Consider the following 42,071-nt stretch of genomic DNA (forward strand, 5'->3'; position numbering starts at 1 on the left):
ATAAAGCAGGCAGAATTATATTATAAAAAGGTTGAAAGAGAGGATAATGCCAAAGCCTATGCTAGTGCGCAATTGAATTTAGGTACAATTTATGAATATGATAAAGAAGATATAAAGCAGGCAGAATTATATTATAACAAGGTTGAAAGAGAGGATAATGCCGAAGCCTATGCTCTAGCGCAATTGAATTTAGGTAGGATTTACCATTTTAATGAAGATAAAAAAAATATAGCAGAGGCAGAATTATATTATAAAAAGGTTGAAAGAGAGGATAATGCCAAAGCCTATGCTCTAGCGCAATTTAATTTAGGTAGGATTTACCATTTTAATGAAGATAAAAAAAATATAGCAGAGGCAAAAGAATATTATAACAGTGTTAAAAAAGAGGATAATGCCCGAGTCTATGCTAAAGCGCAATTTAATTTAGGTAGGATTTACCATTTTAATGAAGATAAAAAAAATATAGCAGAGGCAGAATTATATTATAACAAGGTTGAAAGAGAGGATAATGCCAAAGCCTATGCTAGTGCGCAATTCTTTTTAGGTACAATTTATGAATATGATAAAGAAGATATAAAGCAGGCAGAATTATATTATAACAAGGTTGAAAGAGAGGATAATGCCAAAGCCTATGCTCTAGCGCAATTTAATTTAGGTAGGATTTACTATTTTAATGAAGATAAAAAAAATATAGCAGAGGCAAAAGAATATTATAACAGGGTTAAAAAAGAGGATAATGCTGAAGTCTATGCTCTAGCTCAATTGAATTTAGGTTTTATTTACCAAGATGATAAAAATGATCCAGAACTAGCCGTTCAGTTTTTTTCACAAGCTCGTGATAGTGGAGTGCCATTAATTTCTAGTTATGCAAATTATTGTTTAGGTGAATATTTTTATTTTAACCAAAAGGAAAAATATTATGAAAAATCAAAAAATTATTACCAACTAGTAAATTATTCTAATAGAACAATTTATTTAAATCTGGATATTTTTAAAGCATATATTGTTGCACAAATTATGTTAGCCGTATCTAATATTGAAGAAAACGATTTATTTAAAACTAAAGAGGAACGAGATAATTTAGTTATCAAGCCTATTTGTCAAATAAGAAAATTAACTGAGAAAATTCAAAAGGAATTGCTTGTTACTTTTAAATTAGACGAGTCAGAAAGCGAACAAGGACAACAATTTGAACGACGGGTTGCACACTATACCAATCCTAGCGTGTTATTTGAGCTTTTAAAAAATGATAGTCATGTTCGTTTAAATGTTGTCGATTTTATGAATGATCCAACCGAAAACCAACTACTCAGCAATTGGTTAGGTATGAACAACGATCCCAATAGTGAAATAAAAAGTTTTTTAACCAGTTTTACCTTTAACCATAACTGTTTAAATCAATTTCGTTTATATGGCAATGAAAACAATATTATTGGTTCAGGTGTTAGTCTGGTGTTTAATCAATTTTTTTTTGGCAAGAAAGTTGAAAGTAGCATCAATCCTGATAGTGTTGCTCTTTTAAGTTATGATACAAAAGTGAAAGTAACCAAAAGCGATTCTGAAGAGAATAAAGATAAAGATGATGGAGACTCTAACAATATATGTTCTTTAGAGCTTTTACCATTATTCCGTTGTCTCTATTTTGATCCTAATAGTAAATATATTAGTATTGCAAAACGTAATAAATTTTCTTTTTACTTGGAACACCAAGGTAGTCCACCTGAGACGATTGAGGATCAATGGAATAATTATATAGATTCATTGGGTGAAGAAGGTAAAATAGCAAAAATTCGAGTTAATTTAAATAAGATAAGGAAAATCATTACAGCTTTAAAAGCAAAAGAGGAGTTAAAAGCACTTAGCAATCTCGATCAATTAATCAATTTAGCAATAATGCCCATTTCTTGCTTAATTAAACATGCGGCGTTTGAAGACGAAGATGAATGCCGAATGATTTATATTACCCATATTGCTGATAAAAAAATTCAAGCACCAGCTAATTATGATTATGCCAATAGTTTGTTTGTGAATTATGGTCAAAAAGTAGAAGGTTATCTTGATAAGATCTATTTAGGACCACAGTGCCAACCTTATCATAAATTATGGATCACAAACCATGTTAGGAGGCCGAAATCAGAATCAAAACTTAAGCACATTAAAGTTGTGCAATCGGAAATGCCATTGCGTTAATTTTGGTAAAAGGACGCATACATTTTTGTTGTGTCCTTTATAAAAAATCACAATCACTCACCCATAGCAATTTTATTGCTGTGCACAAAATATTCACTTGACATTGCATCACTGAACTAGTTTAATAGTACAAAATTTATTTTTAATCGATAAAAATTATGAAAGCACAATATTTACATCTTATTACTCGTCAATTCACTCGCTTTGGTTGGTGGCGTATGACTTTTTGTGGGTGATGTAATGAGATTATCTTATTTTACGAAACCCGTTTTATGCGGGTTTTTTAGTTTTTGGATGTTAAACGAATCAGTCTAAATAAAAATTTAAACAGTAGAGAGTCAACAATGAATAAGCCGACATTAACACAAATAACCCAAACCATCGGTTATTATCAAGATCCAACCCAAGTGTTTTATCAGTTATGTAATAGTAAACCGGCAACATTGTTGCTTGAATCAGCCGAAATTGATAATAAGCAAGGGATTAAAAGTGTAATGATTGTTGATAGTGCAGTGCGTATTACGGCAATCAACAATGAAGTCACTTTCCATGCGTTAACCTCTAATGGTGAAAAGCTGTTACCGTTATTACAACAGGCTTTTGCGAATAATGTTGTGGAGCAACGAGTAAATGAGCAAAAGTTAACGTTAGTTTTTCCGACTATTGATAATTTGCAAGACGAAGATTCACGTTTAAAATCGCTATCTGTCTTTGATGCATTAAGAATGCTGTTAACTGTAGTAAATCTACCTTTGACAGCAAGCTCTGATGCGATTTTTGTCGGGGGATTATTTGGTTATGATCTTGTCGCTGGATTTGAAAACTTACCTAAGTTACCTAATGAGCAGCGTTGTCAAGATTTCTGTTTTTATTTAGCTGAAACATTACTAGAAATTAATCACAAAGATCATAAATCCATTTTAAAAACGACGGTTTTTACTTCTGATTCAAAAGAAACTGAGCGTTTAACACAACGGTTAGCTAATTTACAAGTAACATTAAATAGCCCAATGAAAACCATTCATACTCAGTCCCTTGCTAATATCGATGTGACATGTAATAAAAGTGATGATGATTTCAATACAGTTATTAAAAAAATGCAAGATGCAATTGAGCAGGGAGAAATATTTCAAGCTGTGCCTTCGCGGCGTTTTAGTTTACCTTGTCCACAACCGTTATCGGCTTATCAGGTATTAAAAACCAATAATCCAAGCCCTTACATGTTTTATATGCAAGATAGTGATTTTGTGTTATTTGGCGCCTCGCCTGAAAGTGCACTTAAATATACTAAAGCAACAAATCAGATTGAGATATATCCCATTGCAGGAACACGTCCACGAGGTCTAACTGCTAATGGCGATATTGATTATGATTTAGATAGTCGATTAGAACTCGAAATGCGTACCGATAAGAAAGAACTGGCAGAACACTTAATGTTAGTCGATTTAGCGCGCAACGATTTAGCGCGTATTTGTAAACCCGGTACTCGTTACACCAAAGATTTGTTAAAAGTCGATCGTTACTCTTTTGTGATGCATTTAGTTTCAAGAGTTGTTGGGCAACTGCGTGATGATTTAGATGCCCTTCATGCCTATCAAGCAACCATGAATATGGGAACTTTAACTGGGGCACCTAAAATTAGAGCCATGCAATTAATTGCTGAGTCTGAAAAAGTAAAACGTGGTAGTTATGGTGGTGCAGTAGGCTATTTTACTGCTAATGGCGATCTTGATACCTGTATTGTGATTCGTAGTGCCTATGTAGAAGATGGCATAGCGACAGTACAAGCTGGTAGTGGTGTTGTTTTAGATTCGGAACCGCAATCTGAATCAGATGAATCACGAAATAAAGCACGAGCAGTTATTCGAGCTATCATGGCAGCGCATAATGTAGAAGGTGTATTCTAATGGCTAATATCTTATTTATTGATAATATTGATTCTTTTACTTATAACTTGGTCGATCAATTACGTAATAGTAAGCATTGTGTGACGATTTATCGAAATACTATTCCGGCTGATGTGATTATTGAAAAATTATCGCAAATGCAAAACCCTATTTTAATGTTATCACCAGGTCCAGGAGCACCAAGTGATGCAGGATGTATGCCAGAGCTGTTAAAACGTTTAAAAGGTAAATTGCCTATCATTGGTATTTGTCTTGGTCATCAAGCTATTGTGGAGTCTTATGGTGGTAGTATTGTACCTGCTGGTGATATTTTACATGGCAAGGCATCGCTGATTGAGCATGACGAGCAAGCCATGTTTAAAGGGTTACCAAATCCGTTACCTGTTGCACGTTATCATTCTTTAAAAGGGGAGAATATTCCCAAAACACTTACTATCAATGCACTTTGTAATAATGTTGTTATGGCGGTGCGTAATGATGAAGATCGCATTTGTGGTTTTCAATTCCATCCAGAATCGATTTTAACTATTCAAGGCGTAAAATTATTAGAGCAAACGATAGAGTGGGCACTTACGCCACCTCAAAAAGAAGAAAAACCAAAACAAGAAGCCATTGTCGATAAACAAGAATACAATGTTCAATCCATTTTAAATAAATTATATTTGGGGCAAGTGCTCACTCAAGATGAGAGTAAAATCCTTTTTAATTTAATTATTCAAGGTAAGATTGAACCCACCGTCTTGGCTACCGCAGTGATTAGTATGAAAGTTCGCGGTGAAAAACCTGATGAAATTGCAGGTGCCGCTCAAGCCTTACTTGAAAATGCTGATGCTTTTGATATTCCCGATTATGATTTTACTGATATTGTAGGGACAGGTGGCGATGGTACCAATAGTATTAATATCTCAACAGCGAGTGCTTTTGTAGCAGCAGCATTGGGCTATAAAGTGGCAAAACATGGTAATCGTGGGGTATCAAGTAAATCGGGATCTTCGGATGTATTATCTGCTTTAGGTATTAAATTGAATATGCCAGCTCAAGCATCTCGTCAAGCATTAGACGAACTTGGAGTATGTTTTTTATTTGCGCAGCAATATCATTCAGGATTCCGTCATGCAGCACCAATTCGCCAACAGTTAAAAACGCGTACCATTTTTAATGTACTAGGACCATTAATAAACCCATCTCGTCCTAAACGTATTTTATTAGGCGTGTATCATCCTGATTTAATTAAACCAATTGCTGAAACGTTAAAAATGTTGAACTATACCCATGCTTATGTGGTGCATGGTGCAGGAATGGACGAAGTTGCTATTCATGGTGAAACTCAAGTTGCCGAAGTTAAAAATGGCGAAATCCATTACTTCTCAATTACTCCTGATGATTTTGGTTTACCAACATTTACCTTAAAAGATATTGAAGGCGGGACACCAGAGCAGAATCGTGATATGTTGATTGCCATTTTACAAGGTCATGGTAAACCAGCTCATCAGGCAGCTATTGCGGTTAATGTTGCGATGTTAATGAGTTTGTTCGGTGAGGAAGACTTAAAACAAAATGCGCAGCGTGCAATAGAAATGATGCACAGTGGTAAAGCTTATACGCTATTACAACAATTAGCAGCAAGATAATGAGTGGAGAATAATATGGCAATTGCAGCATTAGTAAAAAATGTTGAAATGGCAACAGTATTGAAAAAAATCATTGAGGATAAACAAATTTGGTTAACTGAGCAGCAAGCAGTAAAGCCAATTAATACCTTTAAATCAGCGATATCCCCTAGTGATCGCAATTTTTATCAGGCGCTAAATCAACCTAAAACTGTCTTTATTTTAGAATGTAAAAAATCGTCACCATCAAAAGGATTAATTCGAGATGACTTTAATCCCGCAAGTATAGCTAAGGTTTATAAAAATTATGCTTCGGCTATTTCGGTGCTGACAGACGAAAAATATTTTCAAGGTAGTTTTGAATTTTTACCCATAGTTCGAAATGAAGTTACACAACCTATACTTTGTAAAGATTTTATTATTGACGAATATCAGATCTACTTGGCACGTTATTATCAAGCTGACGCAATACTTTTAATGCTATCAGTATTGACGGACGATGAGTATCGTCATTTAAGTCATATTGCTCATCAACTTAATATGGGCATATTGACTGAAGCCAGCACCGAAGACGAAGTTGAACGAGCAATCGATCTTGGGGCTAGAGTGATTGGGATTAATAATCGTAATTTACGTGATCTTAGCGTTGATTTAAATCGCGTAAAAAACTTATCTAAATTGATTCCTAATGATCGTATTATTATTAGTGAGTCAGGAATTTATACTCACAATCAAATTAAAGATCTTAGCCATTATGCACATGGCTTTTTAATTGGCAGTGCGTTAATGTCAGAAGCCAACTTAACGTTAGTAATTCGCAAAGTAATGTTAGGGGAAAATAAAGTCTGTGGCTTAACCCGTGCGGAAGATGCGGTTAGTGCTTATCAAGCCGGTGCGGTTTATGGTGGTTTGATTTTTGTTACAAATTCAGCGCGTTATATCCAACCCATTAAAGCAAGAACAGTTATTGCCGCAGCACCACTTAACTGGGTTGGGGTTTTTCGCAATGAAGATATTGAAACCGTATGCCAAATAGCAAAACAGTTATCTTTATATGCAGTGCAATTGCATGGGGATGAAGATGAAAACTATATCAAAACATTGCGCCAAGAATTACCCAAAACTTGTCAAATTTGGCAAGCATTAAGTATTGATGGTGCTGTACCTGAACATGCCAATTCATTAGTGTCTCGTTATATCTTTGATCACGGTACTGGCGGTACAGGGAAAAGCTTTGATTGGTCGCTACTTGATAATCAAGATCTAAATAATGTCATTTTAGCTGGAGGCATTAATCCAGAAAATATCAAATCAGCTTTAGCGACGAATGTGATTGGTGTTGACCTTAATTCAGGGGTTGAAGTTTCACCCGGGGTTAAAGATAAACAGAAGATCCAAGCAGTATTTGAAAAAATTTAATTTTTTAATTTAAAAAGGAATGGTTATGTCTAAATTAAATCCTTACTTTGGCGAATTTGGTGGGCAATATGTTCCTCAAATATTAATGCCAGTACTTGAGCAACTTGAGGATGCCTTCATTTCTGCAATAAATGACCCAAGCTTCCAAAAAGAGTTTAATGACCTATTAGTTAATTATGCTGGTAGACCAACCGCACTGACATTATGTAAAAATTTAACTGCAGGAACTAAAACTAAGCTTTATTTAAAACGAGAGGATTTAGTTCATGGTGGTGCACACAAAACAAATCAAGTATTAGGGCAAGCCTTACTTGCCAAAAGAATGGGAAAAACCGAAATTATAGCTGAAACAGGCGCAGGTCAACATGGTGTTGCATCAGCCTTAGCTTGCGCATTACTTGGTTTAAAATGCCGAATTTATATGGGGGCAAAAGATGTTAAACGCCAAGCCCCAAATGTGTTTAGAATGCGATTAATGGGGGCAACAGTGATCCCTGTTGAAACGGGATCAGCAACTTTGAAAGATGCCTGTAATGAAGCATTGCGAGATTGGTCTGGTAGTTATGAAAAAGCCCACTATATGCTTGGTACAGCAGCTGGACCACACCCTTTCCCCACAATTGTGCGTGAATTTCAACAGATGATAAGCCGTGAAGCTAAACAGCAGATTCTTGAAAAAGAAGGACGCTTGCCTGATGCTGTTATTGCTTGTGTTGGTGGTGGTTCAAATGCTATTGGGATGTTTGCTAATTTTATTGACGATAAATCGGTTAGATTAATTGGTGTTGAGCCTGGAGGGCATGGTATTGAATCAGGTGAACATGGCGCATCGCTTAAACACGGCAAATTGGGGATTTATTTTGGTATGAAATCGCCAATGATGCAAACCGACGAAGGACAAATCGAAGAATCCTATTCAATATCAGCAGGGCTTGACTTCCCATCGGTTGGACCACAACATGCTTACTTAGATAGCATAGGGCGAGCTGATTATGTTTCTATTACTGATGAAGAAGCGTTAGAAGCATTTAAAGCCTTATCACGTAGTGAAGGCATTATTCCTGCATTAGAATCATCGCATGCATTAGCCTATGCAATGAAAATGATCAAAGAAAACCCAACTAAAGATCAGCTATTAATTGTTAATTTATCAGGTCGTGGTGATAAAGATATCTTTACCGTTTATGATATTTTAAAAGCAAAAGGAGAAGTGGAATGAACCGTTATCAAAAACTGTTTACTAAGTTAACAGCTGAAAAACGAGGTGCCTTTGTTCCTTTTGTTCCTATTGGTGATCCAACACCAGAATTGTCGCTTAAAATTATTCAAACATTAATCGAATCGGGTGCTGATGCGTTAGAGCTTGGAATTCCATTTTCAGATCCCATGGCCGATGGTCCAACTATCCAAAATGCCAATATTCGTGCATTTAATGGTGGAATAACGGTTGAAAAGTGTTTTGATATCTTAACCAAGATTAGATCGCAATATGCTGATATTCCAATTGGGTTATTGATTTATGCTAATTTAGTTTTTAAAAAAGGTATTGATAATTTTTATGCCAAATGTGCCAAGGCAGGGGTTGATTCAGTCTTAATTGCTGATGTCCCTGTTGAACATTCATCAGAATTTACAAATTCTGCCGAAAAATACAATATTGCTCCTATTTTTATTTGTCCTCCTAATGCTAACGATGAAGTCATTAAAAATATCGCAAGTCAAGGCAAAGGCTATACCTATTTGGTATCAAGAGCAGGAGTCACAGGTACTGAAAATCGTGCCAATAAACCACTTGCACATTTATTAAAGAAATTAACTGAATTTGGTGCACCACCAGCGATTCAAGGATTTGGTATTTCAGATCCTGAACAAGTGGCCCAAGCCATTAAATCAGGTGCGGTAGGCGCAATCAGTGGCTCAGCAACGGTTAAAATTATTGAGCAAAATCTTAATAATTCAGAACAGATGCTTAGCCAGTTAGCCCATTTTGTTAAAACAATGAAAAAGACAACTAATAAGTAATTTATGTAAGTAATTTATGGCAATGAGTTATAGGCACAATAGTTGCATTGAAAATCAAATTATTGTGCTTATAAAATTATTGTGCTTATATAAACTCAGCTATTATTTCATTTTAAGGAAGCAGGCCCCCATACAATGTTAAACACGAAAAAATTAATGTGTAATATTTTTTGTGATTTTAAACATATTAATAAAACTACCGTGATTTCCAGTTGCATTTTATTCAAAATACCGTATAATTCTCACTCATCTATCGCGGGGTGGAGCAGCTTGGTAGCTCGTCGGGCTCATAACCCGAAGGTCGTTGGTTCAAATCCAGCCCCCGCAACCACTTAAATTTTCATTCATAAACCAATCTACCCTTTTTTATTTATGAAAGTTCGAAACAAGTGGCTTCATTATAGTTAGTATTTAAATGTAAGCCTCGCATGTCGAGGTTTTTTTTCGTGTTATCATTTAAACGTAAGTTTAAAAAAATGTTGGGCTTTATGCCCTTTTTTATTTTCTGCAGTGGAGGTTTGTTTGGCTAATATAGAACAACAATTAACCGGCATTATCCAAGAGCCAGTTAATGCACTTGGTTTTGAATTAGTCGGGGTTGAATATATTCGTGGTCGTTATCCTGTATTACGAGTCTATATCGATAGTGAAAATGGTATAACGGTTGATGATTGTGCTGATGTTAGCCGACAAATCAGTGCAGTTCTTGATGTCGAAGACCCTATCAAAGATGCTTACAATCTTGAAGTTTCATCGCCAGGAATGGACAGGCCTTTGTTTACGCTTGAACATTATCAGCGTTTTATCGGCGAAGAAGTTACAGTGAGTCTGCGTATTCCTGTTGCTAACCGTCGCAAATGGAAAGGACGAATTAAGTCTATCGACAGTGAAATGATCACATTAACTGTTGATGATAATGATGAAGTGTTTGCTTTTAGCAATATACAAAAAGCAAACATTGTACCTAATTTTAACCTTAAATAGAGTACGGATGTAAAAGGATGAATAAAGAAATTTTAGCTGTTGTTGAAGCAGTATCAAACGAAAAAGCGCTTACGCGCGACAAAATTTTCGAAGCACTAGAGACTGCATTAGCAACGGCCACTAAAAAGAAACATGCTGTTGATATTGATGTTGTCGTAAAAATTGATCATAAAACTGGTGACTATGACACATTCCGCCGTTGGCTAGTTGTTAATGACGTTACGCAACCAACGAAAGAAATGACGCTAGATGCAGCACAATACGAAGACCCATCAGTACAACTAGGTGATTATGTTGAAGAACAAATTGAATCCGTTGCTTTTGATCGTATCACCACGCAAACGGCTAAACAAGTGATTGTACAAAAAGTACGTGAAGCAGAACGTGCCATGGTAATTGACATGTTTAGACATCGTATTGGCGATATCGTGACAGGTATTGTTAAAAAGACCAATCGTGATAGTGTGATTCTTGATTTAGGCAACAATGCTGATGCTATGATGTCACGTCATGACATGTTACCGCGTGAAAATTTCCGTATTGGTGATCGTGTTCGTGGTATTTTATATCTTGTAGAGCAAAATAATAAACCTGCCCAACTTTGTATTAGCCGTTCAAACCCAGAAATGATGGAAGAATTATTCCGCATTGAAGTGCCTGAAATTGGTGAAGAAACGATTGACATCAAAGGCGTGGCTCGAGATCCAGGTTCCCGTGCTAAAATTGCCGTAAGCAGTAACGACCGCCGTATTGATCCTGTTGGAGCTTGTGTAGGAATGCGTGGTGCACGTGTGCAAGCCGTATCTAATGAGTTCGGTGGTGAACGTATTGATATTGTTTTATGGGACGACAACCCAGCACAATACGTTATTAATGCTATGGCTCCAGCCGACGTGGTTTCGATCGTTGTTGATGAAGATAAGCACACCATGGATGTTGCGGTTAATGTCGACACTCTACCACAGGCCATTGGTCGAAACGGTCAAAATATTCGCTTAGCATCGCAACTTACTGGTTGGACATTAAACGTAATGAGTACCGAAGATTTACAGGAAAAACATCATGCTGAATCTTTTGCGGCAATCAGTAATTTTGTAAAACATTTGGATATTGAGGAAGACCTTGCTCAATTATTGGTTGAAGAAGGTTTTACTTCGCTTGAAGAACTTGCCTATGTACCGGTTGATGAATTGCTTGAAATCGAAGAACTTGATGAAGATCTGATTGAAGCATTAAGAAGTCGAGCAAAAGATGCATTAACAACACTTGCACTAGCAAATAGTGGTGAAAAACAACCAGCTCAAGATTTACTAAATCTACCTGGTATGACACAAGAGTTAGCTTATCAATTAGTACAACATGACATCATTACTTTGGAAGATTTAGCAGAACAAGGTACTGATGATTTAGCTGATATTGAAGGTATAACAAAAGAACAAGCTGGCGATTTTATTATGGCTGCACGTAATATTTGTTGGTTTGCAGATGAATAATTGAGGAAAAGTAATACATGACCAAAGTATCAATCGAAACACTGGCTAAAGAGATCAACACTCCAGTGCAAACTCTTTTGCAACAGTTTGCCGATGCGGGGATGAACAAATCTGCATCTGATACTGTGACACAAAAGGAAAAAGAAGCTTTGCTTGCTCACTTAAAACCTCAGCAAGGCCCAACAAAGTTAACATTGCAACGTAAAACGCACTCAACCTTGAATGTGTCGAGTGGGGGTGGCAAAAGCAAAGAAATTAAAGTAGAAGTTCGTAAAAAACGAACTTTCGTTAAACGCGATCCCGCCGAAATTGCCGCAGAGCAAGAAAAGGCTCGCCTTGAAGCTGAGCAAAAAGCCCAAAAAGAAGCGGAGGAAAAAGAAAGACTAGCCGCACAAGAGGCAAAAAAACGCGAAGAAGCACAAGCTAAAAAGCGTGCACAAGAAGAAAAGGCAAAAGCAGCGCAAGAACAATCTACTGATCCAAAAGTAAAAAAAGCACAAGAAGAAAAAGCACGATTAGAAGCGGAAGCAAACGAAATTAAACGTAAAGCCGAAGAAGAAAATCGTCGAAAATTAGAAGAAGACGCTAAACGTATGGCTGAAGAAGCACGTAAATTAGCGGAGCAGTATAATGATGTTGATGAAAGCGAAACTACCGAAGAAGAAGATTATCATGTAACAACATCGAAATATGCCCGAGCAGCTGAAGATGACACCGACCGTGAAGTTGAAAGCGCACGTGGTCGAGGTCGCAGTGGTAAACAGAATAAACAGAAAAAAGGTAGCAAATTATCAGAAGGTAAAGCAGAACGCGAAGAAGCACGAGCAGCAACTCGCAGTGGTCATAAAAAGAAAGGTAAAAGTACCTTACAACAAGGCTTTAACAAACCAGTGCAAGCGGTTAATCGTGATGTTGTGATTGGTGAAACGATCACAGTTGCTGAACTTGCAAACAAAATGGCAGTAAAAGGCTCTGAAGTGATCAAAACCATGATGAAAATGGGGGCAATGGCAACCATTAATCAAGTTATTGATCAAGAAACTGCGCAATTAGTTGCTGAAGAAATGGGGCATAAAGTGGTATTACGTCGTGAGAATGAACTTGAAGAATCACTCATGAGCGACCGTGATACAGGGGCTGAAAAGGTTTCTCGTGCACCAGTTGTTACTATTATGGGACACGTAGACCATGGTAAAACCTCATTACTTGATTACATCCGTAAAGCCAAAGTCGCATCAGGCGAAGCTGGCGGTATTACTCAGCACATTGGTGCTTATCATGTTAAAACTGCAAGCGGTGAAATTACCTTCTTAGATACTCCAGGGCATGCGGCATTTACCTCAATGCGTGCTCGTGGTGCTAAAGCTACTGATATTGTGGTACTTGTTGTTGCTGCCGATGATGGCGTGATGCCACAAACAATTGAAGCTATTCAGCATGCTAAAGCCGCAAATGTACCAATCGTTGTTGCTGTTAACAAAATTGATAAACCAGAAGCCGATCCTGAACGGGTAAAAGGTGAGCTTGCACAATATGGTGTAATGTCAGAAGATTGGGGTGGAGATACTCAGTTTGTTCATGTTTCAGCAAAAGCGGGAACAGGTATTGATCAACTACTTGAGGCGATTTTACTACAAGCAGAAGTTCTTGAATTAACTGCATACGAAACAGGTATGGCAAGTGGCGTGGTAATTGAATCATTCCTTGATAAAGGTCGTGGTTCGGTAGCAACTGTTCTTGTTCAATCAGGTACTTTGCGTAAAGGTGACATCGTTCTTTGTGGATTTGAATACGGACGTATCCGTGCAATGCGTAACGAACTTGGTAAAGAAGTGACTGAAGCAGGTCCATCAATACCGGTTGAAATTCTTGGCTTATCTGGCGTACCATCTGCCGGTGACGAAGCTACTGTTGTGCGTGATGAAAAGAAAGCCCGTGAAGTTGCCCTTTACCGACAAGGTAAATTCCGTGATGTAAAACTTGCTCGTCAACAAAAAGCGAAACTTGAAAATATGTTTAGTAACATGACTGAAGGGGATGTTTCTGAACTTAATATTGTCTTAAAAGCAGACGTTCAAGGTTCTACTGAGGCGATTTCCGACTCATTACTTAAACTATCTACTGACGAAGTTAAAGTTAAAATTATTGGATCTGGCGTAGGTGGTATCACTGAAACAGACGCATCACTTGCTGCGGCATCGAATGCGATTATTTTAGGTTTCAACGTACGTGCCGATGCCTCTGCGCGTAAAGTGATCGAATCAGAAAACTTAGATCTACGTTACTATTCTGTTATTTATGACTTAATTGACGAAGTTAAACAAGCAATGAGTGGTATGCTTGCACCAGAATATAAACAAGAAATTATTGGTCTTGCTGAAGTGCGTGATGTGTTTAAATCACCTAAATTTGGTGCTATTGCTGGCTGTATGGTCACTGAAGGTGTGGTTAAACGTCATAACCCAATTCGTGTACTGCGTGATAACGTTGTTATTTATGAAGGCGAACTTGAATCATTACGTCGCTTTAAAGATGACGTTAATGAAGTGCGTAACGGAACAGAATGTGGTATTGGTGTGCGTAACTACAACGACGTTCGTGTCGGCGATACGATCGAAGTCTTTGAAACCATCGAAATCAAGCGTACTATCTAATTATTACGCAACATGTTATAAGCAAGGTTTTAGGCCTTGCTTATTCATTTTTTAAGGAAAATAGATATGGCAAAAGCATTTAATCGTTCATCTCGAGTAGGACATGAACTACAAAAAGAAATTGCAATTATCTTACAACGAGAAATTAAAGATCCTCGTCTTGGTATGGTAACGGTTTCAGGTGTTGATATCTCTCGCGATCTTGCCTATGCTAAAGTGTTTGTCACTTTTTTAAATGACGACGATCCTCAAGTGATTGAACAAGGTTTAGCGGTACTTAATGACGCTAAAGGTTATATTCGCACTTTAATTGGCAAAGCGATGCGTTTACGAATCATTCCCGAAATCAAATTCCTTTACGACGAATCGCTAGTTAAGGGGATGCAAATGTCGAGTTTGGTAGCAGATGTTATCAAACAGGATAATGAACGTCATAAAGATTAATATTAAAAATAGCCCTGATTTTGTCAAAAATTTCAGGTAACTATATATTTGTGTATAAAATAAATGATGAATATAAAAAAAACTCGCCGTGATCTTCACGGCGTTTTATTACTAGACAAACCACAAGGCATGACATCTAATGATGCATTGCAAAAAGTAAAATGGTTATTTAACGCTAAAAAAGCGGGGCACACAGGTGCGCTTGATCCATTAGCGACAGGCATGTTACCTATTTGTTTTGGCGAGGCAACCAAGTTCTCGCAGTATTTATTGGATTCAGATAAACGCTACCGTGTGATTGCCAAACTTGGTGAACGAACCGATACATCTGATGCTGATGGTCAAATTATTTGTACTAAACCAGTCAAAGTGACTGAATTACAAATTAACCAAGCATTAACGCATTTTCGTGGCGATATTTTACAAGTGCCAACCATGTTTTCAGCACTAAAATATCAAGGAAAACCACTTTACGAATATGCTCGCCAAGGCATTGTCATTGAACGTGAAGCAAGACCTATTACCGTTTACGAAAATCGATTTATTGATTTTAATGCCAATAATCGTGAATTAACGTTAGAAATACACTGCTCTAAAGGAACTTACATTCGAACGCTCATTGATGATTTAGGTGAATTACTTGGTTGTGGGGCACATGTTATTTATTTAAGGCGTTTACAAGTATCCAATTACCCGATTGAAAACATGGTCACCTTAGAGCAGCTACAAAATATCGAACTTAAAGATGATTTACTAATGCCGATTGACAGCCCATTGCAAGAACGCCCAAAAATCATCCTTAGTGATGCGCAAGGTAAAGACATATTATTAGGACGAAGCATCGAACTTGAAAGCTCTGCGCAAGTTGAAACCTTAGTGCGAATTTATCAAGGTAAGCAATTTATCGGTGCAGGAATACAGCTGTATCACAAATTATCGCCAAAGCGTTTAATATCAACATTCATCAACTAGTTTTGCTTAGTTTAAAGCTAACCACAAAAAACAAGTTCTTCAAGCTAGTGGTTTTTAATGACTTGGTTAGATATGAAACGGTATAAAATCCTGAATCTTTTTTACAAGATAATAAGCAATACCAATGTAAAAAATGGGCAAATAGTACCGCAGAAGTTGTGATTGTAAACTAGATTCAGAAAATCTCTGCTTAAACTATAATTTTAATATAAAGACGATTTGGTACTGTGTTATTCTTACCAAAGCGAATGTACTACTTTTTGCTGTACTATTTTAGAGGATAGTTGCATTTACTTTTTCAAAATGAACAAGATTTTCATTAAAAATCTCTATTCCTTTGCTTTGTTCAAGTTGGGCTGTCATTTGCTATCCTTCAACTTGAAAACGTGTATTGTTTTCATCAATTTTTCATTTTTAATCAACATATTATGAAACACTCTTGTTGCCACAGAATTTGCTGCAATATCTATTTCTTCTAGTTTAGAAAATGTGCCTTGTTTAACCACAATTTTTACGGTTATTCCATTATATTTTGTGAATATCATTATCTTCATTATAATATGTGGAAATATGCAATAGCTGAAAAAATTAGGACATGCGAATTTTTGTTACAATTTTACTCACAATTGAATGCCTTATTATTTTTTCTAGACTTGGTCAAGATAGTAATCTTATACTTAGTGATCAAAAAATAACAACGTTTCTAATTATCGTTTTATTTATTTTTAATTCTCTTGTCGGTGTATCTTACTTACTAATCAAATTCAACAAAAAAAAAGGTGACTATATAACAATTACAATGTTATTTGCGATTATCTTTTTTATCCCGATAAATAACTCAATCATAGAAAATAAAACGCAAAATTATTTTGTGGCAAAAAAAAATCTTAAAGAGGAACTACTTGGCGATACTTTAAAACCTTTCTATCAAGATACTGGGACACCAGATGAAAAACGGATTCAAAATCTAAGAGAGAATTTCGCTGAAGGCTATGCAACAACCGATAAAAAATTTTATTATTACAAACCCAACTATGACAAACCAATTTGTCATAAATTTAAACACTCTTTTGTTACCAACGACCAAATGTACATTATTTTAACCTGCCAAAATCCAGATAACAGCGTACTAAGTTATGCGCTGGCTACCCAAAAAGGTAATTCCTCATTTATTAATCCTTGGTTTGGCGGAGGGTTAGATAACTATGAAGAATATTTTGTTCCAGAATATCCTTATGTTAATTTACTCAATGATGATGATTATAGCATTATCTATACAGATCCTGTTGATGGAACCAGATATGGTAAATATTATGACCAACTATATGTTATACTTATTCTAGATAGGAACAATAGTGAACTAAAATCCCATATTAGTGATAGTATTATTAAATTTCAAAAACAACATACATCCCAATTCCCCCATGATAAAGTAATTAAATTGGCTTACTATTTACTTGCCTCAAATCAATGTCAAGCAATAGAAAATGTTAGCTTATTTGGTAATGATAGGTTAATCATCAAATGTAATCAAAAATCTTTTACCGTCAATTATAAAAAACTTTATCAACCATCCTCCGCTCCATCTTTAGTGATTCCATTAGAAGTATTTGGTGAAAATCAAACGAATGATCAGCAAGACTGTTTAATTTGTGCTTGTTCAAAAACAGGTCAAGCAAATGTGGTAGAAGAACCTGATTTTGATGCATCAGAACTAAGAGAAAGTATTGCTGAACGATGTGAAAATGATAACAAGTGGCCTTATAATCAGTGCGTCGGTATTTATTATGAGAGTTTATTAAAAACCGATTTTGGTAATTACTTAAGAGTATCTATCGTCCATGTAAAAGAGGATACAAAAGTGGCTGAATGTATTGTGGAAGTGTCAGAAAAGAAGTTTACAGCAATACAAAAACAAACTGGACTGAAAACGGATGGCACTAGTCGCTTGTAGCACTTTCCGCCTCTAGTTGTAGTAGTTCAAATTTAACCTGACAATTCTAGTCCATATTAGAGTATTTGTTATTAAAAAGTGATAGTTAACTATGTCACTAAACATAAAAAACACATTAACTCACTATTTTTACTCACAAAAAATCAGTCAGAAAAGGTATTGATTTTATTTAAGTTTTTTGTAATGACAAAGATGATTTTGATAGCAAGGTTGGCAATAACACCGAATTAAAAGCAACAAACAAAGGCCCGTCTTAACCGACAAGTAGTAACAAAAAATCTACGAAGACGCCTACAACAAGCCCATGAACGAAAGGATGTCGGCGATGGGCAGTGACCGTCGCCAAGGCATTGATATGGTGGTTAGCATCATCAACGGCTTAATTGGTGGCAACATGATAGGACTTTATTTTTTGCTTTAACCTTGCACAAGGAAAGTCTGGTGCTGGAGTATCCCTTGCCAGTTTAGTGGAATGTTAGAAGTTATAACTCACAAATATTCTTTCATTCTTTTATATAAAAATTAGTAGTATAAAATTTACATTTAGCAGATGGAAACATAATATATATTGGACATTCTCCATTATCAAATTTTGTGTAATCAAAATAATATAAATCACGAAAATCTGTTTGAATAACAACAAGTTGAGTGTCCTTTAGTATATTGTTTTTCAGATCAATGAAACGCATAATCAACTGATTGTTATTTGAATTCGACGCTAAATTTTTTAACCGTGATATTTTTCTCTTATGATTTGTATTTATATCATAGCGGTGACTTCTGTACACTTTTTGGTGAGGATCAATCACGGATTTAAGAAGACAAATTAAAATTTGATTTTTTTCAAAAATAGCTGTCTCTTCTCTTGAGAAGCATTTTTAATTTGTCCCATATTTTTCCAAGTCACATTCTTAATTCCTAATTGTTTCAAAGTTGAATTAATAAAAACAGATTTAATGCTGTTTCCTGCAAAGAAACGGATAAACCAAGTAGGGGCATCAGAAGTGGTTAAAACTGTAGTTGAGTTGATATGATTAATCTTACCCTTTATTCCCGTTGGAGTATCAATGTAAGAAAAGTTCTTTTTAAATACTTTATCAATAAAACCTTTTAAGATCGCTGGTAAATCGTACCACCAAATAGGAAATATAAAAACGATATCAGATGCATCCGTTATCATTTTCTGATATTTTTCTACTAAAGGATCTGTTGTTTGTCCTGTACTGTATAACCTTAATTCTTCGGGAGTGTATATTGGATTAAAACCATCTTTATATAAATCAATAATATCAAAGTCTTTTCCGCTTTCTTTTAAAAGAGATACAGTTCTTTCCAAAATAGCATGATTATAGCTCTTTTCATAGGGATGAGAATAAATTATTAATGTTTTCATTGTAAAATCTCATTGTTTTTTAAAAATAAATTTGATCCTAGCCAAAAAATGGACAAAAGTTGCCTCTATGATATAAACAAAACTCATAGGAGACAAATATTATGGTGAAAAAGTTTAACATCGAATTCAAACAACAATCAGTCGATTATGTGTTATCTCTGGCACACCTTTCCATAAGTGAACTTAACCACCTAGGTGAGGTAAATCAACTCGACTCTAGATAAGTGGATTAGGCAACTTGCCCCAATAAAACCAGCCGTCGAGAGTCAACGGTTGAGCAACAGCGGATTATAACCTTAGAAAAAATTAAAGAACTGAAAATGACCAATGACACACTAAAAAGGCACATGTGTACTACATCAACAACCCAAGTCGCTGAAATACGCTTATATAAAAAATTATTTAACCTTCTATCCCATTATCAGGATATGCTCGTTACTTAGTGTCAGTATGTCGGGTTATTATGCTTGGCTAAAAAGCTCCAATAAATCAGTCAAACTTTACTTACAAAAAATTGGTCAGGAAAGACATTGATTTTATTTAAGTTTTTATATAACAAATAAAGTGGTAACAACTTTTGGGCTGTTTGTTAATTTTTTTGGTTTAAAGGTGTAATGGTGGGCATTTTTTCACAAAGATGGAAACGCCCATAACTACACTTTCGATCCTATTTATCTATTATACAAAAAAACTATCCCATCGAAATCACCCGATCAAACAACGGATTATCTGTCAATCGATGTGTCACCATTAGCAACGTTTTACCGTTACAGGTCTTTTTAATTAATTGAATCATTTGCTGTTCTGTTTGTTGATCAAGGCTTTCTGTTGGTTCATCCATTAAAATTAATGGCGAATTATGTAGCAATGCTCTTGCAAGACCAATACGGCGGATTTCGCCACCTGATAGGGAGCGACCACCTTGTCCAAGGAGTAAGTTTAACCCTTGTTCAGTGGTGAGCAGTTTATCGAGTTCGACTTGATGTAATACCGCTATGAGTTGTTCATCAGTTGCTCGTTGGTTTCCGATTAATAAATTGTGCCGTAGGCTATCACTAAAAATAGTAATTACTTGCGGAACAACGGCAATGGCTTGGCGAAGTGTGGGTTCATCGAGTTGGTTTATTGGTTTGTCGTTAATAAAAATTTCCCCCGAATTGGGTTCCCAACTGCGTGTGATTAAACTTAATAATGTGGATTTGCCACACCCCGTTTTGCCAATTAAGCCAATATGTTCGCCAGCTTTGACTGTTAAGGAAAAATCAGTTAATACCGCAAAAGGTTGATTTGGATAGCTAAAGTTGATGTTGTTTAACTGTAATTTAGCCGATTTTAGATCAATTGGTTGTCCTTGCGTTGTAAATTGTACATCAGGTTTTTGATTGAAAATAGCGGTAGTGCGAGTAGCCGATGTGAGTACTTGCCCTAAAAAGATAAAAGCGCCAGGAATGGGCATGAGTATTTCAGCACTGGCAAGACTGACAAAGACAAATAACGCCACTAAAGGCGATAGGGTGTATTGTGTGATTAGCCATAGTACTAATAAGGTTAAAAATCCTGCAATTAATAAGACAAGTGCACTTGATAGTGCCATTAGTGTTGATTGGCGTTGTTGGTTGTAAAGCCAACTCGATTCAAGTTCATTAAGTTTTGCACGATAGCGTGATTGTGCATTAAATAAAGTAAGTTCGGCTTGTCCTTGTAGGTAGTTAACTAATAGCAGCCGATATTCACTTTGTTGCTTTGCCAGTGTTATTCCTAATTGCTTACCTGCTTGATAAAAGATAACAGGCACCACCAGTAAGGTAGTAGTAAGAATAATACTGATGGTTAAAGCAATCGGTAAGTTTATATTTGCTAACCCAATAAATAAAATACCAATAGTAACAAGTGCGGTAACAATAGGCGAAAACAGTTTTAGATACAGGTGATCAAGAGCATCAATATCGACAATAAAGCGATTAAGTAAGTCCGCCTTTTGATATTGGGCAAGTTGATTGGCACTGAGTGGTAGTATTTTTTTAAACGCCAAGGCTCTTAAATAAGAAAGCAGTTTAAACGTTGTGTTGTGATCAACTAAGCGCTGCATATAACGGGCAGCGGTTCGCGTTATTGCTGCTGCACGTACGCCTGCTGCAGGTAGCATATAGTTAAAGGTATATAAGCCCGCTACACCAACAACAGCCGTGGAGGCTAAAAACCATCCCGATAATGATAGCAAAAATACGCTAGCAAATAGGGTTAGAATAGACAGCGATAATCCCAATAAAATTTGCCCAAAATAGTGTTTGTAAAGTGCAATATAGGGGCGCAGAGTAGTTAGCATGTACTCTCCTTGTTATGATAATGCAGTTTTCCTTCTGATAATTGCCATATTTGATCAAAATATTGCATATCATCATTTTGATGGGTGATGGTGATGCTATTTGTGGCGATATTTTGCTGATCTAAGTTTTGTATGGTTTGTTTATCTAAACTAGCTGTTGGTTCATCAAGGATCAATAGTTGGCAGGGTTTTAACATAGCTCGAGCTAATGCTATACGCTGTGCTTGTCCGACTGATAATCTAATGGCATCTTCTCCAACTTGTGTCTCTAAACCAGCAGGTAATTTGGCGATGACTTCGGTTAACTGCGATTTGTGAATCACTGTTTCAATTTCCTGTTCTGATGCATTTGGTTTACCAAGTAAAATGTTGTCACGCACTGAGCTGTTAATTAAATACGGACTTTGACCAATCCAGCTAATTTGTTGTTGCCAAGTTTTGATATCGAGTTGGTTAAATTCAATACCGTTAATTTTGAGTGATCCTTGATAAGGTAAAAATCCTAGTAAAACATGCATTAACGAGGTTTTACCTTCACCACTTTTCCCAATGAGTGCTAATTTAAAAGGCGCACGTAACGAAAATGATAACGGTCCAACAAGGGGGTGACCTTCGTTTGATATTACAACTAAGTTATCGGCCTGAATGGTTTGTAAGGATTGAGCAAATGGGATATTGGATAATGTTACGTTAGTGTGTTGTTGTGGTGATTTTTGGGTTAAGAATGCTTCGATATTGTCGGCAGCGGCAATGGCTTCGGCTTTGGCGTGATAATAAGTTCCTAGATCTCGTAACGGTTGAAAGTACTCGGGTGCTAAGATCAGCGCAAAAAATCCCGCAAATAAGGTAACTGTTCCGTTATAAGCACCAAAATTAAATTCGCCTAAATATGAAAAACCAAAATAAACGGCAACCACAGCGATCGAAATTGAAGTAAAGAATTCTAATACCGCTGATGATAAAAACGCCATTTTTAATACTTGCATGGTTTTAATGCGAAAATCTTCTGACGCTTTGGCAATTTCGTTGGTTTGTTTATCACCTTGGTTGAATAGGCGAATAGTGCTTAAACCTTTAAGGCGATCTAAGAAGTGACCACTTAAATAAGCAAGTGCTTTAAAATGACGGCGGTTAATATCAGCAGCACCCATGCCTACTAATATCATAAAAATAGGAATGAGTGGCGCAGTACAAAGCAAAATGGCTGCAGCAGCCCAATTAAATGGCAATATTGCAATACTGATTAAAATGGGCGTCATGCTTGCCAATCGCATTTGTGGTAAGTAACGAGCAAAAAAATCATGTAATTTGTCGACTTGTTCAATCAGCAAGGTGCTCCATGCACCAGTGGTGCTTTGATTTAAATAGGCAGGGCCATGCAGTTCAAGTTGATTAATTAATTGGTGCCGAATTTGTTGGCGAACTTTTTTACCTATAGCAAAGTTAATTTTTTCGCGTAGATAAACAAAACACGCCCGTATTAGCAGCACAGCCATTAGTGCACCCAAAAAGGGTAGAATGTCCACAAAATGGTGCTGCTCAATAATGAGTTTTTGTAAGATAATAGCAAGCAATCCAGCTTGGGTTATAACCAAGATTGTTAACATAAACCCCGTTAATGTTGACGCACGCAAATCACTTTTATGTTTTTTTGCCTGCTGTTTTAGCCAGCCTAGTAGATATGTTTGGCGTTTTTTATCTAATGACATGTAGATTGTTACTTTTTATTTTAAGTTGTCTAAATAATGTTCCGCATCTAAAGCAGCCATGCAACCAGTTCCTGCAGATGTAATGGCTTGTCGATAAACATGATCCATAACATCACCTGCAGCAAAAATACCTTCGATACTAGTTTGTGTGGCATTGCCTTGAGTACCTGATTGTACTTTGATATAACCACCATTTAGTTCAAGTTGACCTTCAAATATAGTGGTATTGGGTTTGTGACCAATGGCGATAAATACACCTAAAACTGAGATGTCTTCGGTTATGTTAGGGGCTTGTGTGCTACGGATCCTAACACCTGTTACGCCCATATCATCACCTAATACTTCGTCAACGATGCGATGAGTATGTAAAATCACTTTGCCTTCTTTGACTTTTTCAGCCAAGCGATCCATTAATATTTTTTCAGCTCTAAAGCTGTCTCGACGGTGAATTAAGTGTACTTCACTCGCAATATTGGCTAAGTAAAGTGTTTCTTCAACAGCTGTATTACCACCGCCTACGACAGCAACTTTTTGGTTGCGGTAAAAAAATCCGTCGCAGGTTGCACACGCAGATACGCCTTTACTTTTAAACGCCTCTTCAGATGGTAGACCAAGATATTGTGCCGAAGCACCTGTTGCAATAATGAGTGCATCACAGCTATATTCAGTCTCACTACCAAAAAGCTTATAAGGCTTAGTGCTAAAATCGACACGATCAATTTGATCTAAAATAATTTCAGTATTAAATCTTTCGGCATGTTCTTGCATTTTGAGCATTAATTCAGGTCCTGTTAGATCAGGTGCACCTGCTGGCCAGTTTTCAAGGTCGGTGGTGGTAGTGAGTTGCCCACCTTGTTGCATTCCTGTAATTAATACGGGTGAAAGGTTAGCTCGAGCTGCATAAACAGCAGCAGTATAGCCCGCTGGACCAGAACCAAGTATTAATAGGCGTGCGTGTTTGGTTTTCATGTTTAAATCCTTACTTATTTTTAATTTTGATTATTTTAAACAAAATTAACTTAATTTATGACTGATAAGTCTAACATTATCAATCTTCAAGGTGCAAAATAATTCATTATTGTAGTGATAGGCTGTAACAATAAGAACGATTTACTTTGTTGTATTGGTTGTATTGAGCAAGGTTATCTTTTTATTTTCAATTGCTTTATATATCTTTGTTATTTTTTTAAATTATGTTTATTTTTGTTTTTTATTTTCTGTGTTTAAAATATGCACTTTTATTTTTAACTTTATTTTTCCATTATCTGATAATCTTTTTTGATTATTGGTTTATTTTATATCCTGACAAAAGTAAGGGGAAGACGATATGGATAATCCTTCAAAGGATAATGCAGAAGCCGTGCTTAGAAAAATTAATTGGGCACAAGAGATTTTAAATTCAGTACAACAAAATGTTAGTGACCCTCAAATTGGTAATATTTTATCGGGTATTTCATTTATTATGGATTCGGCCTCAATGGATGCTGAGGCACTTTATCAATCCATTAAGTAATATTCAATAAAGTAATATTTATACTTACTGCCTTCATTCGTTGTTTGGTAATAAAGGACGAAGGTAGTAAGTGGTTAAATTGATTTAACTGTTATCTGATAGATGCGTAGTTAAGTCTGAAAGCGACCAACGGATATGTGCAGTAGGTTCGTTGATGCGGTAACCAAAAGCCAAACAAAGTCCAACACCAAATGAGTCACCGCCAAATTGGGGAATGTGTTTTTCTAGAATTTTTATGACTTTATCATGATCAAATCCACCAATAGCACACGAGTCAATACCACGAAATGCTGCTGCCGTCATCATATTGGCACTAGCGATATAGTCTTGCATTTCTGACCAGTGGTTGATGGTTAAGCCGTCGGCTAAGCCTTGTTCGCAAAAATTGATAAAGCCTTGGCAAGCAATATCAATATCGGTTTGATTATTGGGATCGGGTAAGGTGCGTGCAATTGTTTGTCGTAAATAATCGCTCTGTAACGTAAAATTATTCGCTTTGCGGTAAAGCACAATTACAAAATGCGAACAGCTTGTGACTTGCTCTTGGTTGTAGCAAACATTGCGTAATTCAACTTTTATTTTGTGGCTATCAACCACTACAAAATGCCAAGGTTCCATACCAAATGATGAAGGAGATTGTCGCCCTGCCTCTAATATATATTCAATATCATCATTGTTGATCTTTTTTGTGTCGTCAAATTTTTTACATGCATGTCTAAAGTCGAATGCTTGGGTTAGCTTGTCCATATTTTCTCCTAAGATTGGCTATTCCACGGGGCAACTTTTAATAATAATAACATACCAGGAATGGCAAGAATAAAACATAAACAAAAAAAGTTTGTCCATCCTAAATATTCAACCATAATACCTGTAGATGCATTAATTAACGTTCTAGGTATTGAAGCAATACTAGTAAATAAAGCAAATTGGGTTGCTGTATAAAGTGGGTTAGTTGTTTTTGCAATAAATGCGACAAAGGCAGCAGAACCAAGACCTACGCCAAGTGATTCAACTCCAATTACTATGGCTAATAATGTTTTTTGAAATGTTCCTATTGTAGTAAATGGTCCTTCTATCGAAAGCCAAACAAATCCTAAAATTGATATAACTTGAACAACGCCAAAAGACCATAGTGCTCTGTTTATGCCTATTTTGATCATCAAAATACCGCCCATTAATGCACCAAACACACTTGGCCATAACGAGGCATTTTTTGCAATCCAACCAATATCGGGGCGACTGTAACCCATTTGTAAATAAAAATTTGTAGCTAAAGCGGTTGCCATGCTATCGCCTAGTTTATATAAAAATATGAATGTTAAAATTAATATGGCTGTTTTAAGTCCATTTCGAGTAATAAACTCACTAAATGGCTTAATGATGATATCTTCAAAAGTATGATTTTGGGGTGATTGGTTAATCGGCTCTTTCACTAATAGTGTCATGATGATGGCAGGTAGCATAAAAAGTCCTGTGATAATAAAAACACTATTCCATGGTAAGGTATTGGATAATATCAGCGATAATGACCCAGGTACTAAACCTGCAATACGATAGGCATTAGTATGAATACTATTACCAAGTCCTAATTCTTTATCAAGTAATAACTCTCGTCTAAAAGCATCCAGTGCAATATCTTGTGTGGCTGAAAACAGCGCAATAATAAAGCAAATAGTAGCTATTAACCAAATATTTAATGAAGGTGAAAAAAATCCCAATATTGCGATCGAAAATAAAAGTATTATTTGTGAACCAAGCATCCAACCACGTCGTCGCCCTAAATTAAAGAGTGAAATGTTATCCATCAATGGTGACCACATGAATTTTAAAATATAGGGGATCTGTGTTAATGAGAAAGCACTAATCGCTTTGATATTAATACCATCACTTTCTAGCCATGCAGGTAATAGTTGTAATAATAAATAAAAAGGAAGACCAGAAGCAAAACCCGTAAAAATGCAGATCATCATCTTGGTAGTAAAAATGGTTTTTAAAAGTGAATTTTGCGAATTATTCATTATTTAACTTTAATGGTTAGTTTTTTTGCAAAGTGTTATCATATCACACAACACCAAAAAATAATTCTACAAGCCAAGATAAACCGTTACCTAAAGTCATTTTTCAAAAAACCAAGAGTGGTATTGAATAAATATGTTTCAGTATAAAATTTAATGCCAATATTCAGTTAAAAATTAACTAATTATCATCAAAAGGGGTTCAGTAATATGAAAAGTTCAATCAAAGTTGCTGTCTTTAGTAGTAAGCATTATGACAAAGAACATTTAGACATCACAAATAAAAAATTTGGTTTTGATATTGAATATTATGAGCATAAATTAAGTCATAAAACAGTGGTTACTGCCCAAGGTTATGATGCGGTCTGTGCATTTGTGAACGATGAAATAGATAAAAAAGTACTTCAAAAATTAGCCAGTTTTGGTATTAAAATTTTAGCACTTCGCTGTGCTGGGTTTGATAATGTTGATTTAGGCGAGGCTGAAAAACTAGGCATTACTATTGTCCGTGTTCCTGCTTATTCTCCCGAAGCTGTTGCGGAACATGCAGTGGCATTAATGATGACACTAAACAGAAGAACTCATAAGGCTTATCAACGAACTCGTGATGCAAACTTTTCGTTAGATGGCTTGACTGGCTTTAATATGCACAATCGTACTGCTGGGGTTATTGGTACTGGCAAAATTGGTCAAGCTGTTATCCGCATCTTGAAAGGTTTTGGTATGCATATTCTTGCTTATGATCCTTATCCAAATGATATTGCAGTTGAGTTAGGGGCACAATATGTTGAGTTAGATGAGTTATATGCAAAATCAGATGTGATTACGCTACATTGCCCAATGACGCCTGAAAATTATCATTTATTGAATAAAGAATCTTTTCAAAAGATGAAAGATGGTGTGATGATTATCAATACCAGTCGTGGAGCATTACTTGACGCAACAGCCGCAATTGATGCATTAAAACAATCAAAAATAGGTGCTTTGGGGATGGATGTTTATGAAAATGAACGTGATCTCTTTTTTGAAGATAAATCTAATGATGTTATTTTAGATGATGTTTTCCGCCGTTTGTCTTCTTGTCATAACGTTATTTTTACTGGTCATCAAGCCTTTTTAACACAAGAAGCGTTATTGAATATTTCTGATACCACGTTAAATAATATTAAGCAAATATCTGAAGGTAAACCATGTCCAAATATTGTTAAATAACAATAAATATTTTATGATGTTGTCGATTTTTCAACTACTTAAAATATGGTTTTTTTATGCAACGCATTATCGTTTTTGTTAGTTTAATTTTATTACTTACAGCTTGTAGTAATAAGCGATCGCCAACATCACCAATGAAAGAACACCGTGGACATACCAATGTCAAAGGTGGGGTTTATCTTGAAAAAGATCACAATCAGGAAAAAAACACAAGTGCCCCATTAGCGGTCGATCAAGAAAAGTTTATCGATAGAATGGTTAGTAAACATGGTTTTAACCGCCAACAGTTGCGTAATGTGCTTGCACAAGCCAATAAGCTTGATTGGGCCATTAATTTAATGGATAAACAAGCGCCAAAAGCAGGTTCATCAACAGTACCAAATGGCGCTTGGATTCGATATAAAAATAAATTTATTACTGCAAGTAACCTTCCTCGAGGTGTTGAATTTTGGAATCAATACCAAAAAGAACTACAGCGTGCTTATAATGAATACGGTGTTCCACCCGAAATTATTGTTGGTATTATTGGTGTCGAAACCGGTTGGGGCAGAGTAATGGGTAAAACCAAAATTATTGATGCTCTATCAACGCTGGCTTTTTATTACCCAAGGCGTGCACAGTACTTTTCTAATGAGCTAGAAGACTTTTTGGTAATGTGTCGAGATGAAGGCGTTGATCCTTTTGATTTAAGCGGATCGTTTGCCGGAGCAATGGGATATGGTCAATTTATGCCTTCAGCATTTAGACGTCACGCTGTCGATTTTAATCATGATGGGCATATTGATTTATGGGATCCTGTTGATGCTATCGGTAGTGTAGCTAATTATTTTAAATCACATGGTTGGCAACGAGGTAAAAAAGTAGCGGTCATTGCTGATGGTCAAGCTCCATCTCTTAATACTGGTTTTAGTACCAAATACTCAATTGAAGAGCTTGCAAAATCGGGATTAAAGCCTCGAAGCTCTTTAGATGGACATACGCAAGTTAGCTTATTACGGCTTGATGTGGGGGATAGTTATCAATTTTGGTATGGATTACCAAACTTTTATACTATCACCCGTTATAATCACAGTACACATTATGCCATGGCCGTTTGGCAATTAGGGCTGGCGGTAAAAGACGCAAGATAACGATTTTTTGCTTAGTACTAATCGAATATTGGCTTGTGTTATAGGTTTAAGGTCGCAATTGCGACCTTTTTTGTGGCAATAATACTAAGAAATGGTTAACTTTATGGCTAGCAATAATAGAAAAAGACCAAAAAATCGGATTAATTTTTTTATTGATAATTTTTGCGCAATTTGCACACCTACTTTAGCCATCGGTATACTTGCTAACATAATAACTAATGCTGCAGGTAAATAAACAAAACCTAAACAATATTGTGGCAATTGTGAGTTATTCCAACCAGCTATTATATAACCAATGGTTCCACCAATCGCAACTGGTAAGGTAAATGCGGCCGATGTCCCAATTGCTTTACGCATATCTACACCACACCTTTTCAAAAAAGGAATAACTAATACACCGCCACCAACGCCGACAAGAGCGGAGAAAATACCAATTACAGTGCCAGCAAATACAAAAATGTAATTATTAAAAGAAGTATCTTTACTGAATTGATTTTCTTGTTTTTTGTCTATCTGTAAAATAAATTTAACACTTACATAGATAAGAAATAGAATAAAAATCCATTTTAACCAATTTCCTGGAATATAAGGCGTCATATACGAACCACATAACGTACCAATTATACAACCTAAAACCATTTTTTTTAGGATTGGCCACTGAATATTGTGGTTTTTATTGTGTATATAGCTAGATGATAAACTAGTGCCAATAATTGTGGCTAATGATGTCGCAATAGCAATATGGTTAATCCATGCCTCGCCCAGATTGAAATAACTCAAAGTGAAGATTAAAGCAGGCACAATTAATGCGCCACCCCCAACACCAAACATACCCGCTAATAACCCTGCGGCTGCACCAATACAGAGAAAGATTAGAAACTCAAAAATCATATTCAATCCTTAAGGTGACGCTAAACAAATAACCAGTTTATTGGTCGTTAAGTGAAAATTAAAGCTAGGATATATTCGTTGCAAAATTCTCTTTATTTTACCTGAGTTATTTAAGATATATCAATGAATCTATTAGCAAACAGTTTTATATTGTTATTCGTTTTGCTCAAAAAACTACAAGGCAAAAGATGACATAATAACTAAAAACCTTTATGTTATTTACTAAATTGTAACGCATTAATAGTTTAAAGATAAATTGAAAAGGAGCAAATAATGAAAGATCGTTTAAAGTGGGTTGATGATTTTGGCTTTTTAGGCGAAACCGCAAGTGGGCATTCGTTAGTTATGGATGGAGGTATTGAACATGGTGGTCACAATCGAGGGGCTCGTCCTATGGAGCTTTTGTTGCATGGTGCTGCGGGATGTATGGCCTATGATATTATTGCTATTTTAAAAAATAATAAAAAAGATGTGCGCGATCTTTGGATTGATATTGATAAAAATCAAGCTGAATCTTCGCCTAAGGTGTATACGTCAATTAGTTTTCATATTGTTATTACGGGCATTAATATTGATAGCGAAGCAGTTGAAAGAGCCATAAAACTTGCTTCAGAAAAATATTGTAGTGCTTCTATCATGTTAGGCAAAACAGCAAAAATGTCGTATACCTATGAAATTAGAGAGCATCAGTAAACGTTATGCTTATAACTAATAATTATAATCTAATAACAAGCTGATCTTAGTGTGTTTTGCATTAATCATTTAATATTTTACCTTATTGATAATTATGATACGAGAATGATAATGCAACAGTTAAGTAAAAATATGCGATTCCGGGATTTGGTTATTCTGGGATTGCTTTTTATTGGACCCGCAGCACCGATAGGGCTATTTGGTGTTTTAAATGCAATAAGCGATGGTGCGATTGCTTTAGTTTATATTGTTGCAACTTTTGTGATGGCTTTTACGGCCCTTTCTTATGCAAGAATGGCAAATGCACTGCCACATGCAGGAGCGGTTTATGCCTATTGTTCTATTGGTATTCACCCTAATGTGGGATTTTTAGTCGGTTGGTTATTGTTACTTGATTATATGTTTATCCCTGCGGTTGCTTACTTATTTAGCGGTATATCGCTAAATGCTTTGATTCCCGATGTACCAATATGGATATGGACTTGCTTGGCGGTTATATTAACCACGGTGCTGAATTTAATTGGCGTTAAAAAATCAGCTAAAATCACTTTAGTCATCTTAATATTTGAAATTATTGTACTGTTTGCGGTTCTATCTGTTGGTATTTGGATCATTACTACTAGCGGTATTAGTCGAGATTGGTTACAACCTTTCAGGGGGGGGGATTTGTTTAGTTGGGGAAACCTGTTTAATGCTGTGTCTATAGCTGTATTATCTTATTTGGGGTTTGATGCTATTGCGACTTTTTCTGAAGAAAATGGCGGTCGCCATAATATAGTAAGTAAAGCGATTATGACCTGCTTAATTTTAGCTGGTTGTCTATTTGTGGTGCAAATTTATGTCGGTGCTTTACTTAATCCTTATACTCCAGAATATCTGCGTAGCCATCCAGAATTGCAGGGTAAAGCGTACTATAATATTGTCAATCAAGAGATTAATTTGTGGTTAGGTTGGTCGCTTAGTTTTATGAAGGCCATTGGGGCTTCATTTGCAGCAATGGTTGGGCAAGCTGCAGCAAGTCGACTTTTATTTAGTATGGGGCGTGATAAGCGTTTACCATCATTCTTGGCTAAAGTTGGTAAAAAAAGTGGTGTACCAACAATGGCTGTTATATTTGTTGCTTTATTTAACTTATGTTTAGTGGTTATTGCTGCTAATAACGCTAAAGGGTTACCTACTTTAGTGTCATTTGTTGATGTTGGCGCGTTAGCCGCATTTATTATGCTACATCTATCTGTTATTGGCTATTTCAAGCTTAAAAAAGGATCTACAGGATGGCTTTCGTGGGTGATAGATGTTGTGATGCCAATTATCGGAATTGTGGTGCTATTGCCAATATTATTTCATATTAATAATGACGCAAAAATTGTTGGTGTTATTTGGCTAGTAGTGGGTGGCATTATTCTCTATTTAAACAAAGGCCGAACACAATTAACATGGCTACAACAACGTAAATAGCTAACGTCATACATTTATTGAAGGTTTATAGGGAATGTGATAATGTTCCCTCATTTTTCCCCAAAAAGTTATCACAAAATGCTATCAGAAATATTACGAGGTGCATTAATTTCAGCAAGTCTAATTATTGCCATTGGGGCTCAAAATTTATTTGTGCTTAAACAAGGGATATTAAAAAATTATATCTTTTTTGTAGTAGTAATCTGCTTTGTCTGTGATTTTGCACTAATGTCAGTAGGTATTTTGGGAGTGGGGACATTTATTAGTACTAATTTGCTAATAACTCGTATTCTTGCCACTTTAGGGGCGATTTTTTTGAGTTGGTATGGTTTTTCATCTTTTAAAAGTGCCGTTCAAGGTAATAGTTATTTGCAAATAGAATCTCAAAATTTGCAAAATAGTCGTTTATCCAAAGTGATACTAGCAACCTTGGCTGTTACTTTACTCAATCCTCATGTTTATTTAGATACCGTTGTTATTGTGGGTGGTATTGCTAGTACATTAACAAATGAACAAAAATTGGCTTTTTTAATTGGTGCTGTTTGTGTTTCGTTCATTTGGTTTTTTGGGATAGGTTATGGTGCAAGACTGCTAACACCGCTATTTAAACAAAAAAAGGTTTGGATCATATTGGACTTTTTGATTGGGTGTACGATGTTTTATATCGCTTATCAATTAGCTTGGTATGTTTTTGATAGTTATTAATATTATATTATGGTACTTTATAAGATAAAAAGAACTATTTTTTCTTTTTATCTTAAAGACAAATTTAACCATGAATGGAAAACCTTAAAAAGGTTGTTATGAGTTTTGTAACTATTTGTTGTTTTGGGGAAATTTTTCTAACGTTAGCGTAGTGTTATCTTCGATTTTTTGTTTAATTAGATTAATCTGATTTGTTTTGGAATAGTATAATCAAATGGTGGGTCGTGAGCGATTCGAACGCTCGACCAACGGATTAAAAGTCCGCTGCTCTACCGACTGAGCTAACGACCCATCTGAAGATGGTGGGTGATACCGGGTTCGAACCAGTGACCCCCTCCTTGTAAGGGAGGTGCTCTCCCAACTGAGCTAATCACCCCAAATGTTTTTATTTCTAAAACGTCACGGTAAAGATTGGTGGGTGATACCGGGTTCGAACCAGTGACCCCCTCCTTGTAAGGGAGGTGCTCTCCCAACTGAGCTAATCACCCTTACCGTGTGGATGTGCATTATAAGGCACGTCTTATTTCAGTCAACCTTTTTTTTTAAATTTCTCTAAAATCGGCTTTGTTCGATTTAATTTTAAACATTTTTTGGGTGATAGTTCGCAAAAATTACTTTTCTCTATTTTTATTTAGTAAAGAATTACTATGATGAAGCGATTCGGTTATCACAAATAAAAAGTTAATCCATCATGGTTTTTAATAAAGAACGTGTCATTATTTATGTTCAGCCCACTATTTTACGATATAAGACAGTGAGCTCTGCCAAGCAAGTCACTACATTAGATATGAGCGATGATTTAGTTGCATTTCATTATCAAAATGAAGCTGATATCGATTTATTTTTAAGTGATTTACAAAAGAAATTTGTGGGACGGACTGAATTTGAACTTAATTTGGACGTCAATTTAATCCAAACACAACAACTTACTTTACCAGACATAAAGTTAAAATTAAGTGAATTAATTTTATATATTGAAGCTAACATTTATAAATTATTTCAATTACCCACTAAAAATGTATTTTTTGATTTTGTTTATCCAACCAAACAAAATAAATACGTTACCGTGATGATAACTGAGCGCAATAACATTGAAAATTGGGTAAATATTTTTAAAAAATATGAACTACGATTAACATTTGTTGGTTGTCGATTTGACCATGCTGAAATTAATTTTTTACCTTGGCGACAAGAAAAGCAAATAAAACACCAACGGCAATTAGCGTACACAATTGTTAGTTTTATCGGCATAATTAGCTGTTTGCTTTGTTATTGGTGGATTCAAGCGCGAAATGAACAGCAATATTATGAGCAAAAACTACTAGAACAACAGCAGGTAGTACAAAAACTCACGGCTGAATTATCTAGTTACTTACCTAACCCATCATTAAGTCAAAAGCAGATCCAAAATGCATTATTGTTGTTTTCAGAACAATTGCCTTCGGTTATTTGGTTGAATTCTTTTTATTATGAACACCAAAAAGTTAGGATTGATGGGCAAAGTTTTAGCTATGTTGAATTAACTAATTTTAATCAGAATCTGTTAACAATGAAAAATATCAACAACAGTCAAATAAATAGCGTCTTATCTAATAAAACGAACTTAGTTTTTGAAATGGAAATGCGCCTTAATGAACAATGATTTTTTTAATCGCCCAATTTGGCAACAATATCTGCTGTCTATATTTTGTTGTTTGGCAGTTTTTGCAGTTGTTTATCTATTTTTTATCCACGATATTGAGCAACAAGCTAGATTAAATGCCAACGCATATCAACAAAAAATCACTGAAACGCAGCTATTACAGAACAAAGTGAATCGTTATCAAACAAGTAAAAATAGTTTATATAGTTTGATATCAGAACAAGAGCTAGCACAGGCGATCGAACAACATCACCTAGTGTTAAGTGCCTTTAAGCGCTATCAAGCAGACCAAACAGTGAATTGGGATATAGAGCTAAATGGTCAGTTTTTTAATTTTATGAATTTAATTTCATCATTAACCAATGATTTTTATTTTCTTGATTTTCAAAACCTAAAAATTAGTAAACAAGATCAGCAGTTACAGATCACCTTTACATTATTGTTTAAAAAGGATAATGAGTGATGCGTTATTTATTTTTATGCATCGGTTTATTGTTTTTTGTCTGTTTTGACCTAAAAGCAGACAAGCCTTTAGAACGGGATCCTTTTCAACCATATTATTCGATTTCTTGTAGTGAACAAACCGAACAACTGCTTGAACAAATTCAAATTTGGCATTTTAGGGGAATAATGAAACAAATAGATCAAAATTATCAACAGATTTGGCTAGTATCCGATAATCAATGGCTAGCAATAACCGATGATGCTGTGCCAAATGTCTTATTTCCTTGGCATGTGCAATCTTTACTTAACGATAAAATTATTTGGCAAGCAAATCTACCTGATTATTGCCATAACACTGTATCATGGACAATGCCTATCAATGAATAACAATCTTAAGAACCAACGGCTAAATCACTATATTAGCCTTATTACTCAAACTAAAAGCAATTTGGCAATAACAATTATTTTTATTTTTTTTATCATTGGAATAAAAGCCTGTTATGCCAATATCGATCAATCATTAAATGCCAAACAGCAAAAAAATGTCTCAATGACATTTTATCAAACCGACATTGCCATCATTTTACAGGCACTAGCTGATAGTAAACAGATGAATTTGGTTATGATAGAAGATTTACCCATAAAGCAAACCATTAAACTAAATAACGTTGATTGGAATAAAGCATTAAAGATCGTATTAGATTCAGCAAATTTACACGCAGAAATTGATGACAATATTTTGTTTGTTTCTAAATCACCAGATCCTGAAATATTGTTACAAAAACAACAATTAGCGCAAAAAGAACAAGAGTTTAACCAACCGCTTAGCTCATTATCAATACCGATTAATCATGCAGATCCAACAACGTTAATCGAGACAATTCAACAGCAAGGGCTACTTTCAGAAAGGGGAAAGGTAGCACTCGATAAACGTACCAATTCACTGATTATTACTGATTTAGCTAAACAATTTACTCAAATCAAAAAATTGGTAAAAACACTTGATAAACCCATGCCTCAAGTTCATATTTCAGCTCATATTGTCACTATGAGTGATGAAAGCATGTCACAGCTTGGTATTAAATGGGGGTATGCAGGTAAGTCATCGCAATTATTGGATAAGTTTGATGTTAGTCTTGGTGTAGCACATCCTACTACAACGGTGGGGTTTAATTTAGCAAAACTATCGGGAAGTTTGTTGAATTTGGAATTATCAGCGCTTGAATCTGAAAATCAACTAGAAATTATTGCTAGTCCAAATTTACTTACTTCTAATCAAAACATGGCATCGATAAAACAAGGTACCGAAATTCCTTACGAAGTGTCTAGTGGTAGCAATGGCGCGACATCGATTGAGTTTAAACCAGCGGTATTGGGGTTAGAAGTGACCCCTAAAATACTGTCTGATGATCGCATGATTTTAGATTTATATATTACACAAAATACAGCAGGGCGTTCAATAAAACGTAGTGATGGTGGCGAAGCGCTTGCAATTGATACACAAGAAATCAAAACACAAGTGCAAATAAAAAATGGGGAAACCCTTGTGTTAGGGGGAATCTTTCAACAGGTTAATACTAATAACAAACGTAAAGTTCCAGGTGTTGGTGACGTGCCTGTAATTGGCAATTTATTTAAACACAACAGCAAAAAACAGCAAAAACGTGAGTTAGTTATTTTTATTACACCACAATTAGTTGAGTAAATGTTAACGGAGTTGTATTATACTTTGACCTATTTTTGTTTTACTTTGATGCCTCATTACAGTTCAAAGTATATTATCTTAGTCATTATTATCATTTATTATAAAAGTCGAGAATATTATGCATGTTGTTGCTTCTGATTTAGACGGGACTTTATTAACGCCTGAACATAGCTTATCACCTTATACCAAACAAGTTCTTCAAGCACTCCGTAATAAAGGAATTCATTTTGTGTTTGCAACTGGCAGACACCATATTGATGTCGCACAAATGCGCGAAAATATGGAAATAGATGCTTTTATGATAACCTCAAATGGCGCAAGGGTGCATGATAGTCAAGGTAATTTAATCTTTAGCCAAAGTATTTCCCCCTTGCTTGCGAGTGAAATTGCTCAAATGAGTATGGATGATCCATTAATTTATACTCATTTATATCGTGGTGATCATTGGTTGATTAATAAAGAGGATACTTTCTCGTTAGAATTTTATCGTGATACACAGTTTACTTATCAATTATTCAATCCACTTGATTTTGATACTAATGATATTGCTAAAATTTATTTTACAACAACCGATGATGCACTTTATCCACATCTTGTTCAGTTAAAAAATCGACTAGAGGCTAAATTTGGCAATAAAATTAGTGTTGCCTTTTCAACATTAAATTGTCTTGAAGTCATGTCAGAAAATGTTTCAAAAGGCAGTGCATTAAAAAAAGTTGTTGAGAAACTCGGTTACAGTTTAAAAGACAGCATCGCTTTTGGTGATGGCATGAACGACTACGAAATGCTAAAAGTGGCAGGTAAAGGATGTATAATGCAAAATGGTAGTGCAGAATTAAAGAAACTATTACCAGAATTAGAAGTCATTGGACCGAACGCTCAAGATGCTGTTCCTCATTATCTAAGTAAGCTATTTTTATAATTATCAATACATTAAAAAATGAACATAACTATAGACAAAGAACTCAATACACTTGGATTGCGTTGTCCTGAACCTATTATGCTAATTAGAAAAACCATTCGAGAACTTGCTATAGGGCAAGTTCTTTATGTTATTGCCGATGATTTTGCTACGACGCGCGATGTTCCTAGTTTTTGCCGCCACATGGATCACGAATTACTCTCATTACAGATAGAATCAGAACCATATCAATATTGGATTAAAAAATCGCATTGATTAACAGTCATCTTAATAAAAAATTTTAGAAAAGTATGTCGTTGCATCAAGTGAATTCAATCTGTTTTAAGTAAAAACGTAATGTTCGCCAGTCATTCGGTTGGAGGTTATCAACCATTAGCCAAAGTGTACCGTTTTTTCCGTTTCGTCGAGATTTTAAATTTAAAATAACAACATAACGGAATATCAAAGGTTTATGCATTATATGCCAGCGTTGTTTGTGCCAATATATTTGATTAATATAATGAAATAGTGCAAATTCACTTTTAATTATTTTCAAATAATGCAGGCAACGCCACCATTCTATTATTAATAATGGAATGATAACAGAAGTACAATAGTTGAAAGCCGTGTTAGCAAACAAAACTAGACAAAGTGTTATTAGCACTGTATAAAAAAGCGTTGCAATGCATAATTGTTGCTTTGATATGCTAAGTTGTGTGCTCCACATAATACTTGTTTAACCTCAATTAAGTAAAAATAGAATTATTTCAAAATTCTGATAAAAATAGCTTAAAATAAAACTAAATATGGGAGATAATGCGCACAATTTTTTGTGATTTAATCAATGAACGATCGAATATTTGCATTTTTTGAAATGCTAAAATGAAGATCCTTACCTAAAGATAGGTTACGAACATTGGCGCAGAAAATTCTGATGCCATTATTTTTGCCTTAAAAAAATCTAAATAGGAAAGATTTGTGATATTAGTTAGAGTGTTGAAATTACTTCTAAAATTATTTATTGGTGCATTTCTTTGTGCTGTAGTTATTGGTATTGCAGGTTATGCTCATTATTCAAAAGAGCTTCCTGATGTTGCTACATTAAAAAATGTTCGCTTACAAACACCAATGCAAGTGCTAAGCAAAGATGGTGAATTAATTGCCATTTTTGGTGAACGACGCAGAACGCCGTTAAAATATGACGAGATCCCACCAATAGTCGTTAATGCCGTTATCGCAACAGAAGACTCACGCTTTTACGAACATTTTGGTATTGACCCGATTGGTATTGTTCGAGCCATGTATATTGGCTTAAAGCAAAAAGGGTTCTCCCAAGGTGGTAGTACTATCACTCAGCAAGTTGCTAAAAACTTCTTCCTAACACCTGAAAAAAGCATTGCACGGAAAGCAAAAGAGATAATCCTTGCGATTCGTATGGAAAAAGAACTATCAAAAGAAGAGATCATGGCACTATATCTTAACATGATCAATTTTGGTTCAAGAGCATACGGCGTTGCGGCAGCATCTTATACCTTCTTTGGTAAAACACCCGATCAATTAACAATTGATGAAGCGGCTTTATTGGCAGGCTTACCTAATGCACCATCGGCATATAATCCCATTTCTCATCCAGATCGTGCATTAATTAGACGTAATTGGGTATTAGGACGTATGTTAGATCAATCTTATATCACCCAAGCGCAATACGACGAAGCTATCAAAAAACCAATTAACGTAAGTTATCACTCGCCACAAATTGAATTTTCTGCCCCTTATGTTGCTGAAATGGCGCGTCAATTTATGTATGATAAATTTGGTGAAAACGCCTACACAGATGGCTATAAAGTCTATACAACTATTTCAAGAACCGATCAAATAGCAGCAACAGAAACAGTAAAAAAACATATTATTGATTACGACATCAGACATGGCTATCGTGGTGCTGAAAAAGTTCTATGGCAACCTAACGAAACTGCATGGGAAACAGATAAAATTCAACAAACGCTTAACAAATACATATGCTATAGTGGCATGTGTCCTGCGGTTGTCATGACATCATCAGATAAAGAAGCAACAGCGATACTATCTGATAAAAGTAATATAACCATTACATACCAAAACATGAAATGGGCACGCCCATTTATTAGCGATACAAGACAAGGTGCATTCCCGAAAAAAGTATCTGATACGCTCAAAGCAGGACAACTTATTTGGGTTAAAAAATCGGCTGAAGACTGGGAGCTAGCACAAATCCCTGCAGTTAATTCTGCGCTGGTGTCACTTGATTCAGATAATGGTGCAATCAAAGCGATAGTGGGTGGTTATGATTTTAACTTAAGCAAATTTAATCGAGCCACACAAGCACTAAGGCAATTAGGTTCTAACATTAAACCATTTATTTATGCTTCAACTTTAGAGCAAGGGCTAACAATGGCGACACTTCTTAATGATGCACCTATTGTTCGTTCAACGGGTAGTGCTACTTGGCGTCCTAAAAACTCACCACCAACTTATGCTGGACCATTAAGATTAAGAATTGGTTTAGGAATGTCTAAAAACGTCATGATGGTAAGAGCCTTACGTGCTGTTGGTATAGATTATGCGGCAAATTATTTAGAGCGTTTTGGCTTCCCTAAAGAAAACATCTCGCATAATGAATCATTAGCATTAGGCTCGGCATCGTTTACCCCGTTACAAGTAGCAAGAGCGTATTCGGTTATTGCTAATGGTGGTTACTTAATTACACCATATTTGATTGAGAAGATAGAATACAGTAATGGCACAGGTATGATTTATCAACATCAACCAATGATTGCGTGTCCAAGTTGTAATGACGATGTTGTCCCCGAGGATATCAAACCAGTGGTATCGTTAGATAATGTCGAAAACGAAGCTAACCAATCGGATAACGAAGAGCCAGAACAAGCTAACCTTAAGGCTGATGACGATTTAGTATTGCCTAATATCAACCCAAATGACAATAATACAGACGGCACACCAAAATATGCTCCACATACACTAAATAGTGGCATTGCATTTATTATGAAAGATGGCCTTCGCTCTATTGTATTTGGTGGTTCAAATTGGCAAGGTACTGCATGGCGAGTAAAAGCGCTCGGTCGTAAAGACGTTGGTGGTAAAACAGGAACAACCAACTCATCTAAAGATGTTTGGTTTTCGGGCTTTGGTGGCAATATTGTGACCACTGTATGGATGGGATTTGACGATCACCGTCGTGATTTAGGTCGAACATTCCGAGCCGAAGCAGGCGCTGTAACAGCAAATCCTATATGGGTTGATTATATGAAAGTTGCTCTAAAAGATGTTCCTGTAAAACAAGATGTAAAACCTGACAATGTGATTTCGGTTACTATTGACCAAAAAACAGGATTATTACCTAGTTCTGGCTCTAAAACCATGTCAGAATATTTTATCAAAGGTACTGAACCAACAGGTTATGCGACAAAAGAAGTGGGTACAAAAGTAACAGATTCAGAGGGCAACACATCAGAACTATTCTGATAAAGGATTTAACATGAATGGTTCAATAAGAATTATTGGCGGAAAGTGGCGTGGGCGAAAATTAGCGGTGCTTGACAAGCAAGGACTACGCCCAACTACCGATCGCATTAAAGAAACCCTATATAACTGGTTAATGCCAGTTATCCAAGGTAGCTATTGTTTGGATTGTTTTTCAGGTAGCGGATCACTTGGCTTTGAAGCCGCATCAAGAGGTGCAAAAAGCGTTATCCTGCTTGAAAAAGACAAACAAGTTGCCATGCTACTCAACAAAAACAAGCAACAGATTGCTAGCGATGCTATTGATATTTATCATACAGATACTTTAGAATGGCTAAACAGACCAGCCTCAAAACAGTTTGATGTGGTCTTTATTGATCCGCCGTTTCACCAATCATTGGTTGCCAAAACAGTTAGCCAACTTGAGCAAAATAATTGGCTCAAACCATCGGCTTATGTCTATATTGAAACAGAAATAGGGCACGACCTAACAACTTATATCCCCATTCACTGGCGCTTACATCGCGAAAAAACCGCTGGCCAAGTTCACAGTTACCTTTTTATACGGGAAGATAATTAATGTTCATCTTTATTGGCAAAACTTTATACTCATTAATGTGGCTATTTTTATTATTTAACTTAATCCACCCTTACCCAAAACCGGCGAATGTGGTTGCTATTATCGGCTTAATCGCTTTTGCGGTTACTCATGGCTTACAAGCATGGATGTTAAACTCAACCATGACCAAACAGGAAAAACAACAAGACAAGTTCAAAGTATTGCGCCTGTTCTTATTTGGCGTTTTTGAATCACTTAGTTGGAAAGATAAAAAATAATAATAAAAAGTGGTTGCTAGATACAAAAATTTTTGTATAATGCTCACCACTTCTTTTGAAGCACCTCAATAAGCGGGAATAGCTCAGTTGGTAGAGCACGACCTTGCCAAGGTCGGGGTCGCGAGTTCGAACCTCGTTTCCCGCTCCAGTTATTAATTCATAGACGTCCAGTAACGTCTGTAGTAGCTCAAACTTAATCTGACAGACACGTATTACTCATCGGTTTTCATTTTAACAAAATGCATGTCCGATGAGCAAAATAAATTCTCCAATTGCTTTTCCTTAACCAACCCCTTTGCATCATTCCATGTTTGCCAGGGTGTCTTCCC

35 protein-coding genes and 5 tRNA genes are annotated in these 42,071 nt (G+C 35.8%); 29 read left to right on the forward strand and 11 right to left on the reverse strand.

What is annotated here, in order from left to right:
• The 13 genes from GQ589_RS09045 to GQ589_RS09105 form a co-directional block, all read left to right on the forward strand.
• Positions 1-2,190: tetratricopeptide repeat protein (locus GQ589_RS09045; protein WP_160425744.1), on the forward strand; the 2,190-nt coding region annotated here is incomplete at its 5' end.
• 344 nt (positions 2,191-2,534) lie between these two features.
• The gene (locus tag GQ589_RS09050; protein WP_160425746.1) at positions 2,535-4,097 is read left to right on the forward strand and encodes an anthranilate synthase component 1; all 1,563 of its coding nucleotides are present in this window, start codon (positions 2,535-2,537) and stop codon (positions 4,095-4,097) included.
• Positions 4,097-5,728, forward strand: a complete 1,632-nt coding sequence (gene trpD / locus GQ589_RS09055; protein ID WP_160400448.1) for a bifunctional anthranilate synthase glutamate amidotransferase component TrpG/anthranilate phosphoribosyltransferase TrpD — start codon at positions 4,097-4,099, stop codon at positions 5,726-5,728. Before GQ589_RS09050 ends, trpD begins: the two co-directional genes overlap by 1 nt.
• Positions 5,729-5,743: 15 nt before the next feature.
• On the forward strand, positions 5,744-7,126 hold the full coding sequence (gene trpCF, locus GQ589_RS09060) for a bifunctional indole-3-glycerol-phosphate synthase TrpC/phosphoribosylanthranilate isomerase TrpF (RefSeq protein ID WP_160425748.1): 1,383 nt from the start codon (positions 5,744-5,746) through the stop codon (positions 7,124-7,126).
• 25 nt (positions 7,127-7,151) lie between these two features.
• A complete protein-coding gene (gene trpB / locus GQ589_RS09065) occupies positions 7,152-8,345 on the forward strand; it encodes a tryptophan synthase subunit beta (RefSeq protein WP_160411343.1) in 1,194 nt (397 codons plus the stop codon).
• Entirely contained in the window at positions 8,342-9,148 is an 807-nt protein-coding gene (gene trpA / locus GQ589_RS09070) for a tryptophan synthase subunit alpha (protein WP_160400451.1), read from the forward strand. The genes trpB and trpA overlap by 4 nt, the downstream gene beginning before the upstream one ends.
• Positions 9,149-9,402: 254 nt before the next feature.
• Positions 9,403-9,479: transfer RNA gene (locus tag GQ589_RS09075), tRNA-Met, on the forward strand.
• Between the two features lie 191 nt (positions 9,480-9,670).
• On the forward strand, positions 9,671-10,132 hold the full coding sequence (gene rimP / locus GQ589_RS09080) for a ribosome maturation factor RimP (protein ID WP_160400452.1): 462 nt from the start codon (positions 9,671-9,673) through the stop codon (positions 10,130-10,132).
• A 17-nt stretch (positions 10,133-10,149) separates the two neighbouring features.
• Complete coding sequence (gene nusA / locus GQ589_RS09085; RefSeq protein WP_160400453.1) at positions 10,150-11,625, forward strand: transcription termination factor NusA; 1,476 nt, start codon at positions 10,150-10,152, stop codon at positions 11,623-11,625.
• A 17-nt stretch (positions 11,626-11,642) separates the two neighbouring features.
• Positions 11,643-14,279, forward strand: a complete 2,637-nt coding sequence (gene infB, locus GQ589_RS09090) for a translation initiation factor IF-2 (RefSeq protein ID WP_160400454.1) — start codon at positions 11,643-11,645, stop codon at positions 14,277-14,279.
• A 66-nt stretch (positions 14,280-14,345) separates the two neighbouring features.
• Positions 14,346-14,723 carry a 30S ribosome-binding factor RbfA gene (gene rbfA, locus GQ589_RS09095; protein ID WP_160400455.1) on the forward strand — a complete coding sequence of 126 codons (378 nt, stop codon included), beginning with the start codon at positions 14,346-14,348 and terminating at the stop codon, positions 14,721-14,723.
• A gap of 63 nt (positions 14,724-14,786) precedes the next feature.
• Positions 14,787-15,695, forward strand: a complete 909-nt coding sequence (gene truB / locus GQ589_RS09100) for a tRNA pseudouridine(55) synthase TruB (protein WP_202115064.1) — start codon at positions 14,787-14,789, stop codon at positions 15,693-15,695.
• Between the two features lie 871 nt (positions 15,696-16,566).
• On the forward strand, positions 16,567-17,649 hold the full coding sequence (locus tag GQ589_RS09105; RefSeq protein WP_160425750.1) for a hypothetical protein: 1,083 nt from the start codon (positions 16,567-16,569) through the stop codon (positions 17,647-17,649).
• 826 nt (positions 17,650-18,475) lie between these two features.
• On the opposite strand, the gene GQ589_RS09110 is transcribed toward GQ589_RS09105, so the two are convergent.
• The 4 genes from GQ589_RS09110 to trxB all read right to left on the reverse strand — a co-directional run bounded on the left by GQ589_RS09110 (position 18,476) and on the right by trxB (position 24,046).
• On the reverse strand, positions 18,476-19,042 hold the full coding sequence (locus GQ589_RS09110) for an NAD(P)H-dependent oxidoreductase (protein ID WP_160401513.1): 567 nt from the start codon (positions 19,040-19,042) through the stop codon (positions 18,476-18,478).
• A gap of 691 nt (positions 19,043-19,733) precedes the next feature.
• Positions 19,734-21,368, reverse strand: coding sequence for a cysteine/glutathione ABC transporter ATP-binding protein/permease CydC (gene cydC, locus GQ589_RS09115; RefSeq protein ID WP_160411339.1), 1,635 nt, complete (start codon positions 21,366-21,368; stop codon positions 19,734-19,736).
• Positions 21,362-23,077: a cysteine/glutathione ABC transporter permease/ATP-binding protein CydD gene (cydD, locus tag GQ589_RS09120; protein WP_160425753.1), complete on the reverse strand. Its 1,716-nt coding sequence runs from the start codon at positions 23,075-23,077 to the stop codon at positions 21,362-21,364. The genes cydC and cydD overlap by 7 nt, the downstream gene beginning before the upstream one ends.
• A 15-nt stretch (positions 23,078-23,092) precedes the next feature.
• Positions 23,093-24,046: a thioredoxin-disulfide reductase gene (gene trxB / locus GQ589_RS09125; protein ID WP_160425755.1), complete on the reverse strand. Its 954-nt coding sequence runs from the start codon at positions 24,044-24,046 to the stop codon at positions 23,093-23,095.
• Between the two features lie 358 nt (positions 24,047-24,404).
• Between trxB and GQ589_RS09130 the strand changes: the two genes are divergently transcribed.
• Positions 24,405-24,590, forward strand: a complete 186-nt coding sequence (locus GQ589_RS09130) for a hypothetical protein (protein WP_160401520.1) — start codon at positions 24,405-24,407, stop codon at positions 24,588-24,590.
• 84 nt (positions 24,591-24,674) lie between these two features.
• On the opposite strand, the gene GQ589_RS09135 is transcribed toward GQ589_RS09130, so the two are convergent.
• Positions 24,675-25,337 carry an NAD(P)H-dependent oxidoreductase gene (locus tag GQ589_RS09135; protein WP_160401522.1) on the reverse strand — a complete coding sequence of 221 codons (663 nt, stop codon included), beginning with the start codon at positions 25,335-25,337 and terminating at the stop codon, positions 24,675-24,677.
• Between the two features lie 8 nt (positions 25,338-25,345).
• Positions 25,346-26,608 carry an AmpG family muropeptide MFS transporter gene (locus tag GQ589_RS09140; protein WP_160425757.1) on the reverse strand — a complete coding sequence of 421 codons (1,263 nt, stop codon included), beginning with the start codon at positions 26,606-26,608 and terminating at the stop codon, positions 25,346-25,348.
• 219 nt (positions 26,609-26,827) lie between these two features.
• Here GQ589_RS09140 and GQ589_RS09145 point away from each other — a divergent pair, with 219 nt between their 5' ends.
• Positions 26,828-27,817, forward strand: a complete 990-nt coding sequence (locus GQ589_RS09145) for a 2-hydroxyacid dehydrogenase (RefSeq protein WP_160401560.1) — start codon at positions 26,828-26,830, stop codon at positions 27,815-27,817.
• A 56-nt stretch (positions 27,818-27,873) separates the two neighbouring features.
• Positions 27,874-28,947, forward strand: coding sequence for a lytic murein transglycosylase B (gene mltB, locus GQ589_RS09150; protein WP_160401524.1), 1,074 nt, complete (start codon positions 27,874-27,876; stop codon positions 28,945-28,947).
• An 84-nt stretch (positions 28,948-29,031) separates the two neighbouring features.
• Here the strand turns inward: mltB and GQ589_RS09155 are convergent, their stop codons facing one another.
• On the reverse strand, positions 29,032-29,838 hold the full coding sequence (locus GQ589_RS09155; RefSeq protein ID WP_160411335.1) for a sulfite exporter TauE/SafE family protein: 807 nt from the start codon (positions 29,836-29,838) through the stop codon (positions 29,032-29,034).
• Positions 29,839-30,111: 273 nt separating this feature from the next.
• Here GQ589_RS09155 and GQ589_RS09160 point away from each other — a divergent pair, with 273 nt between their 5' ends.
• From GQ589_RS09160 to GQ589_RS09170, 3 genes are all read left to right on the forward strand, one after another.
• Positions 30,112-30,531, forward strand: a complete 420-nt coding sequence (locus tag GQ589_RS09160) for an OsmC family protein (protein WP_160425759.1) — start codon at positions 30,112-30,114, stop codon at positions 30,529-30,531.
• Between the two features lie 111 nt (positions 30,532-30,642).
• On the forward strand, positions 30,643-31,989 hold the full coding sequence (locus GQ589_RS09165; RefSeq protein ID WP_160425761.1) for an APC family permease: 1,347 nt from the start codon (positions 30,643-30,645) through the stop codon (positions 31,987-31,989).
• Positions 31,990-32,067: 78 nt separating this feature from the next.
• Entirely contained in the window at positions 32,068-32,694 is a 627-nt protein-coding gene (locus GQ589_RS09170; RefSeq protein ID WP_160425763.1) for a LysE/ArgO family amino acid transporter, read from the forward strand.
• Positions 32,695-32,909: 215 nt separating this feature from the next.
• Here GQ589_RS09170 and GQ589_RS09175 read toward each other — a convergent pair.
• The 3 genes from GQ589_RS09175 to GQ589_RS09185 form a co-directional block, all read right to left on the reverse strand.
• Positions 32,910-32,985, reverse strand: a tRNA-Lys gene (locus GQ589_RS09175).
• 9 nt (positions 32,986-32,994) lie between these two features.
• A tRNA-Val gene (locus GQ589_RS09180) sits at positions 32,995-33,070 on the reverse strand.
• Between the two features lie 36 nt (positions 33,071-33,106).
• Positions 33,107-33,182, reverse strand: a tRNA-Val gene (locus GQ589_RS09185).
• 203 nt (positions 33,183-33,385) lie between these two features.
• On the opposite strand from GQ589_RS09185, the gene GQ589_RS09190 reads away from it, so the two are divergent.
• The 6 genes from GQ589_RS09190 to tusA all read left to right on the forward strand — a co-directional run bounded on the left by GQ589_RS09190 (position 33,386) and on the right by tusA (position 37,662).
• Positions 33,386-34,336: a PilN domain-containing protein gene (locus GQ589_RS09190; RefSeq protein WP_160425765.1), complete on the forward strand. Its 951-nt coding sequence runs from the start codon at positions 33,386-33,388 to the stop codon at positions 34,334-34,336.
• A complete protein-coding gene (locus GQ589_RS09195) occupies positions 34,326-34,799 on the forward strand; it encodes a hypothetical protein (protein ID WP_160411332.1) in 474 nt (157 codons plus the stop codon). Before GQ589_RS09190 ends, GQ589_RS09195 begins: the two co-directional genes overlap by 11 nt.
• Positions 34,799-35,167: a hypothetical protein gene (locus tag GQ589_RS09200; protein WP_160401533.1), complete on the forward strand. Its 369-nt coding sequence runs from the start codon at positions 34,799-34,801 to the stop codon at positions 35,165-35,167. The genes GQ589_RS09195 and GQ589_RS09200 overlap by 1 nt, the downstream gene beginning before the upstream one ends.
• Entirely contained in the window at positions 35,160-36,485 is a 1,326-nt protein-coding gene (locus tag GQ589_RS09205) for a secretin N-terminal domain-containing protein (RefSeq protein ID WP_202115065.1), read from the forward strand. The genes GQ589_RS09200 and GQ589_RS09205 overlap by 8 nt, the downstream gene beginning before the upstream one ends.
• 115 nt (positions 36,486-36,600) lie before the next feature.
• Positions 36,601-37,407, forward strand: a complete 807-nt coding sequence (locus GQ589_RS09210; protein ID WP_160425773.1) for a Cof-type HAD-IIB family hydrolase — start codon at positions 36,601-36,603, stop codon at positions 37,405-37,407.
• An 18-nt stretch (positions 37,408-37,425) separates the two neighbouring features.
• Positions 37,426-37,662: a sulfurtransferase TusA gene (gene tusA, locus GQ589_RS09215; RefSeq protein ID WP_160401535.1), complete on the forward strand. Its 237-nt coding sequence runs from the start codon at positions 37,426-37,428 to the stop codon at positions 37,660-37,662.
• 46 nt (positions 37,663-37,708) lie between these two features.
• Here tusA and GQ589_RS09220 read toward each other — a convergent pair whose 3' ends face one another.
• The gene (locus GQ589_RS09220) at positions 37,709-38,113 is read right to left on the reverse strand and encodes a protein YgfX (protein ID WP_160425767.1); all 405 of its coding nucleotides are present in this window, start codon (positions 38,111-38,113) and stop codon (positions 37,709-37,711) included.
• Between the two features lie 269 nt (positions 38,114-38,382).
• Here GQ589_RS09220 and GQ589_RS09225 point away from each other — a divergent pair, with 269 nt between their 5' ends.
• The 4 genes from GQ589_RS09225 (at position 38,383) to GQ589_RS09240 (ending at position 41,890) form a co-directional block, all read left to right on the forward strand.
• Entirely contained in the window at positions 38,383-40,908 is a 2,526-nt protein-coding gene (locus GQ589_RS09225) for a PBP1A family penicillin-binding protein (protein ID WP_160425775.1), read from the forward strand.
• Positions 40,909-40,921: 13 nt separating this feature from the next.
• Positions 40,922-41,485: a 16S rRNA (guanine(966)-N(2))-methyltransferase RsmD gene (gene rsmD / locus GQ589_RS09230; protein ID WP_160425769.1), complete on the forward strand. Its 564-nt coding sequence runs from the start codon at positions 40,922-40,924 to the stop codon at positions 41,483-41,485.
• The gene (locus GQ589_RS09235; protein WP_160401540.1) at positions 41,485-41,742 is read left to right on the forward strand and encodes a DUF1145 domain-containing protein; all 258 of its coding nucleotides are present in this window, start codon (positions 41,485-41,487) and stop codon (positions 41,740-41,742) included. Before rsmD ends, GQ589_RS09235 begins: the two co-directional genes overlap by 1 nt.
• Before the next feature lie 72 nt (positions 41,743-41,814).
• A tRNA-Gly gene (locus GQ589_RS09240) sits at positions 41,815-41,890 on the forward strand.
• Positions 41,891-42,071 lie beyond the last annotated feature (181 nt).

Origin of the sequence: Gilliamella sp. Pas-s27, assembly GCF_009795865.1 — a bacterium.
In the GTDB taxonomy this organism is placed as follows: Bacteria; Pseudomonadota; Gammaproteobacteria; order Enterobacterales; family Orbaceae; genus Gilliamella.

Bases quoted from the DNA above. Each gene is read 5' to 3' on its own strand.
- GQ589_RS09050 (WP_160425746.1), top strand. From the start codon at position 2,535: ATGAATAAGCCGACATTAACACAAATAACCCAAACCATCGGTTATTAT.
- trpD (WP_160400448.1), top strand. From the start codon at position 4,097: ATGGCTAATATCTTATTTATTGATAATATTGATTCTTTTACTTATAAC.
- trpCF (WP_160425748.1), top strand. From the start codon at position 5,744: ATGGCAATTGCAGCATTAGTAAAAAATGTTGAAATGGCAACAGTATTG.
- trpB (WP_160411343.1), top strand. From the start codon at position 7,152: ATGTCTAAATTAAATCCTTACTTTGGCGAATTTGGTGGGCAATATGTT.
- trpA (WP_160400451.1), top strand. From the start codon at position 8,342: ATGAACCGTTATCAAAAACTGTTTACTAAGTTAACAGCTGAAAAACGA.
- nusA (WP_160400453.1), top strand. From the start codon at position 10,150: ATGAATAAAGAAATTTTAGCTGTTGTTGAAGCAGTATCAAACGAAAAA.
- infB (WP_160400454.1), top strand. From the start codon at position 11,643: ATGACCAAAGTATCAATCGAAACACTGGCTAAAGAGATCAACACTCCA.
- rbfA (WP_160400455.1), top strand. From the start codon at position 14,346: ATGGCAAAAGCATTTAATCGTTCATCTCGAGTAGGACATGAACTACAA.
- truB (WP_202115064.1), top strand. From the start codon at position 14,787: ATGATGAATATAAAAAAAACTCGCCGTGATCTTCACGGCGTTTTATTA.
- GQ589_RS09110 (WP_160401513.1), bottom strand. From the start codon at position 19,042: ATGAAAACATTAATAATTTATTCTCATCCCTATGAAAAGAGCTATAAT.
- cydC (WP_160411339.1), bottom strand. From the start codon at position 21,368: ATGCTAACTACTCTGCGCCCCTATATTGCACTTTACAAACACTATTTT.
- cydD (WP_160425753.1), bottom strand. From the start codon at position 23,077: ATGTCATTAGATAAAAAACGCCAAACATATCTACTAGGCTGGCTAAAA.
- trxB (WP_160425755.1), bottom strand. From the start codon at position 24,046: ATGAAAACCAAACACGCACGCCTATTAATACTTGGTTCTGGTCCAGCG.
- GQ589_RS09130 (WP_160401520.1), top strand. From the start codon at position 24,405: ATGGATAATCCTTCAAAGGATAATGCAGAAGCCGTGCTTAGAAAAATT.
- GQ589_RS09135 (WP_160401522.1), bottom strand. From the start codon at position 25,337: ATGGACAAGCTAACCCAAGCATTCGACTTTAGACATGCATGTAAAAAA.
- GQ589_RS09140 (WP_160425757.1), bottom strand. From the start codon at position 26,608: ATGAATAATTCGCAAAATTCACTTTTAAAAACCATTTTTACTACCAAG.
- mltB (WP_160401524.1), top strand. From the start codon at position 27,874: ATGCAACGCATTATCGTTTTTGTTAGTTTAATTTTATTACTTACAGCT.
- GQ589_RS09155 (WP_160411335.1), bottom strand. From the start codon at position 29,838: ATGATTTTTGAGTTTCTAATCTTTCTCTGTATTGGTGCAGCCGCAGGG.
- GQ589_RS09160 (WP_160425759.1), top strand. From the start codon at position 30,112: ATGAAAGATCGTTTAAAGTGGGTTGATGATTTTGGCTTTTTAGGCGAA.
- GQ589_RS09165 (WP_160425761.1), top strand. From the start codon at position 30,643: ATGCAACAGTTAAGTAAAAATATGCGATTCCGGGATTTGGTTATTCTG.
- GQ589_RS09170 (WP_160425763.1), top strand. From the start codon at position 32,068: ATGCTATCAGAAATATTACGAGGTGCATTAATTTCAGCAAGTCTAATT.
- GQ589_RS09190 (WP_160425765.1), top strand. From the start codon at position 33,386: ATGGTTTTTAATAAAGAACGTGTCATTATTTATGTTCAGCCCACTATT.
- GQ589_RS09195 (WP_160411332.1), top strand. From the start codon at position 34,326: ATGAACAATGATTTTTTTAATCGCCCAATTTGGCAACAATATCTGCTG.
- GQ589_RS09200 (WP_160401533.1), top strand. From the start codon at position 34,799: ATGCGTTATTTATTTTTATGCATCGGTTTATTGTTTTTTGTCTGTTTT.
- GQ589_RS09205 (WP_202115065.1), top strand. From the start codon at position 35,160: ATGAATAACAATCTTAAGAACCAACGGCTAAATCACTATATTAGCCTT.
- tusA (WP_160401535.1), top strand. From the start codon at position 37,426: ATGAACATAACTATAGACAAAGAACTCAATACACTTGGATTGCGTTGT.
- GQ589_RS09220 (WP_160425767.1), bottom strand. From the start codon at position 38,113: ATGTGGAGCACACAACTTAGCATATCAAAGCAACAATTATGCATTGCA.
- rsmD (WP_160425769.1), top strand. From the start codon at position 40,922: ATGAATGGTTCAATAAGAATTATTGGCGGAAAGTGGCGTGGGCGAAAA.
- GQ589_RS09235 (WP_160401540.1), top strand. From the start codon at position 41,485: ATGTTCATCTTTATTGGCAAAACTTTATACTCATTAATGTGGCTATTT.